Below are 57,671 nucleotides of genomic sequence, written 5' to 3'. Positions count from 1 at the left end.
CTTTAGTGATTGTCCCGAAGCGAGGCGCGCATTCTACAGACCCTGTTTTGAAGATCAAGCCAATATTTAAAATAATTTCAAAATTGCTTCCGTTTGATTATTTTTAAAACGAATTGCTGCTTATTTGACACAATCAGACTAAAAGTTATCTGAAATAAGGAGATTTAGAGAAAGTTAGTTAGAACAATTTACGCTTTTAAAATGCTAATATTAGAAATTCTTTAACAATAAATTCAAACAGGCAAATACCGAAATGAAAAAATCAGTTTCACCTTTTAAGGGAATACATCCCCAATTTGGAGAAAGTTGTTATGTTGATAGTTCAAGCATCTTGGTAGGCGATATCATTTGTGGAGATGATGTAAGTATATGGCCATTAGTTGCAGCTAGAGGAGATGTGAACAGTATTCGTATTGGCCATCGAACCAATATACAAGACGCAACGGTACTCCACGTAACACGCAGCAGCGTAAGCAATTCTGATGGCTACCCGTTAATTATTGGAGATGATGTCACTGTAGGCCATAAATGTATGCTTCATGGTTGTACTTTAGGCGATCGCATTCTAGTAGGTATGGGCGCAATTATAATGGACGGTGCAGTAGTAGAAGATGACGTCTTTGTCGGTGCTGGATGTTTGGTACCACCTAACAAAACCTTAAAAAGTGGTTATTTATATGTCGGCAGCCCAGCTAAGCAGGCGCGCAAGCTAACGGAAGATGAAATTTCATTCTTAAAGATTTCTGCGGAAAATTACTTAGTTACTAAGAATGAATATATAGCGGAAGGATTATAACTTGCGCAGTCTATACGATGATAGTTTTTAGAGTTAAAAGGTTAAATCAACTTTAGTTAAAACTATCTCGCCTCGTGCATTCCATTTTTCTTGGCTGATGAGTGAGGTTAATTGCTCTTCTATTTCAAACTGATGAAGCTGGTAGAATTCCGCTGCTTCATCTTGCAACACATCAATAATCCAACAATTTATCAATGCACCACTATTAATTGCAACAACCTTTAAAGCCTGATGTTGTGAGTCATAATCGAATCCATCTAATATTTGAATGGCTTGATTCACAACATACTTCTTATTTGTTGCATAACAGGCTCGATGTCTGGCATGTAACCTCGCCAAAAATTGAAACTATGTGCTGCCTGTCCAACTAACATCCCTAACCCATCACTTGTATTAACCACACCTAAACGTGAGGCGTGCTCTAAAAAAGCCGTTGGAGCTGATAAGTACACCATGTCATAAACCATACTTGCTTTTGATAAAACGTCATCAGATAAATCTGGTAACTGCCCGCTTAAACTCGCAGACGTGCAATTGACAATTAAATCATAAGGTTGTGACGACTCACTTGCCATTTGCAAAAAGTCCGTAGCAAGTACATTACTATTATCAAACCAATTGGCAAGGTCCTCCGCCTTGGCTTTCGTTCGATTAACAATTGTAATCTGCTTAGCACCTTGCTCAAGAAGAGGAAGAATTACTCCTCTTGCTGCGCCACCAGCACCGATTAAAAGAATACGAGAATTGGAAATACAGAAATCTTGATGTTTTAGATCAAGCACTAGTCCTGCACCATCTGTAGTTTCACCTCTGAAACGGTTTTCATCAAGGCGAATAATCGTATTAATTGCTCCAGCATCGACCGCAGCTGGAGATAATTCAGTTACCCACTGCAAAGCATCTTGCTTAAATGGGCTAGTAATATTGCAACCTTTAGCATTAGGATCGGCGAAAAAATCATCTAAACTGGCAGAAAAGTTTCCTTTTTGTCCTAAAATCTTTTGATAATCAATACGTTCATTACGTTGTTTAGCGAAAGTTTGGTGGATCAATGGAGAACGACTTTGCTCGATTGGATCGCCAAAAACTGCATATTTATCTATTTGCAAAATGAGTTACTTCCCTTTTTCCAATTCACCTAACCAATCTCTTGGTTTTAAAAACTCTTCAGTAAGTCTAGCCTCAGGTGTATTCGACTTAGCCTGGAAATTATATTCCCAACGAGCGAGCGGAGGCATCGACATCAAAATAGACTCTGTTCGTCCACCTGTTTGCAAACCAAATAAAGTGCCTCTGTCGTACACTAAATTAAACTCAACGTACCTACCTCGTCGATATAGTTGAAACTGTCTTTCACGTTCCGAAAAAGCTTGGTCTTTACGTCTTTCCACAATAGGTACATAGGCATCTAAATATCCGTTACCCACCGCTTGCATAAATTCAAATGATCGCTCAAATCCAAGCTCATTCAAATCATCAAAAAATAGACCGCCAACACCTCGAGTTTCATTTCTATGTTTCAAATAGAAATAATCGTCGCACCAAGTTTTATATTTTTCATATTTATCTTCGCCAAAAGGTAAACATGCTTGTTTTGCGACTGTGTGCCAATGCTGTACATCTTCCATAAACGGATAAAAAGGCGTTAAATCAAATCCACCTCCGAACCACCAGACCGGATCTTCGCCTTCCTTTTCAGCTAAAAAGAATCTCACATTTGCATGCGATGTAGGTACATAGGGATTTTTAGGATGGATAACTAGTGATACGCCCATCGCTTGAAAACTTCTGCCAATTAATTCTGGCCTAGCAGCGGTAGCAGAAGCCGGTAGTTGCGTTCCAAATACATGAGAAAAATTGACTCCACCCTGCTCAATAACATGACCATTAGTCAAAACTCTGGTGCGCCCGCCTCCGCCTTCTTCTCTTTGCCAGTTATCTTGCTTGAACTGCTTTTTACCATCCATTAGTTCCAATGTATGACAAATTTCATCTTGTAATTTCAGTAAAAAGTTTTTGACGGACTCGATATCAGGCCCATTATTTATGGTCATATTTAACTTGCTCTTACTGTTTCGCCGGTTAAGCCATTACGAATTTGACTGGGATTTTTCTGCGTACCAACCGAGCCATGTAAACACAATAAAGACTCTCCAAATTGTGAAAATACTTGTTGGCAATTTTTGGCAGGCTCTTCGCCGCTTTTATTTGCACTCGTCGAAATAACGGCACTATCTAATAGTCTGCATATGTCTACAACAAGTGGATGGCTGCTAACTCGCACAGCTATTAGCTCGGAGCCACCGGTTATAAAATCAGGAGTACCCTGCTTTTTAGGCAATAGCCAAGTATTAGGACCTGGCCATGAATCATCAACTTGTTTAAGTATTTCAGGCTCAACTCGCGAAAAGTCAACGAACTTAGTTAACTGTTTCTTACTATTCGCTATCACTATCAAACCTTTTTCAAGACTTCGATTTTTGAGCGCTAACAATTTCATCACAGCTGCCTCATTGGTTGGGTCGCATCCCAATCCATAAACTGCTTCGGTGGGATACGCAAAAACTTCCCCGTCTAAAAATTGTTGCTTAAAAAGTTGTGGATTTTGGCTAATGTCCATTCGACTAAACATACTAAAAATTTAAACGAGGAGTGTAATGCAAAAGCGATATTGTGAAAAGCGGCGTAATTGGTTTGGGTTTAATTTTCCTGAGCTGACACCTTTTCTCCACAGTTTTTTTGTGGACACTGGTAGTAACTTCCATGATCATTTTTCTTTTCAATTAAAACTGACCATTGACATTTGGGGCAGGTTTTTTCAACTGGTGGAGCATTTAACACATATTTACATTTTGGATAACCATCGCATGCGTAAAAGCTTTTACCGTATTTATTTGTTCGTTTAAGCAACTTTCCTGCGTGACAGGATGGACATGCAACATGGATATCCTTCTGTTGTTTAATCGCTTCAATATGATGACAATCAGGATATCCGGTACAGCCAATGAAGAGACCAAATCGGCCTTTTTTAATGGATAATGCCAATCCGCAATCTGGACATTGGGAGCCATCAATTTGTTTCAATTCAACGGTGGTATTGTCGTGAAGTGGTTTTGCGAATTCGCACTGTGGGTAACGGCTACAACCTAAGAACGCGCCATTTTTACTGCGCTTTATTAGGAGTTTAGCGCCACAATCTGGACATGCACCAAATTCCCCATCCAGTGCATGTTCATTTGCGTCAAAAAGAGAGTGATCGATTTTAGACATTGTCGATCATGCCTTTTGTGTAGTTTGGTAGTGGCCTATCGCCACTGTTTTAATTACCTGAAATTTAATGCAACGGGCCTTCGGGCTCGTCAAATAGTAAATCTTCCATTTGGGCGTAAGCGTTTTCTTTTCCGGGAACGTTAAAGAGAACCATGAGCACGACCCATTTTAGGTCTTCAAGACAGAACTCTTTAGAATCTATCTCCATCACTCTATCCACAACCATTTCTCTGGTTGCTGAATCCAGTACATTTATTTGCTCAAGAAACATCAAAAATCCACGACACTGCACATCCAAGCGCATTTCTTCTTCTTGAGTATAAATGCGGTTTACTAGAGCACCGCCAGATTTTACAAAATACGGATTAATATCCGTTTCTTGCAGAGCTGCCAACTTCTCTAACCACGATAACGCTTTATAGATTTCATCATGATGGAACCCCGCGCGCACGAGCTCATCTGTTAGCTCATCTTGATCAACGCGAATTTCAGTTTCACTATGAATGAAATTTTCAAACAGATACATGAGGATATCGAACATATTATTTGCCCCTCAATTTGATGTAACCCCCAGAAACTGGAGCTACTAAACCACGCAACTCATATTCTAATAATTGCGCCAACACGACTTCAATCGGCATTTTGCTACGTTGTATAACGACGTCTAACGCAGTAACGTCATGGTCTACACTATCTAACAATTTGTCGGTTGCCAAGCATTGAATGACACTTTTTTCGCACTTTTTAGAAGAATCCTTTAGAACACAAGAATTAACGTTCTGAAATTCTTCTAATATATCTTCTAAATTTGATACGAGTTTCGCTCCTTGTTTGATCAATAAATGAGCACCTTCATTGAGTGGGTTATTTATATTCCCGGGAATCGCAAATACTTCTCGATTTTGCTCTAGCGCATATTTAGCTGTAATGAGTGAACCACTGCGAATTGCAGCTTCAATGACTAGCACGCCGAGAGACAAGCCACTGACTATACGATTTCGACGTGGAAAATTATGCGCTAAAGGTTTTGTATGAGCTCTGAACTCAGACAAAATTAATCCTTGGTTTTGAATGATTTGGTGTGCCAATGGAATATTTCGTTTGGGATAAAGATTATTTAAGCCACTGCCCAACACAGCTATTGTCCTACCACCAGCACTCAAAGCGCCCTGATGCGCATTAGCATCAACTCCCATAGCTAATCCACTGGTAATACTAACCCCTTGTTGAGCCAGTTGTTGTGCTAGTTCAAACCCGCAATTTTTACCATATTGACTTGGATTGCGACTACCTACTACGGCAATCTGTGTAGATTTTAGTAAGTCTTTATTTCCCCAACCAAAAAGTAATAACGGAGGTCTTGCGATTTCGGACAACAATTCTGGAAAATCTGGATGACCCGGATAGACAGCAAAATGCTTTTGATCGGCATCAAGCCATGCAAACTCTTTTTCGATTTGTCGCATATCGGGTTTAACAATTGCGTTGACCTGAGCGGCATTAAAACCCAAATCTTTCAACTCTGATGAGTTACAGTTTAAAAGGTTGCTCGGAGAAATATTGAAGTGTGTTTGAAGCTTATTTAATCTGCCTATTCCGAAGTCTGGAATTTGATCTAGAATAAACCACTGCCGCAATTCGTCTTGGGAATGGCAGGCCGTATTGTCGATAGCGTCATTTTGTTCAGAGTTGCGCACATCCTGTGCCATAGTCTGTCCTTATTTTTGTACAATTTCATGTTATGGTTTAGCTACCAATGCTCCTTCACGAATCGTTTTAGTTGAGCGCGTAATCAAACCATAACTGGCTTTTTTGAATACCTTAAAAACAACTACTTCACCTACTTTAATAGCGGGCTGCCGAAGCTCATCGCTACCATCAAACAAGTTTTCGACAAAGTTATTCTCACCTGTATATTTAGGGTCAATACTGTCTTGGATATTTGGCCCTTGCACATAAATTCCTAATACCGTACCAGGCTTAACCTTTCGACTGCCCAAATCAAGAATTACCACATCATATTTTCCAAGCAACTGATGCTGTTCTAAACTGCTAATAATCTGACCTTTTTGGCGAGTAGCAGCTTTTAGCTTCATGCTGCCAGTTTGCCATTCTTCACTAGGCAATAACTTGTCGCCACGCCTTGCTTCAAAATTTGCATCTTCCACTTTAACTAGATGTTGGCCTTCCACGTCACTTTCTAATGGCGTGGCATCAGCAACATGACGAATCTGAAAACCCAGTAAATTATCGTATTGATCACGCAATTCGTTTTGCTTTCTCACTATATTGTAAAGTTCAGGGGTATCTTGGTCTGCTTTGCTTAGCACTAAATCTCCAGAAGCAAATGATGCGTTACCATCTTGGTTACCTAATAAGTATGGTAAGAGTTCATACTCCTCTTCATCCATTATCCTGCTGCTTTCAATATAGGGCTGAATAATAGTCCACGGCAAAGTATCAATTGGTTGTACTGTTTTAAGTTCTTTTCTACCTTGTGGAGAAAGTTTGATTTGCGGTTTTTGTGTGTCTCTCACAATATCTAAAACAGGTTCACCCTGTTCGTTATATCGCAAGCGTAATTCATCACCAGGATAAATTAGATGAGGATTATTAATATGCACATTGTTACGCCACAACTCAGGCCATAACCAGGGCTTGCTTAAGTACATGCTTGAAATGTCCCAAAGCGTATCGCCTTTTTTGACAACATAAACTTGCGGAGCTGTTTGTTTTATATTGATTACATCTGCAATAGTCGCTAATGGCAAAAACATTAGAATTACCAGAAGTTTACTCAATCGTTTGCCCATACCAACCTCATAACGCAGCATATTGTGTTTGTAGTATCGACCTAAACATATATTGCTTGATCGAACTTTAATTCTATTTAGGCTAGAATAGCGCCTTTAATGATTCAATAGCGTATTTTATTGAACCGTATAGTAATTAATACTGACCCTAGGTACAGTTTTTTATAAAATGTACTAAAAGTCACCAAAGTATAGTGTAGCTGAAGAACAAGATGGCCATTTTAAAAGTATTAAAATTCCCTGACGAACGATTGAGAACAGTAGCAAAGCCTGTAGACAATGTTGACGGTGAAATTAAAAAGTTAGTAGACGATATGTTCGATACTATGCGCGAAGAAAACGGTATCGGGCTTGCCGCGACCCAAGTAAATGTGCATAAGCGTGTTGTGGTGATGGATATTTCAGAAGATCAAAATACACCGAGAGTATTTATTAATCCTGAAATCATCGAAATGGATGGGCAAACCATCAGCGAAGAAGGTTGTCTGTCTGTCCCGAATAGTTACGCAAAAGTAGAGCGCGCTGAGCATATTATCGTTAAAGCTCTCGATGTTGAAGGCAATGAATACACACTTGAAGCAGACGGTTTGTTAGCCATATGCATTCAACATGAACTTGATCACCTTAAAGGCAAACTGTTTGTCGATTACCTTTCTCCCCTAAAAAGAAAACGGATTCGCAGTAAATTAGAAAAAGAAGCGCGATTAGCCGCTCGCGCCTCCTGATGACAGGAAAGTAGCATTGAGCAAAAATCTTAATATTGTGTTCGCCGGTACGCCCGATTTCGCAGCACAACACTTACAAGCCCTCATCGATTCTGATCATAATATCATTGCAGTCTATAGCCAGCCGGATCGGCCAGCTGGACGAGGAAAAAAGCTTCAAGCCAGTGCAGTAAAGCAATTGGCAATAGAGCATAATTTGCATGTTTTACAGCCCGAATCGTTAAAATCTCAAGAAGCACAACAAACTCTGGCGGATTTAAAGCCTGATATCATGATTGTAGTTGCATACGGCTTAATTTTACCGCAAGTTGTATTGGATACTCCCAGACTGGGCTGCTTAAATGTGCATGGTTCTTTGCTTCCTCGTTGGCGTGGAGCCGCCCCAATTCAACGCGCGATTTGGGCAGGAGATAGTCACACCGGCGTAACGATTATGCAGATGGACAAAGGCTTGGATACAGGAGCTATGTTGCACAAACAATTTATTCCTATCGAAGCAACAGATACTAGCGCCACCTTGTATGAAAAACTCGCAAAAATTGGCCCCACTGCATTGCTCGAATGTCTAGATAAAATAGAGCAAGTTGAACCAGAAGTTCAAAATAACGAACTGGCGAACTATGCACAAAAGCTGAGTAAACAAGAAGCCTGTATTGATTGGAATGTCTCTGCGCAGCAGCTAGAAAGAAATACCCGCGCTTTTAACCCGTGGCCAGTCACCTATTTTGAAATTACACCCGAAAGCTCAGAACAATCCATCGCGATAAAGCTTTGGGAAGCCAAAGTAGTTAAAGCAAATGAATCCAAAGCTCCAGGGACAATTGTCTCTGCCACCAAAAATGGCATCGAGATAACCACAAGCGAAGACAACCTGTTGCTCACCAAATTACAAATTCCAGGAAAAAAACCGATGACGGTAGCGGATATATTAAACGCTAGGCAAGAGTGGTTTGTTGTAGGTCAAAAATTATCGTGAATGATTCTTCGATTAGCACTTCTCCTCGGAAATCGAGTAAATTTCTCAGACCAGATGCGGCAAAGGTGCTATTTCAGATTTTAGAAAATGGCCAGTCAGCCCGTGAATGCCTCCCCAAAATACAAGAGAATTATTCTGATAAAGACAAAGCCTGGCTACAAGAAATGGTGTACGGGGTTTTACGTCACCTACCAGTATTGCAAAGTTGGCTGCGGATACTTTTAGATAAACCTCTGAAAAACAAATATAAAGTAGCTGAACACCTGATTATGCTCGGATTTTACCAGCTAGCTTTTACTCGCGTATCTACCCACGCCGCCGTGTCTGAAACGGTAGCAGCAACACGTCAACTTAAAGTTGAGCCCCTTAAGGGCCTGGTCAATGCGTTATTGCGCAACTTTATTCGCCAAGAACTGGATAAACAAGACATCAAAGAACCTCAGGTCCGGTCAGGATTACCTAAATGGTTATTTAAACGTCTCCAAGCGGCGTATCCTGATCAATTAGAAGCATTATGTGAAGAAATGCAACAGCGCCCACCAATATGGTTGCGGGTAAATCGTCAGGTGATAGATAAAGATAAGTACCTAGCGTTACTTGACGAGCAAGGAGTGGCTTGTGAACTAAGTAGCGAACACAGTGACGGTCTAATACTACAAAAAAGCCAAGACATCACCCAGTTACCGGGATACCAACAAGGCATGTTTGCCGTACAAGATGGTGCAGCGCAACTGGCAGCAGCCTATTTAAATGCACAAGAAGGAGATCTTGTTTTAGATTGTTGTGCAGCACCTGGCGGTAAAACCTGTCACATTTTGGAACGTCAACCTAATCTAAGTAAATGTATCGCATTAGATATTGACGATTCCCGCTTAGATAGAGTGCGCGAAAATCTAAGCCGTCTGAATTTAAAAGCGGACTTAGTAGCCGCCGATGCAACTCAAACCGAAAGCTGGTGGGATGGTGTTTTATTTGATCGTATTTTGCTAGATGCACCCTGCTCAGCTACCGGGGTGATTCGTCGTCATCCCGATATCAAATGGCTGCGTAAAAATGCGGATATTGATACGCTTGTGACATTGCAAAGACAAATTCTCGATACAATGTGGCGAATTTTAAAACCCGGTGGTACTTTGTTATATGCTACTTGTTCCATTTTACCTGAAGAAAACTATTTGCAAATAAACGCGTTTCTTCAGAATAATCCAGATGCTTCGTTAATTCCGGTATGCAATGAGACGGAAAATGCGAATCCCGGTAGACAAATACTACCCGGAGAAAAACAAATGGATGGTTTCTATTATGCGAGACTGCTAAAGTCTTAAAATACAAAGTAAATTGTTTCGAAATTAACTCAACATGAAAATAATTATATTAGGTGCAGGTCAGGTCGGTGGAACATTAGCCGAAAACTTGGTGGGTGAAAAAAATGAAATCACCGTGATCGACTCGGATCAAGAAACCCTGCGCTCTTTACAAGATCGACTCGATTTACAAGTAGTCCACGGGGTCGGCTCACATCCCGATGTATTGGCGAAGGCAGGCGCTGAAGACGCAGATATGTTAATTGCGGTCACGAATAGCGATGAAAGCAATATGATGGCTTGCCAGGTAGCCCATTCGTTATTTAATACGCCGACTAAAATAGCCCGCGTTCGTTCTGAACAATATATAATTCATCAAGATAAACTCTTTCATCATCAAGACATTCCGGTCGATCATCTAATTGCACCAGAGCAGCTAGTGACCAAAGCGATTAAACGCTTAATCGATTATCCAGGAGCATTGCAAGTAGTCGAATTCGCCGACGGTAAAGCCAGCTTAGTAGCTGTTAAAGCCTATTATGGCGGATTATTGGTAGGGCATGCGCTGTCCACGCTTCGCGAGCATATGCCTAACGTTGATACTCGAGTGGCTGCTATCTATCGCCGTGGTAGGCCAATAAGACCACTCGCCTCCACCGTGATTGAGGCTGATGATGAAGTGTTTTTTATTGCCGCGACAAAACACATTCGTGCAGTTATGAGCGAACTACAAAAACTCGAATCTAGTTACAAACGAATCATGATAGCCGGTGGTGGTTTAATAGGTGCTGGGTTAGCAAAACGTCTTGAACACAACCATAACGTGAAGTTAATTGAGTACTCCCAAGAGCGCGCAAAATATTTATCCGCACACTTAGATAAAACCATCGTATTTTGTGGTGACGCGTCTGACCATGAGCTGTTAACAGAAGAAAATGTGCAACAAGTCGATGCGTTTATTGCCGTAACCAATGATGATGAAGCGAATATTATGTCAGCCATGTTGGCCAAACGTCTTGGTGCACAAAAAGCAATGGTACTGATCCAACGCAGTGCTTACGTTGATTTAGTGCAAGGTGGCGAAATTGATATTGCTTTCTCCCCGCAACAAGCAACCATTTCAGCACTACTCACCCACATTCGACGCGGTGATATTGTCAACGTCTATTCGTTACGAAGAGGGGCTGCTGAAGCCATCGAAGCCATTGCCCATGGAGACGAAAACACTTCGAAAGTTATCGGTAAGAAGATCAGTGACATCAAACTGCCTCCAGGTACCACCATTGGAGCGGTTGTAAGAGCGGATGAAGTCATTATTGCCCACAGCACCACGCAAATAGAAGCTAATGATCACGTTATTTTATTTTTAGTGGATAAAAAATTCATTTCTGATGTCGAAAAGCTGTTCCAACCCAGTGCATTTTTCTTTGGGTAATTAAACAATAGTGGCATACCGCACATTATTGTTTTGTGTTAATTTGATTGATTAAATCTACTGAGAATTCTTTTCTCACCTTCCCTTACAGAGACTTTTAAATGAAAAACATTACTATCTTACTTACCGTTGCAACCCTAACGTTTTCAGCTCAATCTCACGCCGAGGGCTGGTTCGACTCTCTGAAAAGCATGCTTGGGTTCAGTCAGGAAGCTGAAGATGAGACCCCTAATACTGCAGATATGGTTGGCAGCATTATCGAGAACTTAAACGTTGACTCTTCACAAGCCGAAGGTGGATTAGGCTCACTATTCAACTATGTTAAAGGCAACTTAACAGCCGATAAATTTAATCAGCTATCTGAGGCGATGCCGGGTATTAATGAACTAATTAATGAAGCTCCAGATGTGAGTAATTTGAAAAGTACCGATGGATTGGGTTCATTGTTAGATAAAGCGGCTGAATATAGTGAATCAGTAAAAGCCATCAACGATGTCAAAAAGCAATTTGAAGCGTTAGGGCTAAAGCCTGAGATGATTATGGCGTATATAGAGCAAGCTAAGGCGTATTTAGATACCGAAGAAGGCAAACAAACCAAAGAATTGTTAACTCAAGGTCTACAAGATTTAATTAAATAACTTTTTTGATAATCAATTTTCAACTTATCTAACATGGCGTAGTTAATTTTTAATATTAACTGCGCCAGAAAGTGGGTGAAAACAATACAAGTAAAGAAAACACCTCAAGACGTCCAAACAACATAGCAATAATTAACAACCACTTTCCACCATCAGATACATCCGCAAAAGTGCCTGCTACCGTTCCCAATCCTGGACCCAGATTATTTAATGTGGCAGCCGTGGCTGAAAAGGCCGTAAGGTTGTCCATTCCTGTTGCTATCAAACCAATCATAATCACCACAAAAATCATCGCATAAGCAGAGAAGAACCCCCAAACAGCCTCAACCACGCGTTCAGGCATAAGTCGGTCACCTAATTTCACCGAATAGACGGCTTTAGGATGAATCAAACGTTCAACTTCTCGTTTACCCTGCAAGTAAAGGAGAAAGACACGGATGACCTTTAATCCTCCCCCGGTAGATCCCGCGCAACCACCAATGAAACTGGCAAAGATTAAAAGAATGGGTAGAAAGACCGGCCAATTTGCGAAATCTGTCGTCGCAAAGCCCGCAGTAGTACTAATAGATACAGCTTGGAATATTGCTTGATTAAAAGCCGTCTCAGCAGTACCAAATATTTGGTGATTAACTAAAACTAAAAAACAAACAATGATTAAAACGAATTGGATAAAGAAAAAAGCTCTAAATTCGGGGTCGTAAAAGTATCCTCTTAACGATCTTCCACTTGCTGCGGCATAATGGAGTGCAAAATTCAACGCCGCTATCCATAAAAAGACCACACAAATCAGATTGATAATGGGACTATCAAAATGACCAATACTCGCATCGTAAGTGGAAAAACCGCCAATCGCGATAGTTGAAAAGGCGTGACATATGGCATCGAACCAATCCATTCCCGCCACCCAGTATGCCAAGGTACATGCGATTGTTAACGACAAATATATATACCATAAGTGTTTAGCCGTATCGGCTATCCTTGGTGTCATTTTCGAATCTTTAACAGGGCCAGGCGTTTCAGCACGATAAAGCTGCATTCCCCCTACTCCCAATATTGGCAAAATGGCTACCGCAAGTACAATGATCCCCATACCTCCCAGCCACTGTAGTTGCTGGCGATAAAATTGGACCGATTTGGGTAAGTATTCAATGCCCTCTATAACTGTTGCACCGGTAGTAGTTAACCCTGAAAAGGATTCAAAGAATGCATCTGGAACGGACATTTGTGGCTGTTCAAGCAACAAAAACGGCAACGAACCAAAACTTGCCAAAACAGCCCAAAAAAGCACAACAATCAAAAAGCCTTCTTTTGCACGTAAGTCTTTTCGATGACGCCGATTGGGATACCAAATGGCTAGACCCGTAAATAAGATTAAGAAAAAGGCAAGAATGAAGGGGAGACCACTCCCGTCTTCATAAATTAATGAGACGCTGGCTGGAAACAACATGGTTGAACTAAACATAGCAACCAGTAAACCTAAAATACGAATGATAGTGCGGTATTGCATCATCGCAAAACTCTCCAATTAGAATTTCGCAGGTCGCACTGGCAAGTCAAGTTCATTATTATTTTATCTCTATCAAGATCAAGTCTTGGTTTTTTAGGTTTTTAAAGTACCAATTATTATCTGCATACACATAAATCTAAAGCACTTATTGTAATTAATATATTGTTTTTCCTGATTTTGTCACCCTTATGAAAAAAAGCAACGGCTTACAAAACAAAATGTAAGTCTAATTTAGGTTTGCATCGGATATGGGTTTATTCCATATCGTCGAAGTAACCCTGTATTAGTTCGTTTAAATTCAGTGTATAAAACAGCCATGCACCATTCATAAGTAAGCACTTACATACACGTTACTTTTTTTAATTATTTTTAAAAATAGTTTATATTTTGGATGGCGACAAACTAGCCTATAGCCCCCTAAACTAAAGACTTATGCAAAAGTACAATTCAACGAGAGAGTTTTGATACTAAAATAGTTTAAGCTGAGCACTTCACTAATTAGACGAATGTGGTACATTACCGCCCTGCTCGATTTTCAGCTGATAAAAATCAGCCGATTTGCCTAGTTAAATGGACCTAAAATGAGCAGTCTAGTGAATATTATCGTGTCTTTGTTTTTGCGATATGTAAGTAGCTAAAATCAAGTTGTACGCAAATAGAACAACGCACTAGAATAAAAGTTATCCACAAGATAATAAAAAAAATAAGTTAAAGGGTACTCTTTCTCCTTACTAACTAAAAAGTACAGCCTGTAAGGCTTTGAACACATTGAAAAGAAATTTTTTCGATGCGTTTATTCGTGCCTATTGGTTTTTGTCTACATAGTTATCCACAACTTTCATGGTAGATGAAGGCTTTGTTATGTGGCATTCTGACGCCTTTCCCAGTTAATTTTAAAATGGAAATCACATGGCTTCGGTTCCAAATAACCCTTTTATCCTAGTTGATGGCTCTTCTTACCTTTTTAGAGCGTTTCACGGCATGCCACCACTTACCAATTCAAAAGGTCAAGACACAGGTGCAATTTATGGCGTGGTCAACATGTTGCGAAGCCTTATGCAGCAATACTCTCCTACCCATATGGCGGTAATTTTTGATGCAAAAGGCAAAACCTTCCGGGACGATATTTATCCTGAGTACAAAGCTAATCGTCCTCCCATGCCAGATGAACTTCGCAGCCAAATTGCGCCTTTACATGCCATTATTAAAGCGATGGGTTTACCACTTATCGTAGAAGAAGGTGTAGAAGCTGATGATGTTATCGGCACGTTAGCACAACAAGCGACTGATCAAGGTATACCAACTCTCATTAGTACGGGCGATAAAGATATGGCTCAACTAGTGAACCAACACGTTACTTTGATCAACACCATGAATAACCACATCATGGATGAAGAAGGTGTAGTGGAAAAGTTCGGAATACCGGCTAACCTAATTATCGACTTTTTAGCGTTAAAAGGTGACAAAGTTGACAACATTCCTGGCGTACCTGGTGTGGGAGATAAAAGCGCGTTGGGATTACTTCAAGGCATTGGCAGCATTAATGATATATACAACAACTTAGATAAGATCGCTGCACTCGAATTTAGAGGCGCGAAAAAGATGGCTGACAAAATGCGTGAGTTTGAAACTCAAGCACGCTTGTCATATGAATTAGCCACCATAAAACTTGATGTTGAATTAGAGTTTGGACCAACTGAATTAACGCCCACAGAACCAAGCAATGACGAACTAATAGAACTTTTCCGTGAATATGAATTTAAACGTTGGTTAGCCGAAGCAAATGACGGCGGGAACATTCTCAGCGCACCGACTAAAACAGCAGTGAGCCAAGCCAAAGTAGATTCTAGCGATGTGAAAACGCCGCCAATGGTAAAGGATACTGCATATACTACTATTTTAAATGAAGAGGATTTGAATTCGTGGTTGAAAAAATTAGAAGAGGCTGAGCTTTTCGCTTTTGATACTGAAACGACCAGTTTAAATTATATGGAAGCCGAATTAGTGGGAATGTCGTTTTCAGTAGAAGCGGGCGAAGCGGCTTACCTTCCGCTAGCCCATGATTACCTTGATGCGCCTGAACAGTTGGATAGATCAACCGTTTTGAACAAATTCAAAACTCTCTTAGAAAGCGAGTCACACAAAAAAGTAGGCCAGCATCTTAAATACGATAAGAATGTGTTGGCTAATTACGGTATTACATTACGTGGAATCGCATTTGATACCATGCTCGAATCATACGTATTAAATAGCGTTGTGACTCGCCACGATATGGACAGCCTGTCCAAATATTATTTAGAACATAATACTATCAGCTTCGAAGAGATTGCCGGAAAAGGCGCTAAACAGCTTACGTTCAATCAAATTCCTCTTGAGAAAGCTTCGCCTTACGCTGCCGAAGATGCAGATATAACATTACGTTTGCATCAAAAACTTTGGCCACAATTATGTGAACATGAATCACTCAAGGATGTTTTACAAGAGATTGAAGTGCCATTGGCATCGGTATTGTCAAAAATGGAACAACGCGGTGTATTAATCGATAGTCAAACTCTTCTACAACAAAGCCAAGACTTAGCCTCTAGAATTATGCAATTGGAAAAAGAAGTACATGATTTAGCTGGTGAGGAGTTCAATCTGGGATCAACTAAGCAATTGCAAGAAATACTATTTAATAAGCTTGACCTTCCGGTATTGAAAAAAACCCCTAAAGGCGCTCCTTCAACTGCTGAAGAAGTGCTGCAGGAATTAGCATTGAATTATCCCTTGCCTAAACTGCTGATGGAATACAGAGGGTTAACCAAGTTAAAAAATACCTACACTGACAAGCTACCGAAAATGATAAATCCGCGTACAGGTAGAGTACATACAAGTTATCATCAAGCCATAGCAGCCACAGGTAGATTATCGTCAACGGATCCAAATTTACAAAACATTCCGATCAGAAATGAAGAAGGTCGCAAAGTTAGAAAAGCGTTTGTAGCTAGAAAGGGCTACAAGATTGTGGCGGCCGACTATTCACAAATTGAGTTACGAATAATGGCGCACCTATCCGAAGATAAGGGTCTACTTGACGCCTTCTCTTCCGGTAAAGATGTGCATAAAGCAACTGCAGCTGAAGTATTTGGCGTTGCCCTAGAGGATGTATCCGCTGAACAAAGAAGAAGTGCAAAAGCCATAAACTTTGGTTTGATTTATGGCATGTCTGCTTTTGGATTAGCTCGTCAGCTAAATATTCCGCGGCAAGATGCACAGAAGTATATGAATCTCTATTTTGAACGCTATCCGGGTGTATTGAAGTACATGGAACAAACGCGAGTCGCAGCGAAAGAAGATGGTTACGTTTCAACCGTATTTGGGCGTCGTTTATATCTGCCTGATATCAACGCTAGCAACGGTATGCGTCGTCAGGGGGCAGAAAGAGCGGCAATTAATGCTCCGATGCAAGGCACGGCCGCAGACATTATTAAAAAGGCAATGCTGAAAGTAGACGATTGGATTGAAAGCTTAGAAAACGACGATATTCAAATGATCATGCAAGTCCATGATGAATTAGTTTTTGAAATAAAAGAACAAAAACTGGAAGAACACAAGAAATCAATCATTTCATTAATGGAAGGGGCTTGTTCGCTCTCGGTCCCTTTAATCGTTGAGGCTGGTGAAGGTGACAACTGGGATGAAGCGCATTAATCGAAGTCAAAAAATCACTTAAACTAGATATTTTCTGTAATTATATTACGAAAATATTTGATTTTTTCATATCCATAGCTAGAATGGTCTCTGTAGGGTACAGAGGTTAACTTCTTTAGTTAGATATACCTTTGCTTTCGACCCCAGCAATTTGCTGGGGTTTTTTTATGCCTATTGTAAAACGACACCCCAGATTTCAAGCCAGCTTATATACAAAAAGGCCGGCTTTCTAATTAGCGATTTAATCGTCAGTATGAAGTTGAGTTGCGAAATTTAAATTTTTAACGGGTGATTGAGTTTGTTTTATTTAGGTGCGTGTTTAATGGTATATAAAAAAAATAATTATTTTTTTAGAATTGGATGAACTTTCTCAAAATTGGGCACTCTGAATATACGGTTTTTATGTGTTTTCTCTCTATCCTGTGCCCCTTCATGTGAAGGGGCTTTTTTTATCCATCAAGCTAAATAACAAGATTAAATTAAATCATTATCTTCCTGTGTATATCCCAGCCACTGATCCAATACTCGCTCAACGTTATCCAGCCCTAATCCATTTAATGATGAAAAGACATGTACGGTAACGTCGCCACAAAATGCCATAGCAGCTTCTCTAGCCATTAATAATTGGGCTTTTCGTTTACCTGACTTAAGCTTGTCAGCTTTAGTCAATAAGGCCAACACCGGCAAGTTGCGCTCAACCGCCCAATAAATGAGTTGTTGATCTAAATCTTTAAAAGGATGTCGTATATCCATCAATACGACTAACCCACCAAGACTTTTTCGTTCTTGAAGGTATTCGCCCAGTGCTTTTTGCCACTTTAATTTCATCTCCATTGGTACTTTGGCAAATCCATAGCCCGGCAAATCAATTAACCTACGCCCTTCTTCTATTTCAAAAACATTAATTAATTGGGTTCGACCTGGAGTTTTACTTGTTCTCGCTAAACTCTTTTGACGGGTTAGACGATTAAGCGCACTCGATTTACCAGCATTTGATCGACCTGCGAAAGCTACTTCGCAACCATCGTCTTGCTGAAGATGACGTATATCTGGGGCGCTAGTAATAAATTTAGCCTGGCTGTAATGACTCACTCGAACTCTCTTTAGAATATTGTGATTAGGAAGGTTTTTCGGGCACAGTATACCATTTAACTGAAATTATTAGCGTAAAACACTGAAATATCCCCACAATTATTCGGGAAATGATTTTATCGCGCCATTAAATGTGTAAAATACCGCTATTATATTAACCAATGCATAAGATGTTTGAGAGTCACTATGAAAAAATTGGGTTTATTGGTGTGTTTGACCGTAGGTTTTTCTGCTTCAGTTTTAGCACAAGGAAATGCCGAAACAGGTAAAGAGTTAATCACGAGCAAAGGTTGTATCGCTTGTCATGGAGCAGATGGAAATAGCGCTTTGGATATGTATCCGTCCTTAGCGGGCCAACATGCGCAATATACAGTCAAACAATTAAAAGAATTGAAGCTTGGCGGAGAAACCGCTGGTGCTGAAGGCCGCTATGATCCAGTCATGAGCTCACAGGCCGCATTGCTGAATGAACAAGAAATGCAAGACCTTGCAGCTTACCTAGCTAGCCAAGATGCTAAACCTGGAACAACCCCAGAAGACGTGGTTGAGAAAGGCGGTAATTTATATCGTGGTGGAGACCTAGATCGTGGTATTACAGCATGTATAGCGTGTCATGGTCCGCGAGGAAACGGCATGGGATTGGCTGGCTTCCCTGATATTAGTGCACAGAAAGCGGCCTATTTAAAATCGCAATTAGAAAAATTTAGATCAGGTACCCGCGCTAACGATTTGAATGGCATGATGAGAGATATAGCATCTAAATTGACTGATGACGATATTGAAACCCTCTCACAATACTTAGGTGGCCTTCACTAGGCATACAAAAAACAACCAAAACCGAACAAAAAATGAACACTTCTGACTAGAAGGTTCACTTTTTTGGGTTTTGAATGTAAATAAGTTGTAAAATATCATTTTTGGTGTATTCTTTGCGCAGATAAAAAAAGGAAGCGCAAATCTTCGGGTTTGTCAGGGAAGTTAGAACGGTTAACAATAATAATAAAAACTGTTCATTGAAATACCATCTTGGGATTAAATGGATTGACTATAAAGTGTCAGGAAGACCCAAAACAATATAAAAGCTTCGTTAATAAAAATAAAAAGTGAAGTGATAGCCAAGGATAGCACCATCGTTTTAGGATGAACGCATAACGGGAGAAGTGTCAAACGGCACTCTATATCTAAAAGGTAACAGGTTTCTGTTACCTTTTTTCTTATCCGCTCTAACAAAAATCAAAACGCTATATTTTCGCCTCCCTATACAAATCTATATCTCATTTAATAAGCAAAGTTAAACATCGTTGAATTGAGTATATGCAGCGTTGAAAATGCGCTAAAATAAGGAATCGTTTTTAAATGGCAAGCATTCATGGCTAGAGTTAAAAAATCGCGTAAAGTCGGACGCATAGGTGTACCCAAAGAAAGTTGGGCTCCGAGAAAACCGAAAGATCCAAATAATACTAAACCCAAAAAGCACAAAGGTAACCCATCAGGCAGCCGGCATAGTGCTGTGCAATTAAATGAAAAAAATCCCAATCAATCGAAACAGAACGATCCTCGTATAGGCAGTAAAAAGCCCATTCAATTGGTCGTCGAAACAAAAGACGTCAAGACAAAGGCAAAACCGAATAAACCAAAATATTTCTCACCTGCTCAAGAACTGGCAGAACTTGAAAACAATCATCGCTTAAACGAGCTGTTAGATATGCTCGATAATGACATAGTATTAACTAGCGATGACCAGCGATTTGTTGACTTAAAGTTAGCTAGGCATAAGGAATTATGTGAGCTTTTAGGTATCGGTAACGAAGAAGAAAACAAAGACCAAGCCAAAACTAATGAAGATGATCCTTTTGACGTTTTCGAGTCTATCAATATCGAAAAATTTAAATAGGAGACTATAAGGTTGTCGGTTTTAGCATTTTCATTGATAACAATTGCGGTGTTAATCATCGCTGCGCTGGCGTTTTATGCCGGAAAATTATTGTTTCAACTTCAAAAGCAGAAACGAGCACAACAAGATGCTAGACAAGCGCGCATTGTTAGAATTATGGAAAGTGTTCACACCATTGCAATGGCCGTTGAACAGCAACAATGCAATTTATCTGAAGGTGCGATTAGATTGGTCAATTTATTAGATAGCGTTCCAGTTGAATCGCCGCCTAATTGTAAACGCGACTATCCAAATTTGTATAACTTGTTTATAGCAGTTAGAGAGCTGCCCACTCATCAAGAAAGGAAAGATTTAGCACCCGATGTAAGAGCTAAGCAGGATCGCATCCGTGAAGAGAAAGAATCAATGTTAGAAAGTGCCATCTTAAAAGAGATGGCATTAATAAAAACACTTAACTTTAGTTAAGCTGATTCATTCGAATTTTTTCCCGAAGCTTCGTAGCAATGGCAGTCGGTTGTATGATCGTTTACCAAGCCAACAGCTTGCATAAAAGCATAACAAATCGTAGTTCCAACAAAACTAAAGCCCCTCTTTTTGAGGGCTTTTGCCATTGCATCAGATTCGTGTGTTGAAGTCGGTACCTGTGTCGTTGAAGTCCAATGATTGTTAATGATTTTATGGTCAACGAAACTCCAAATAAAATCATTAAACTGAATACCCTCTTGTTCCATCAGTAAATACGCTTTAGCATTTTTGATAATGGCTTGTATTTTTAGTCTGTTGCGTATTATACCTTTATCTTGCATCAACCGTTCTACATCGGATTCTGTAAACAACGCAATTTTTTGGGGATCAAATCCTTTAAATGCGGATTCGTAATTCTGTTGTTTTTTAAGGATCGTAATCCAACTCAGGCCAGCTTGTTGCCCGTCTAAACATAATTTAGCAAATAGCTCCTGAGAATCTTTTACCGGCTTACCCCAAACTTCATCATGATATTTTTGATATATAGGATCTTTTCCAACCCAAGCACATCGTTTTAATTCCACTATTTTCCCTTATTCAGCCAAAATCACAACAAATTGAGTAATAACCTGCAGGTTTCTTATAATATAAGCAGATTTAGCCTACATTCAATGTAAGACAAAAGGTATACTGGCGGGCATTTTTTAATAACCCAATTTGTGTAGTGATAGTACATGCAAAAGTTTGATATCAAGACGTTTCAAGGGCTCATCCTAGCTTTACAGGATTTTTGGGCCAGACAAGGCTGTGTAATAATTCAGCCACTAGACATGGAAGTGGGTGCAGGTACCTTTCATCCCATGACATTCTTGCGTTCTTTAGGTCCCGAGCCAATCAGTAGCGCATATGTACAACCATGTCGCCGCCCTACCGATGGTCGATATGGAGAAAACCCAAATCGACTACAGCATTATTATCAATTTCAAGTAATGCTAAAGCCATCACCGGATAATATTCAAGAGCTTTATTTAGAGTCACTTAAAGAGCTCGGCTTTGATCCTTTAGTGCATGATATCCGGTTTGTTGAAGACAACTGGGAGTCGCCAACCTTAGGTGCTTGGGGTCTTGGTTGGGAAATCTGGTTAAACGGAATGGAAGTTACACAGTTCACTTACTTCCAACAAGTTGGCGGTTTGGAATGTACACCCGTAACAGGTGAAATTACTTACGGTCTGGAACGTTTGGCTATGTATATTCAAGGCGTAGATAGTATCTACGATTTAACTTGGACCGATGGCCCAATGGGGAAAGTGACGTACGGCGATGTTTTCCACCAAAACGAAGTAGAACAATCAGCTTATAACTTCGAACATGCTGATGTTAAAGCGTTATTTGCTACATTTGATCAGTGTGAAAAAGATAGTGAGCGCATGATTGAAGCTGGCTTACCCCTACCTGCGTACGAACAGGTAATGAAGGCTTCTCACGCGTTTAACATGTTAGATGCTCGCCATGCAATTTCGGTAACAGAAAGACAACGCTATATTCTGCGTGTACGGACGTTAGCAAAAGCAGTAGCAGAAGCTTATTATCAAAGCCGCGAAAAACTTGGTTTTCCTATGTGTAAAGATGTCGCAGTAAAAGGAGGTAACTAAGATGCGCAAAGAAAATCTACTAATCGAACTTGGTACCGAAGAGTTACCACCTAAAGCGCTCAAAACCTTAGCTCAAGCATTTGCAGATAATATGCAAGCCGGTTTAGAGTCTGCTGATTTAGCCTTTGACAATATTCAATGGTACGCATCACCTCGACGCCTAGCGGTAAAGGTACAAGCTGTAGACGAAAAACAACTAGATAAAGAAGTAGAAAAGCGTGGACCTGCTGTGTCAGCCGCTTTTGATGCTGAAGGAAATCCCACAAAAGCAGCAGAAGGATGGGCACGTTCAAATGGTATTAGCGTAGACCAAGCTACACGTTTAGCTACCGACAAGGGTGAATGGTTGTTACACGTTGCCAGCGTTAGCGGCCAATCATTGGAAAGCTTACTGGAAGATATCGTTGAAACTGCATTAAAAAAACTACCTATTCCAAAAGCGATGCGTTGGGGTAACTCTAGAATTCAGTTTATACGCCCTGTGCACACTCTGTGCTTACTTTATGGCGACCAATTATTGCAAGGTTCAGTTTTAGGATTATCTTCTTCCAGAACGATTATGGGGCATAGATTTCACGGTCAAGCCAGTTTTGAATTGCAGCACGCTGACGATTATTTAGCACAATTGGAAAAACATTACGTCGTTGCCGATTACACTGCTCGACAAGAGATAATTAAACAACAACTCCAAGATGCTGCAAGTAAAGAAGATGGCGTTGTGGAATTAGAACAAGATTTGTTAGATGAAGTAACGGCATTGGTGGAATGGCCAGTAGTACTTGTTGCTAACTTTGAAGATGAATTTTTAGAAGTACCTAAAGAAGCCCTAATTTATACGATGAAGGGAGATCAGAAATACTTCCCTATGCTAGATAAAAACGGTGACCTTAAGTCACGTTTCTTGTTCGTATCAAATATAGAAAGTAAAGATCCTACACAGGTTATCCAAGGTAACGAGAAAGTGATTCGTCCTCGACTAGCCGATGCACGATTCTTCTTTGAAACCGATAAAAAGAGTTCATTAGAAAGCCGAATCAACAGTCTTGAAAGTGTACTTTTTCAAAAGCAACTAGGTACGCTAGCGGATAAATCTCGAAGAATATCTAAACTTGCCGAGAAAATAGCTGCACAGATTGGCACTAACGAAAAGCAAGCTGCCCGAGCTGGACTATTATCTAAAACTGACCTAATGACAGAAATGGTAATGGAATTCCCAGATGTTCAGGGTGTCATGGGTATGCACTACGCTAAAAATGATGGCGAAGATGACGTCGTTGCCAATGCACTAAACGAACAATATATGCCAAGGTTTGCAGGAGACCAATTGCCCGAGTCTTTGGTCAGTTGTGCTGTAGCATTAGCCGACAAGTTAGATACTTTAGTAGGTATTTTCGGTATTGGTCAATTGCCAAAAGGCGACAAAGATCCGTTTGCCCTTCGACGTGCTGCGATTGGTATATTACGAATTACAGTTGAGTTAAAACTTCCAGTTGATTTAGCAAAACTCGTTGGTGATACATTCACGTTACTAGAAGATAAAATTAGTAATTCAGACACACAAGAACAAGTCATCGATTTTATTTTAGGGCGTTTTAGAACCTGGTATCAGGAACAAGGCGTTGAAGTTGATGTCATACAAGCAGTATTGTCTCGTCGCCCTACTTCACCGGCGGATTTTGATGCTCGAATTAACGGTGTAAAACAGTTTAAGTTATTACCTTCTGCGCAAGCGTTAGCAGCCGCCAATAAGCGGGTTGCTAATATATTAGATAAGAATGGGGTATCTGAAGACTTTGAAATTAACACTAGTTTGTTAACGGAAGAGCCTGAGAAGCGCCTAGCCAGCGAAATACAGCGTATACAAGCGGAAGTGACACCTTTGCTTGAAAAAGCTGATTATGAGGCTGTATTGCTGTGCTTATCTCAATTTGCCGACAGTATCGATGCGTTTTTCGATAACGTTATGGTGATGGCTGAAGATGAAGCAGTTAAGAACAATCGACTCGCATTGTTGTTAAAGTTACGTCAGTTGTTTCTTAAAGTCGCTGACATTTCACTACTTAAATACGAATAACCGATTTTGAGGTTAAATATATTAATATGAAAAGCAGATTCACCTTCATTTTTTTAATCAGCATAGTTATGTCTGGTTGCTCGACCACATTTGTTGAGCAAATCATGGAAAAGGATTACCAGAGCTTTTATTTACGCGGAGTTTTTACTTGGTGGGAAGCTGACGAAAATTACCGCATTGAGAAAGTGAATGGGAAACTATACAAAGCCACGGTTAAGTTAATCGCTGATGGTCAACCCTACGATTTCAAATTTGCAGACCAAAGTTATGCGCCGGGATATGATTGTGGTAGCGCAACGGGAACCGCTGGGAAAGTGTTAACTGTGGGGAAAACCGCAAGATCGTCTTGTGAAAACCCTGGCGGTAATTTTCAGTTTACACCGCAAGAAACTGGAGCCTATGACTTCTTCATTGACTTCACTAATGAACAATTACCAGTCGTTTATATAGAAAAATCCAGTTAAATTCTAAATCACCCATCGGGAGCAATCGGCTACTGGTGGGTAATTTATCTAATTTCTTCCCTATCCCCTATCTTAGTTTTTCAGCCTTATTATTTTTTAACCGATGATCTAGCCTTTAGTTAGTTTATCTGAATTTTCTTCTTAATTCGTGCGAACTAGACTGAAGTCTATTTCCTTAAAAATTCAGTTTCAGTATGTGATAGGCAATAAAAAACCCCGCACGTTATTCAACGTTCGGGGTTTGTTTTGTCATTGAAAATACTGAGTGACTAAACGTCTAAGTTTGCAACTCGCAGTGCATTTTCTTCGATGAAGTTTCTTCTTGGCTCAACTTGGTCACCCATTAAGGTGGTAAACAATAAGTCTGCACCGATTGCATCTTCAATCGTAACTTGAAGCATACGACGATTAGCAGGGTCCATTGTAGTTTCCCATAGTTGACCAGGATTCATTTCGCCCAATCCTTTGTAACGTTGTATATATTGACCACGTTTAGATTCTGACATTAACCATTCTAGAGCACTCACGAAATCGTCAACAGGTTTCGTTTTTTCACCACGCTTAACATAAGCGCCTTCTTCCATGATGCCGTTAATAGCTTTATTAAGCTCTTTAATTTTCGCGTATTCAGTAGAATCAACAAAGTCATGGTCAAACTTGTATTCAGTATCAATACCGTGCTGACGCAGAATAATCGAAATATAGTGACTACTGCGTTCAACGTCGTCTTTAATACTAAATCTGTAAGTCGCACCATCAGATTCTACATCTGTCAGATACTCGACAAAAGTTTTACCAAAAGCTTCCAACTTATCTGTATTTGACATATCAGAAACTTCTAAAATATCGCTATAAATCAATTGGTTAATAAGAACCTTAGGATATAATCGGCTTATTCTGTTAATCATTTTAACCGCAACATGATATTGCTTAACTAAGTTTTCTAAAGCGACACCTGAAATACCAGGAGCTTCAGAATTAACATGAATAGAAGCATCATCTAATGCTATAGAGGTTAGATAATTTGTTAACGCATCATCGTCTTTTAAGTATTGCTCTTGTTTCCCCTTCTTCGCTTTATACAAAGGAGGTTGTGCAATATAGATGTAACCGCGTTCTAATATCTCTGGCATTTGACGATAAAAGAAAGTTAAAAGCAGCGTTCGGATATGGCTTCCATCCACATCAGCATCGGTCATGATTATAATTTTGTGATAACGAAGCTTTTCAGGATCATACTCATCACGACCGATACCGCAGCCTAGTGCAGTTATTAACGTTGCAACTTCTTGCGAAGATAGCATTTTGTCGAAACGTGCTTTTTCAACGTTTAATATTTTACCTTTTAAAGGCAGTATTGCTTGGTTCTTACGGTTACGACCTTGCTTAGCTGAACCACCTGCCGAATCACCCTCCACTATGTAGAGTTCAGAGTTAGCTGGATCTTTTTCCTGACAGTCTGCTAATTTACCTGGTAAGCCAGCTAAATCTAATGCCCCTTTTCGACGAGTCATTTCTCTCGCTTTACGCGCTGCTTCTCTAGCTCTAGCTGCATCGATAATTTTGCCAACGATAATTTTACTTTCCGTCGGATTTTCTAATAAGAAATCAGTAAGAGCTTCACCCATAGCCGTTTCAACCGCAGGCTTAACTTCCGAAGAAACGAGTTTGTCTTTAGTTTGAGAGGAGAATTTTGGATCAGGCACTTTTACAGAAATAACTGCAGTTAACCCTTCTCGAGCATCATCACCACTTGCGTTGGTCTTAGCCTTTTTGTTTAGACCTTCTTTTTCCATATAGTTATTTAGTGTACGAGTCAGCGCAGCACGAAAACCTGCTAGGTGGCTTCCGCCATCTCTTTGTGGAATATTGTTGGTAAAACAAAATACATTTTCGTTAAAACTGTCATTCCACTGCATTGCAACTTCAACGGAAATTCCGTCTTCGCGCTCAGTGGTGAAGTTGAATATTTTTGAATGAACTGCTGTTTTTGCACGGTTAAGATATTCTACGAAAGCTTGTATCCCACCGTCATATTTAAAGTGGTCTTTTTTAGCATCTCTGTCGTCGGTTAGGATGATTGATACACCAGAGTTAAGGAAGCTTAGTTCCCTTAATCTTTTCGCTAAAATATCATAGTGGTACTCGACATCAGTAAACGTTTCTTCACTAGGCCAGAATCGAATTGTGGTACCGTTAGTCTCGGATTCTCCCACTGCTTTTAGCGGTTCTTGTGGCACACCATGAACGTATTCTTGTTCATACACTTTGCCTTGACGACGTATTTTCAGTTGTAGCTTTTTAGATAAAGCGTTAACTACTGAAACACCTACTCCGTGCAATCCACCTGAAACTTTATAAGAGTTGTCATCAAACTTTCCTCCCGCATGAAGAACTGTCATGATAACTTCAGCTGCCGACACTCCCTCTTCTTCATGTATTTCTGTAGGAATACCACGACCATCATCTGATACAGAGACAGAACCATCAGTATGAATTTTTACGTTTATTTCTGAACAATGACCAGCTAAAGCTTCATCAATGGAATTATCAACCACCTCAAATACCATGTGATGAAGGCCGGTACCGTCATCCGTATCACCGATATACATACCGGGTCTTTTTCTTACTGCGTCCAATCCTTTAAGTACTTTAATACTCGACGAATCGTAGTTATTCTCTCCTGCCATTTGATTAGTTCTCCTCTCTCATATGGCCATGTTCCACGTGAAACATTTTCTTGTTTTTGTATTTCTCTATAAACAACAATTGAGACTTTTCAATTGCGGATATAAAAAGTTGTGTTTCGTTTTCTAACAATCTATCAATAAAAGATTCTCGTTTTGTTTCATCTAATTCGGCACCCACATCATCTAACAAGAACACACAAGACTTTTGCGTTTTACCTGATAGATGTTGTATCTGGGCAAGTTGAAGTGCTGCGACTAACATTCTTAATTGTCCACGTGATAAGGTTTCAGAAACATCAACTCCCTTACACTTTAATTTTAAATCCGCTTTATGTGGCCCAACACTCAAGTAACCGTTTCGACAATCTCTTTCGTATTTTTTTAACATTGACTCTTCTAGACTAGAGTCTTTTTCCCAACCCCTATGATACGAGATTTCTACCAAAAACTCAGGTAGAAATTGCATTAAATTGCTATTTATATGCTCCAAAATGCTATCTAGATAGCCTTTTCTCAAATTCGTAAGGTGGTTTCCTGTCTTTACTATTTGTTTGTCCCAGAATTGCATCTGAGTGTTATATTCAACGTTAGTTCCCTGCTGATATTTTCTAAGCAAAGCATTCTTCTGTTTCACTAATTTTTGGAATTCTTGGGATGTTTGAATGAATGAAGGTTCCACGTGAAACAATCCCCAATCTAAAAACCTTCGCCTTAAAGACGGACTGCCTAAAATTAAATCTGAACTCTGAGGGGTAAATATCTGAATAGGTACATGACTTACCAATTCAGACATCTTATTTGATTTGTTACCATTTACGCTAACTAACAAAGAATCATCAGTCTTTCTAGCCATGCCTAACTTAAGAGATTTTTGATTATCTGACGCGACACAAAAAATACTAAAGCCATCTTTCTCGTACTGGATAACATTTTTATGTTTTAGTGTTCTAAACGAACGGCCAAAACCTAGGTAATGGAGAGCTTCTAAAAACGAAGACTTCCCACTACCATTTTGACCGAAAATAAAATTCAAACTAGAGGAAGGTGAAATATCAACATTTTGCAAATTTCGAAAATGTTGAATCTGGACTTTGTCCAGCTTCATAAACTGAGGATTCCTTTAATACGTTCTAAAGTCTCATCGGCATAATTACATACAATGCAGAATCATCTGCAGCGTCTTCAATCAACGCACTACTGTTAGAATCAGCTAGAGAAATTTTAACGTTTTCAGAACCCAATGCATTAAACACGTCAATAAGATACGCGACGTTAAAACCAATCTCTAATTCCCCTTCTCCCTCATATGACACATCAACAATCTCTTCTGCTTCTTCTTGCTCAGGATTATTCGCTGTGATTTTTAGTTCATTTTGAGAAAGATTTAAACGTACGCCTCGGAACTTTTCATTTGATAAAATAGACGCACGAGAAAACGCATGTTTTAAAAGATCTTTACTAGCTTCAATTACCTTATCGCCATCTTTAGGTAACACACGACGATAATCAGGAAAACGTCCATCCACTAACTTACTCGTAAAAATAAAGTCAGTTGAAAAAATTCTAATATGGTTTGAACCTAGTTGGATTTTTACTAGGTTGTCATTTGCTTCAATCAAGCGACTGATTTCGAGTACACCTTTACGAGGAATTATTACCTGTCGACTAGGAAGAGCTGAGGCCGTATATTTGAGTCTACACAAAGCGAGTCTATGACCATCTGTCGCTACTGTACGAATGATATTTTCTTCCGTTTCTAAACTCATCCCGTTTAAATAATAACGGACATCTTGTTGTGCCATGGAAAACTGAGTACTTTCGATTAAGTGTTTTAAATCCGCTTGAGAAATTTCGAACTCAGTTTCCCCTTCCCAATCTTCTAAATTCGGATAGTCACTGGCTGAAAGTGTAGATAAAGAATAGCGACTGCGTCCTGAACGTATAAGCGCTTTATTGCCATCTACTTCGAATTTAATTTCACTTTCATCACCGAGTCCGCGACAAATATCAAAAAGTTTTTTGGCTGGAACGGTAATCTCACCTTCTTCGAATTCACCCGTTAATGTGACATTAGAAATAAGTTCGACTTCAAGATCCGTACCCGTCAGCCAGAGTGAACTCTCACTAACTTTGATCAAGACATTGGATAAAATAGGTAAAGTATGTCGTCTCTCAACAGCACCAGAGACTAATTGAAGAGGTTGAAGAAAATTTTCCCGGCTGATGGTGAATTTCATTTATAAACTCTTTTTTTATTTTAAGAAGAAAGTGTGCGAATCAGGTTTTGATAGTCTTCTTTTATATCATGACTTTCGTCTCTTAGCTGTACTATTTTTCTGCATGCATGCAAAACAGTTGTATGATCTCTTCCACCAAAAGCGTCACCAATTTCTGGCAAACTATGATTGGTTAATTCTTTAGCCAAAGCCATAGCCACTTGGCGAGGTCTGGCAACACTTCTACTCCGCCTTTTCGACAAAATATCAGCAATCTTAATTTTATAATATTCAGCGACAGTCTTTTGAATATTATCAATCGTAACTAACTTTTCCTGTAAAGCTAACAAATCGCGCAAAGCTTCACGGACAAAATCAATGGTAATGGCGCGACCGGTAAAATTGGCATTCGCAATGACTCTGTTCAACGCACCTTCAAGCTCACGCACATTAGAACGTAATCGTTTTGCGATAAAAAATGCTACCTCGTCAGGTAAATTAATTTTGTTCTCTAATGCTTTACGATTCAGAATCGCCACTCTCGTTTCCAACTCTGGCGGTTCTATTGCAATCGTTAATCCCCAACCAAAACGCGACTTTAACCTATCTTCTACTCCATCAATCTCTTTAGGGTAGCGGTCTGATGTTAAGATGATTTGTTGATTACCTTCTAACAGTGCATTAAAGGTATGAAAAAACTCTTCCTGAGAACGCTCTTTATTAGCAAAAAATTGGATATCATCAATTAGCAATGCATCAACAGAACGGTAGTAACGTTTAAATGCTTCAATCGCATTATTCTGTAGTGCTTTTACCATATCTTGCACAAAACGCTCAGAATGCATATAAACCACCGTGGCATTTTTCTTCTTTTCAATAATGCCATTTCCTACAGCGTGTAATAAATGGGTCTTACCCAACCCTGTACCACCGTAGATAAAAAGTGGGTTATAAGCCCCACCTGGGTTATTCGCCACTTGTGTAGCTGCAGCTCGAGCTAATTGGTTAGATTTACCTTCTACAAAATTATCGAATTTGTAAGTGACATTAATATTACTTTTATGCGATTGAATGGAATTGTTGGCACTATTCGATTTTTGCTCAGAAGAGAAGTGAGATGCGGGTCGAATACTTATGTTATCAGTATTGGCATCTTTTAATTCTGAACTACTTGCTTTTGCTTCATGGTTATTGGTAACAGGATTTCCAACAGCACCATTTACGTTTGCGCTATTACCTGAAAACGCACTCGTTTGTCTAGCAGTCACCTCTAATAACAAATTAGGTGCATCAGAACCGCAGAACTCTTCTAATAATTGCGTAATACGGCTGTGGTATTTATCGCGGACCCAATCAAGTACAAATCTATTTGGTGCTGACAACGTGACATAAAGATTATCTTCCGCAACTTTAAGCGGTCTTATCCACATACTAAACTCTTGTGTAGAAAGATCGTGCTGAAGTCGATCTAGGCATCTATTCCATAAAGACATTAAAAGAAGTCCGTCACGAGGCCGTTTACAGCCCGCTAAAAGTTAAAATCATTTGATAATTGAAAGCACACGCCGAAAGGGTATTGTCCAATTATTGCTCTTATTCCAGCCCCTTTCTGTTGGGGGTTGTGAATTATCTCGCAAACCTACTACCAAGTGCAATACTGATTTTAATATAAATTCCAAAGACTCTAACAAAACAAGGTTAACTAATTGTTTTATAGTGTTATTTTATTATATTATGAAAAACAAACTGCATATAACCTTACTTTTGTAATAATATTGAGTGGATAAAAATTGCCTATTAAATGCGCACTTTACAGCAAATTAACAACACTATTGTGGATAACATTGTCAACTATTATTAACTTATCAACAGCTAACCATTTGATCATTTATTTATAAGCAATTATTTTCATGATCTGGGCGATCATAGATTGACAAGCGCTATAATGATCTCTAGAATTCAGCGTCCTTTTTGAGCGCAATGGTTTAACGTCTATTGATGTTCATTTTGTTTTAACCTTTATGTATCGGGACTAGGTCATGAAAAGAACATTTCAACCAAGTAACTTAAAGCGTAAGCGTTCACACGGTTTTCGTGCCCGTATGGCGACAAAGAATGGACGTAAAGTCCTTGCTAATCGTCGTGCTAAAGGCCGTGCTCGTTTATCAGCCTAATTTCTCAAAGTGAGTGAAAATTCGTTTTCTCGGGAGCTAAGACTTTTAACTCCCACTCACTTTGAAAAAGTATTTCAAAAAGCAATTCCCTCTGTTTCACCTCAACTTACTGTATTAGGTCGTTTTAATCAGCTAGAACATCCACGTCTAGGGATAACTATATCCAAAAAACGGGTTAAAAAAGCCCACGATAGAAATCGCATTAAACGTCTTATCAGAGAAAGTTTTCGTCTGCATCAACAACAGTTACCAAACACTGATATAGTGGTTGTTGGTAAAAGTGGTTTAGACACAATGACGAATCAACAAATAACCTTGTTGTTAGGAAAATTATGGAAAAAGCTCGCAAACCGCTGCGCGCAATCCCAGTCTGGCTGATAAAACAATATCAACGTTGGATTTCTCCCATGCTGGGACAGAATTGTCGCTTTCATCCATCTTGTTCTCAGTATGGAGTAGAAGCAATTACAAAACGCGGATTTTGGGTCGGAAGTTGGCTAACAATTAAGAGAATAAGCAAATGTCATCCACTTCATCCAGGTGGTATTGACCATGTGCCAGAAAATAAGGCAAAAAAACACGAATGAACTTATCATTTGCTCCATTTGCCTATACTATTTCGCCCTGAAAAAAAATTAGATGTAATAAATACGTTCACAAGCAGACTAGTTTGTTTGTGGAAAGCTAAAAGCGGTGTTAATCCTCCGCAAAATTGAACATGTAGTTAAAGAGTATCATATGGAATCCCAACGCAGTTTTTTGATAATTGGCCTAGCATTGGTCAGTTTTCTATTATGGCAAGAATGGCAAAAAGACTATGGCCCACAGCCAGTTAAACCTGCCCAAATTGTTGACCCCGCTCCTTTATCCACTCCCAGCGCTGATTTGCCTCCTTCAATAAGAGCTCAGGATAGTGGCGACGTACCAGAATCATCAATTGTTGAAGAAGTTAATCCTGTAAACAAACAGGCTAACACTGTTATTCATGTTGTATCAGATACACTAGACGTATTGATTGATACTCGTGGCGGTGACGTTGTTTCAGCGAATTTGCGCAAGTTCCCAGTTACACAAGGTTCAGATGACTCTTATAGCCTGTTACGTCCAGACGCTAACACACTTTACATTGCACAAAGTGGCTTAGTTGGTAGAGACGCAATAGACACTCGTAAAGGTCGTCCAGCATATGTTGTCGAACAACAAGAATACGAAATGCAAAACCAAGAGTTGGTCGTTCCTCTTAAATGGACGTCAGCTGATGGTGTAGCAATTACCAAACGTTTCGTTTTTACACCTGGACAGCATAATGTAAAAGTAGAATACGAAATTGCCAATGGCAGTTCACAGCCGAAACAATACCAACAATATGGTCAATTAAAACAAGCCATTGAAGGCGAAGAAAGCAGCATGTTTATGCCTACCTATCGCGGTGGCGCATTTTCAACCGAAGAAGACCGTTATTCAAAATTCTCATTTGATGATATGGAAGATGAGAAACTAAACAAAACCACTGTCGGTGGCTGGGCTGGCATGCTTGAGCACTACTTCGTATCGGCTTGGGTTCCACCGCAAGAAGACACTAACCAGCTATACACCTCTGTAGTTCAATCACGCTATGCCGCTATCGGCTTTAAAGGTGCACCTGTAGATGTTGCCCCGGGTGAAACTGCAACCATTACCAGCAACCTATACATGGGCCCTAAAGATCAAGATTCATTGGCAAAATTAGCCAGAGGACTAGATCTAACCGTTGATTACGGTGTTCTGTGGTGGATATCTCAACCTTTGTTTGCATTACTTCAATTTATTCAAAGTATCGTAATCAACTGGGGATTAGCCATTGTAGTAATTACCATTATTGTTAAAGGCGCAATGTATCCATTGACCAAGAAACAATATGAATCCATGGCCAAAATGCGTAATTTGGCTCCAAAAATGGCGCAACTAAAAGAGCGTCATGGTGATGACAGACAAAAAATGTCACAAGCCATGATGGAGATGTACAAAAAAGAAAAAGTAAACCCAATGGGTGGCTGTTTCCCTCTTTTACTGCAAATGCCCATTTTCCTAGCGCTTTATTGGGTACTATTAGAAAGTGTCGAATTAAGACACGCTGATTTTATCTTCTGGATCACGGATTTATCGGTGAAAGACCCTTACTTTGTACTGCCTGTATTAACTGGGTTAAGTATGTATCTGTTACAGAAACTACAACCCATGACCATTCAAGATCCTATGCAACAAAAAATTATGCAATGGATGCCTGTGGCAATGAGTTTATTCTTCTTCATCTTCCCAGCTGGATTGGTTTTATACTGGTTAATCAGTAACGTCATTACGCTAATACAAGCTAAGATAATTTATGCGTCTATGGAAAAACGTGGACTAAAAGCAAAATAATTCTTAGTTGGCACTAAGTTTAATTGGAAAGCCCGCCTCTGCGGGCTTTTTTGTCTAAGTTTACGGGTTTACAATATAGCCATATTACACATATAGGAGTAACAAATGCCTTCTTTTGACATTGTTTCAGAAATTGAAATGAACGAAGTACGCAATGCAGTAGATAACGCTAATCGGGAACTCAGCACACGCTTTGATTTTCGTGGTGTTGAAGCTTCCATAGAATTTAAAGATGAATCTGTAGTTTTGACGGCCGAAGGTGAATTTCAATTACAGCAGTTAACCGATATGCTGCGTAATGCCTGCTCCAAACGCAATTTGGATACCAATGCGATGGATCCACAAGATACTGTGAGAAGTGGCAAAACCCATCGTCGAAGCATTAAATTTAAACAAGGTATTGAACAACCTATTGCAAAGAAAATTGTTAAGTTAATCAAAGATAACAAAATGAAAGTTCAAGCCAGCATTCAAGGTGATCAGTTGCGTGTTAACGGTAAAAAGCGTGACGATTTACAAGCGGTGATGGCATTGCTAAAAGCCGAAGATATGGGTCAACCCTTACAATTTAATAACTTCCGCGATTAATTAAGGTCGGTAATTCTTTTGCAAGCACAGCATGACACTATTGTTGCTCAAGCTACCGCGCCAGGTCGAGGTGGTGTTGGCATCGTTCGCGTTTCAGGACCACTAGCGAAAACCGTCGCAACAGAAGTTCTGGGGAGAACCTTAACGCCCAGAAAAGCAGAATATATGCCTTTTATGGACGAACATCAGCAGATACTAGATCAGGGTATAGCGCTGTTTTTTCAGAATCCTCATTCTTTTACAGGCGAAGATGTATTAGAACTACAGGGGCATGGCGGCCAAATCATTTTAGATCTATTGATTAAACGCATATTGTTGATTCCAAAGATACGCATGGCAAGACCAGGCGAATTCAGCGAACGTGCATTCTTGAATGATAAGCTCGACCTAGCGCAAGCTGAAGCCATAGCAGATCTAATTGATGCAAGTTCTATCCAGGCTGCCAAAAGCGCTATGCGTTCGTTACAGGGCGAATTTTCAACACTGATCAACCAACTAGTTGAAAGGGTTATTCATCTTAGAATGTACGTAGAAGCGGCTATCGATTTTCCTGATGAAGAGATTGATTTTCTAACCGATGGAAAAGTAGCTAAAGACCTAACTGAGATAATAGAACAAATTCAAAAGGTCAGACAACAGGCTAAACAAGGCAGTTTATTAAGAGAAGGCATGCAGGTTGTAATCGCCGGTAAACCCAATGCGGGTAAATCAAGTTTACTCAATGCGCTCGCTGGTCGTGACGCAGCCATTGTAACCGAAATAGCGGGCACAACGCGTGACGTCCTCAAAGAACACATCCACTTAGATGGTATGCCACTGCATATCATTGACACAGCTGGTTTACGCGAGAGTTCCGATAGAGTTGAAAAAATAGGCATTGAGCGCGCTTGGCAGGAAATACAAAAAGCCGATAGAGTATTATTCATGCTCGATAGTTGTGACAGCACAGAAAACGATCCCTACAAAATTTGGCCTGAGTTTATGCAAAAATTGCCAAAAAACATGGGGCTGACTCTAGTTCGTAACAAAGTCGATTTATCCGGCGAAAGCATCGGTTTCGAACAGCATGGAACCACTCCCGTGTTTCGTCTTTCGGCTAGTTTGAATAAAGGTGTAGACGCATTGGCCGAGCACCTAAAAGAATGTATGGGCTTTGAACAAAACGCTGAAGGTCAATTTATCGCTAGACGTCGACATATTGATGCCATTGAGCGTGCTTCAGAGCATTTAGAGATCGGGCATCAACAATTACATGAAAACATGGCAGGGGAAATTTTAGCCGAAGAATTGCGTCTCACTCAACAAGCATTGAATGAAGTTACCGGTGAATTTAGTTCCGATGATTTACTCGGGCGAATTTTTTCTTCATTTTGTATTGGCAAATAAGGGGCTAAGTTATGGCAAATTATGAAATCATTGTTGGCACAGTGTTAGGCGCAAGTGAATATGTCGCCGATGCCTTAAAAGAGACGTTGGAAGCCAATGGCGATAGCGCAAGCATTCACTTAGAACCCGAATTTACAGCCCTATCATTACAAAATACGTGGTTAATTTGTACCAGTACCCATGGAGCAGGAGATCTTCCCGATAATATCCTACCTTTTGCAAAACAGCTTAAGTCGCAACAACTTAATGATGTCGAGTTTCTAGTCGTTGGATTAGGCGATAGTAGTTATGACACCTATTGTTATGGGGCTGAAAAAATGCAGCAATTATTGCAAAAGTGCGGAGCAAAACAACTTCACCAACCTTTACACATAGACGTGCTACACCATCCAATTCCTGAAGACCCTGCAGTAGAATGGCTGAATGCATTTTTGCAATCACGTTAATTAAAAATCATGAATTCATCCGAACAAGCAGCGCTTACTCAAGAACTCAGCAATGAAGCTAGAGTGCTTTATTTGCTGGGCTTGCGTCCTATAGCAGATGAACAAACAGGGCTTACTGCCCCGCTCAATTACAAACAATTGATAGCGCTTTTAAATAGTAAGACCAAAGAATTTACCTTAGGTAGGCAAATTAACGCGTTAATAAAAGAACTGGTTAAGCTACAGCTGATTGAGATAGAGCCAGACGCTTCTTTGGACAAAAGCTTTAATCAACAACGCGTACGTTTACCATTAATTAATATTAAACAAGACGACTACCCTAGCCTTCATTTACAATGGAGTGGAATGACGGCAACATGGAAGCCACACAAAACCGTTTTTGAAGACTTGGCTTCATTAATCGGGATAATCGATAAAGATTACAGTCATAATGAACTTGGCGAATTCATTGCCTATTGGATGGGTCGCCCGGAGCTACAATTTAGTCAATACCAGTGGACACAAAAGTTTGTATTTCAAATTAAACAAAAACGAGTAGCCAGTGGCGTTAAAAATGTACAGAAAGTCGGAAATCAGTGGGTGACGCCCAAGGCGGGTGTCGAAGCTGACGACAATGCTAAACAACTTGTGGCTAAGTATAGTAAAAAATAGCACAGTAAAAAAACAATCATAGTAGAGCAAAAAACGTGGACAGTATTAAGCAAAAAATAGATCAACTCGCGAAAGCATTGGGCAAATCTAATGTGCCTGACACCTATACTGACTACAAAGAAACACGAGCACAATACGAGCGCTTAGCCAACGAAGACGTTAAGAAGTTACAACAAGAATCGAAACTAAGGCGTATTCAGGAAATTCACGGGCGTTCTGACTTAAATCCAAAATGGACCTTTCAAACCCTTGTTGAAGATAGCGATGATGTTATTGAAGCGGTAAGTATCGCGCAGTCTTTTATTGCTGCCCATGACGATCCTAGTTGGCGTTCAAGCGGTTCACATATGATGATTTTTTACGGTGACTATGGTCGTGGAAAGTCCCATATTGCTGGTGCGATTGCCCATCAATTAATTGACCAATATGAAATTTCTGTTTTATATCGTCAATTATCTAGTTTATTAGAAATGCGCTTCTTTTCTTATGACTACAATGCTACCGATAATGTTGCTGAACAGTTTAGAGAAATTCAAAAAGAGTTATTAGATGTTGATCTTTTAATTCTTGATGAAGTGTGTGTGAATGAAAGTATGCTCAAAAAGAACACCCAGAGTTGGTTAGGGAATTTACTGCGCCAGCGTTTGGTTAATAACAAAAACTGCATCATGATCACGAATCATAACTTAGCTGAGCTAGAAAATGCGTTAGGTAAATATTGTTTCGAATCAATTAAAGAATACGATACTTACAAAGTTAAATTTTCAGGCCCTAGCCGACGCAAAGAGATAGTTCCTCAGGCACCCGAGGCTATGAATGTAAGTAGCGGTTATCAGCCTAATCAGGTGAAATAAACAGTTATCAATCTAAACTGAGTAATTTCTCTGCTGTGAATTCATTGGTAATTAGGCCATTAATCATCTTTGACCTAAGCGCACCTAGTATCGCATCAACCTTATCTTGACCTGCGGCAATGGCGATAACTGGTTTGTCAGAATCTACTGCTAATGGTGTACTCGCGACTCTGTCGTTTACAGCACAGTCTAATAACTTACCGTTGCGGTCAAATACCCAACTGATAATTTCGCCAACTGCACCTTTTTGTTGTAGCTCTTCAGATTCTTCTTTTGTGATAAAACCATCTAACAATAGAGGTGAATTAACCCCTAGGTTACCCACGCCAACGAAGGTCACATCGGCATTAGCAGCTAAGTTTAAATTACAGGCAATATTGTATTGGGATTGCAGCTGTTCTTTTTCCTCTTTACTACGCGGTAAAACGGGTAACGGCATTGGATAGTGTTTGGCTTTAATATGCTCCGCCATTCTCACGACTACATCGTAAGCAGATGCTGAGCCATCGAGTGCCATATTGCCCAGTAAGGCAACAATTTTGTGTTGCTCACAATCCATTGATGATAACTCGTCTACACAAGCGCGCAGAACGCGTCCAGTGCCAATGGCTAACACTTTAGGTTCACTGTATTTAAGATGCCGTTCTATTTCATTTGCACCGGCTTGTGCTAGTCCTAAGGTGGATTCAGCTTTATCACTTGGTACAACTTCACAAGAATGTAGTCCAAATCGATCTTTGAGTTTAACGCTAAGATCCATACATTTCGCAATTGGATGGTCTAATCTAACTTTAATCAGTCCTTTACTAACCGACAATGCCACCATACGCTGAGCAGATTGTCTTGATACATTCAGCTTTTTAGCGATTTCATCCTGCGTATTCCCGGCAACATAATATAACCATCCAGCTCTGGCAGCCTCATCCAATTTTCGCATTTCAGCATTTGTTAATTTAACCATTGTTACCTCGTGACCTGTTCAGCTGAATTTAAAGAAGGAACCAGTTCGAATAACTGCTGCCAATCGAAAATGGTTTTTATATTATTCGCAACATCCAATTGCGATATGCCTTTGTCCTTTAAATGACTTGCACCTGCGTATTTGATGACTTGCATCTTGGCTGCTAACCCACCCTGAATACCAGCCTGAGAATCTTCAATAACTAAGCAGTTTTGAGGCTTAACATTGAATTTCGCTGCGGCATGCAAGAACAAATCAGGAGCTGGTTTGCCATTTTTTACTTCCGTTGAAGTGAAAACGCGATCACCAAAATAATCTGTTAATCCTATGGTTTGCAATGCAAACTTAACCCTTTGTGGACTACTACTAGTAGCTACACAACAAGGCGTTTGCAGTTGAGCTAACATCTTCTTTAAATCTGTTGTAGTAGTTAATTCTTTTGCAAATACCTGTAAAAGTGCGTCTAAATAATCTTGTCGAAACTGATCAGATAAAGCCACTGAATAATCTGCGAAAACCTTGGCTTTAACAGATTTATAATTTTGCCCTAGAAAGTAATTATCAAAGTATTCATCCGTGATATTTACTCCCAAATCCTCGAGCATGGACAACAACACCCGCTTACTCAATACTTCACTATCTATCAACACTCCATCGCAATCAAAAATCACTAAATCTATTGAATTTTGAGAGAGTAAAGAATCCAGTAACGCCATGCTATTGCCATCCATTGAATAATTAATACAAATACTGTTTTAGAGTGCTAGAAGTACCTTCGTCCCAAAGCATTTTCAACCAATTTAAAAAATGTTGAACAAACACTTCTTTGTCACCAAGTGTCCCAAATATATCATTCATTTGCAAAAATGCAGATGGCTGATCTTCTATCACAATACCACTATTGGGATCGCCACCAGCGGCACAAAGACGACACCATAGTGCAATGACTAATGCGAGCCCCTTACAATCATTTCCTTGCTGAAGATTGGCTTGAATTATCGGCAAGATAAATTTTGGTAAACGATTAGACGCGTCCTGTCTTAATCTTGATACTGTATCTCGTACTTCTGGATTAGCAAAACGCGATTCTATCAAATCAAAATATTGATTGAAGTCAACGCCAGGCACCGTGTCTAAGGTCGGAATAATTTCTTCTTGAACTAACTTTTTAAGGTATTCGCTAATTAAAGAATTTGCCATAACCTCATGTACATAATGAATTCCGAGTAATGCTGCAGGGTATGCAATAGATGCATGACCACCATTAATAGATCCATCAGCCTGCGCTAAGGCTTATTTTAGCGATTACAGAGCTAGCGACTAAACCTAATTATGTCCTTATTAATTAAAAAATAACTAACTGGTTTACTTGTTTTTAGTAGCGAGATAAAGATTGGATGGGATATTTGAACAAATAGGTAGAATTTTGAAAAAAAACCGGGGTTTAAGCCCCGGAATTGTATTTTTTAGAAGGAATTTATAATTTTTTAATAGAAACGCTGCCACCACTAGTATGTAATTCTAGTCTTGGTCCACCGCCGTTAATTTGCCCACGAATAGACTGTTTTTTGATTTTTCCATCTACGTCAAATTCGCTGCGTACTCTGCCACCGCTTGTTGAGGCATCAATATCAATCTCAATATCATCGAGAAGATAGGCAGTTATTGAACCGCCTGAAGTAGATAGTTCTGCATCTTTGCTCGGTTGTTTGGTCATAGTTACGCGGATACTGCCACCTGAGGTATGCGCATCGAGTTCACCATGAATTTCTTTAGTTTCAATCGATCCGCCTGACGTTTTTAGTTCAACGTCACCGGTAATATTACCGACATCAATATGACCGCCCGATGTATGCGCATCAACATTACCTTTCAAATCTTCAATTTCGATAGACCCACCTGAGGTGTGTAATTCCAAATTAAACTCTTCCGGAACCGTTAATCTAAACTCTGCTTTGATATCCCTATTCCAGCCCCATCTTTTATTGCTTTCCATTTTCCCTAAGATAGTTACTTTATTGCCGCTTGTGTCTTGAGTTACTTCAAATTTATCTGCGTCATCACCTTTGATTTCTACTTCAAGAATAACCTGATCACGACTATGAGTATCAATTATCAAGCGCCCTACATCAGTGCGAAGATATAAGTCTCCACCGCTTGTAACATCTATAGTTTGGTTAATGTTTTTAGCAGATATATTAAAACTGGCTAATAAGGCGATAGCGGATAGCAACGTTAGTATTTTGGAACGATTAATTTTTAGCATAGGATTCTCGTGTTTGATTGTGCTTGGTAATTGAGTCGCAACAAGCAAACAAAAGGTTTAAAAGACTTAAAAATTTATTTTGGGAAATACACAAAAACTGTAGTCGGGGCTTTAGCCCCGAGCGGATGGTTGAACATCTCCATGGAATAAATTCCATGCTACATGTAGTTGGGGCTTTAGTCCCGAGAAGATTGTTTAAACACGCCCATGGGATGAAAACCATGCAATGTAGTTAAATTCGATTACCTAAAATACTATGGTCGATTACGTCCGTATTGATCGTGACTAGACACCCACTCATCAGCCACAACTGCTGCACCAAGCGATAATTCCCCACACAATACTGTTGCCGCAACAATTTCTGCGAATTTATTCACTCCCCCTTTACCATAACAACCTAATGTTTCTAAACATTCTCTTTGCGTTGCTAAACCTGTGCCACCACCGTAGGTTGCTACAACTAATGACGGAATTGTCACTGAAAAATAATAATCGCCATCGGCAGTTATTTCACTAAATGAATAGCCGGCTGATGATTCAGCGACATTAGCGACATCCTGGCCACAGGCAATAAATACTGCAGTTATGCCATTGGCAAAATGTGCTCCATTACTAACACTTCCAGCCATGAATGCACCCATATTCGAAAACTGTCGCTGCTTATATAACTCTTCTGGAGTACAGTGCATAATTGACTTCATAAGAGCTGCTGGGATAACCACCTCTGCAACAACGCGTTTTCCTCTGGTGTGCAATGAATTAACAAACGAATGTTTTTTATCAGTATCTAAATTTGCAGATAATGCGAAATGGTCAAGACCTTCAATTTTCTGATCCAATATCCACTGGCAGGCATGACGAGTCGCTTTACTTACCATATTCTGACCAGCAGCATCACCACAGGTATAGTTAAAACGTAACCAACGTATTTTAGATACGGCATACTGTTCAATATCTCGCAACTTACCTACTGAAGTGGTCTCTTCTGCTTTTGCTTTTATCTGTTCGAAATTATCAGTGACCCATTGACCAAATGCTAACGCAGCCCGAGCATCACAAAAAGAAAATAGTGGAGCACGTTGCATCGCATCATCAATCACAGTGGTTTTAATACCACCAGCTTCATTGGTCAGTCGCATACCTCGATTATAACTGGCAACTAACGTACCTTCGGTTGTTGCCATTGGAACATAAAATTCACCATTTGCTTCTAATCCGTCAATCAACATGGGACCAGCTAAACCAATTGGTACTTGTGCTACACCAATAAAATTTTCAATATTTCCAGGCAAGGATTCCGGTTGCAGAGAAAAATGACCAACCTGTTGTAAAGATTGACCGGTTTTTTGAGTCAAAAACGCTCGTCGGGTTTTGGCCATTTCAAGGCTGTAATCATTTGATTTGTCGCGTGGTATTTTTGGCATATTTAGAATTCACAGAGCTAAACAATACAGATTAGTATCTGTGACAATTGTTTATGAATTCAAATTTTCACTATGTATAAACATTAATCATTTATTCGTATAGTCGTACCACTTAGCAATTTTTTATTTTCCATTGGATATATCCCTTGCTGCATAGTTGCATTGTAGTGGGGACTTTTGTCTCGAGAAGGTAATTGAACACATCCATGGGATAAATCCCATGCTACACCGTCGCATCGTAGTGGGGGCTTTAGCCCCGAGAGGATAATTGAACACATCCATGGGATAAATCCCATGCTACACCGTTGCATTGTAGTGGGGACTTTTGTCTCGAGAAGGTAATTGAACACATCCATGGGATAAATCCCATGATACACCGTTGCATTGTAGTGGGGACTTTAGTCCCGAGAGGGTAATTGAACACATCCATGGGATAAATCCCATGCTACATCGTTGCATTGTAGTGGGGACTTTAGTCCCGAGAGGATAATTGAACATACCCATGGGATAAATCCCATGCTACATCGTTGCATTGTATTGGGGACTTTAGCCCCGAGAAAGTGCTTAAACACGTCGATAAGATCAGTTCCATAATACAAATTTTGCTTGTGTATAACTTTATGTATAACTGCTGTATATCCTGAGGTTATCAACTGGACAGAATATTAGAAGATCTCGCCTGTGGATAAGATCGCTATTTATCCACATCTTATACGCATTTGATCAACTCTTGATCACATCTTTTGATCGTCTGTAACAAATTGATTTATATAAATAAAAATGGCTTATATACAGATCTTTTCTTGCTTAATAATAATAAAAATAAACTAACAAGTTAAATAGATCATAAAGATTAACGATCCAAAGATCGGCATAGATCCAATATTAAAATAAATACACAAACCTTAATTTTTCTACCTTTGAACGAATTATAAGCATTTCCATTTTGATCAAATAAGTATAAAATACGCGCCCATTTTCAAACGGCGATCAATTTACTGATCTATGCTGTAATTTGAAATATACGCAAACTTCGAGGCACTTATGTTTTACCAACAAGATTTTGATGTGATTGTGGTCGGTGGAGGCCATGCAGGCACTGAAGCTGCTCTTGCTGCTGCGCGTATGGGTGTAAAAACTCTTTTGCTCACCCACAATATTGAAACATTAGGTCAAATGTCATGTAATCCTGCGATTGGTGGGATTGGTAAAGGTCACTTAGTTAAAGAAATCGATGCGCTAGGTGGAGCTATGGCATTGGCTACCGATAAAGCCGGTATTCAATTTCGTACTTTAAATTCCAGTAAAGGACCTGCAGTTAGAGCCACTCGCGCTCAAGCAGATCGTTCGTTATATCGTTTAGCTATTCGCTCTATTTTGGAACACCAAGAAAACCTTACAATCTTCCAACAATCTTGTGATGATTTAATTGTTGAAAACGACCGAGTCACTGGTGTGGTTACCCAAATGGGACTTAAATTTAAAGCCAAAACAGTTGTTCTCACTGTAGGTACATTTTTGGGTGGCACCATTCATATTGGATTACAAAATTACAAAGGCGGTAGAGCTGGCGATCCACCTTCGATCGCCTTAGCAGAACGTCTACGTGCACTGCCATTTAGAGTTGATCGCTTAAAAACAGGCACACCTGCACGACTAGATTCGCGCACATTGAACTATGATGCGATGCAGGAACAGCCAGGTGATACACCATTGCCGGTCGTTTCGTTTATGGGCAAAGTGGAAGATCATCCACGTCAAATCTCGTGTTATATCACTCATACCAATGAAAAAACCCATGATATCATCCGATCAGGTTTAGATCGTTCCCCCATGTATACCGGGGTCATTGAGGGAATAGGACCAAGATATTGTCCTTCCATTGAAGACAAAATTAATCGTTTTGCGGATAAAAACTCCCATCAAATCTTCGTTGAACCGGAAGGCTTAAATAGTATTGAGATTTATCCAAATGGGATCTCAACTAGCTTACCGTTTGATGTGCAGTTTGATCTGGTTCGATCAATTAAGGGATTTGAAAACGCACATATTATTCGTCCAGGCTATGCCATTGAGTACGATTTCTTTGATCCCAGAGATTTGAAACAATCATTGGAAACCAAATTTATACAGGGTCTGTTTTTTGCCGGTCAAATTAACGGTACAACAGGCTATGAAGAAGCTGGTGCACAAGGACTTCTTGCAGGAGCCAACGCGGCGCTGCAGGTTCAAGAAAAAGATTCATTAATTTTACGTCGTGATGAAGCTTATGCTGGCGTATTAATTGATGATTTAGCCACTATGGGAACGAAAGAACCTTACCGAATGTTTACCAGCCGTGCTGAATACAGATTGCTATTGCGTGAAGACAATGCAGATGTTCGATTAACTGCAAAAGGCCGTGAAATTGGCTTGGTAGACGATGATCGCTGGGCTGCTTTTAATCAAAAAATGGAAGCGATCGAGCAAGAAAAACAACGTCTTAAAAGCACTTGGATCCACCCAAATCATCCGGCAGTGGAGACGCTAAATCCGCTGCTTAAAAATCCGGTAAGCCGCGAACATTCGTTGGAAGACCTTATTCGTCGTCCTGAAATGACATATCAGAAACTTATGAAAATTGAAGGTCTTGGCCCTGCACTTGTCAATCCACAAGCAGCGGAACAAGTAGAAATTCAAATCAAGTATGCTGGGTATATTGAACGTCAAAAAGATGAAATCGCAAAAAGTTTACGGCATGAAAATACCCTTCTGCCCATGGATTTCGATTACAGCACCATTTCTGGTTTATCAAATGAAGTGGTTGCGAAATTAACCGAAACCCGTCCTGAAACGATAGGAAAAGCCACGCGAATTTCAGGTATTACGCCTGCTGCTATTTCGTTGTTGTTAGTGCATTTGAAAAAACAGGGACTGTTACGTAAAGATCATAGTAACAATCTGCAAAGCGCCTGATGGATGATCTAAAAAACGACTTATTGTCGGCATTTGATAAAGCTGTATCGTCTTTAACGTTAGAAATTAATGAACAGCAAAGACAAAGTTTGATTGATTTCGTGCTGATGATCCACAAATGGAATAAGGCATACAATCTAACGTCTGTCCGTGATCCTCAACAAATGCTAATTAAACACATTGTCGATTCAATTGTGGTTGCACCCTATCTAGATCGCGCTCACTACATTGATGTAGGGACGGGTCCTGGATTACCTGGAATACCACTTTCAATTATGCATCCTGATAAACATTTTGTGTTGTTAGATAGTTTAGGTAAGCGTGTTCGCTTTATGAAACAAGCGTCATTCGAATTAGGCTTAAAAAATATTGAACCGGTTCAATCCCGTGTAGAGCAGTATTCTAGCGATATCCAACTTGATGGGGTATTGAGTCGAGCGTTTGCGTCGATAAAAGATATGTTGCACTGGTGCCAACATCTGGTAGATTCACAAGGTGAATTTCTTGCGTTAAAAGGTCAATTTCCAGAACAGGAAATAGCACTTCTACCTGATGGATTTGAAGTGATAGAATCTATTAAACTAGATATACCGGTACTTGAAGGCGAACGTCATTTGATTAAAATCAAAAAAGTTAGTTAGTGCCTACTACTCAATTCAATACCTGAAATTAAAGATAAACGGACGGATAAGTTGGCGAAAGTCATAGCAATAGCTAACCAAAAAGGTGGTGTTGGAAAAACGACTACAGCAGTTAATGTTGCAGCGTCGATGGCGGCTACGAAACGAAAAGTACTGCTAATAGACTTAGATCCTCAAGGTAACGCAACGATGGGAAGCGGTATTGACAAATACGAGGTCGATTCCACCTGTTATGAACTGCTAATTGAAGATAAGCCTGTCCAAGACGTGGTGATCACAGAAACGTCTGGTAAATACGATCTCATTGCCGGTAATAGTGACGTGACAGCTGCTGAAATTAAATTAATGGAAGTGTTTGCCCGCGAACTTCGACTGCGTAGAGCGTTGGAACCCGTGCGAGACTACTACGATTATATTTTTATAGATTGTCCGCCGTCCTTAAGTCAATTAACGGTAAATGCGATGGCAGCAGCTGATTCAGTGCTAGTTCCAATGCAATGTGAATATTATGCGCTAGAAGGCCTTACGGCGTTGATGGACACAATTAAAAAGTTAGCTTCTGTGGTCAATCCAGATCTTAAAATCGAAGGGGTTCTACGAACTATGTATGACCCTCGAAATAGACTAGCAAACGATGTATCTGAACAATTAAAAAGACATTTTGGTGAACAGGTTTATCGCACAGTTATTCCCCGCAATGTGAGACTGGCAGAAGCGCCGAGTTTTGGTGCGCCAGCAATGTATTACGATAAATCTTCTACGGGTGCGAAGGCATATTTAGCACTGGCAGGTGAGATACTGCGTCGTCGTAATAAAACCCTTAAAGAAGCGAGTTAAGAAAAAGGTTAATGGTAGACATGTCGTCGAAAAAAAGAGGCTTAGGCAGAGGATTGGATGCATTACTAGCCACTAGTAGTGCAAAACAAGAGTCGGATATTTCAGAACGTAGCAGTGAATTGCAAAAACTGCCTATAGAGTTTTTGCAAGCTGGCAAATATCAACCTCGTAAAGATATGTCACCTGAAGCATTAGATGATCTAGCTTCCTCAATTCGTTCACAAGGCGTCATTCAGCCTATCGTGGTACGTAAAGTGAGTGAGGATAAGTTCGAAATTATAGCGGGTGAACGCCGTTGGCGAGCATCACAGTTAGCCAAGCTTGATGTAGTGCCCTGCATAATCAAGAACGTGCCTGACGAAGCCGCTGTTGCAATTGCTTTGATTGAGAATATTCAGCGTGAAGATCTCAATGCAATGGAAGAAGCACAAGCTCTAGATAGATTAATGACCGAATTTGAACTTACTCATCAAGAAGTCGCTGAAGCGGTCGGAAAATCCAGAACAACCGTTACCAATCTTCTGCGTCTGAATAATCTTAACGATGACGTAAAATTATTATTAGAGCATGGCGACATTGAAATGGGTCATGCTCGTGCATTACTTGCTTTGCAAGGTGATGTGCAAACCGATGCAGCACAAACCGTGTCGGGCAAAGGACTAACCGTTCGCGATACAGAAAATCTTGTACGCAAATTACTTGAGCCTCCAAAACCAAAAGCTGAACCTAAAGTTGATCCAGACGTGCAACGTTTAGAAAGTCAGTTATCGGATAATTTAGGCGCGCCTGTTAGTATTGCTCACAATGCAAAGGGTAAAGGAAAGTTGACAATTAATTTTTCGAGCTTGGATGAATTGGATGGGATCTTAAGTCATATCAAATAATCCACAAATAGAATTAAATTGTAGTGGGGGCTCTAGCCCCGAGAAGTTGTTTGAACATATCCATGGGATAAATCCCATGCTACATGTTTTATTGTAGTGGGGGCTTTAGCCCCGAGAAGTTGTTTGAGCATATCTATGGGATAAATCCCATGCTACATAGTTTTGGGGATTTAACCCCATAATGGTGGTTAAATAGCTGCTGAAATGAAGACAATTAAATGGCTACATTGTAGTTAACTATGTATTAATACAAATTACACAACAAAACACGCTTAATGGTTGAATATTTGCGATAAAACAGTATACTTTTGGCGCTTTTTGTTTAGGTATAAACGCACTGAGGGATAATTTGGCAACTAGCTTGACCAGCGAAGGTCGACAGTTGGCTCGGAAAGTACTGTTTTTTCAAAGTATTGTTGCCATTGTCTGCTCTATATTATTTGCGATTCTTAAGGGTCAAAATAGCGGTATTTCTGCTTTTTATGGTGGTATTACCTGTCTACTTCCGGCTTTGGTGTTCGCTCACTACGCGTTTAGATACGCCGGTGCCAGGCAAAATAAACTGGTAGTACGGAGTTTTAACAGAGGCAGCAAAATAAAATTCTTTTTGACCATTATTTTATTTTCTTTAGCGTTTAAATGGTCTGAAATTGAATTTTTAGCGTTATTAGTCACTTATCTGATAACCACGATGGCACAATGGCCGATAATTAGTTTTTTACATCGCGTTAAACCAGTAAACGATGTTTGACGAGATGTTTACCCAGAATTTTTAACTTTATACAATTTGGATGGAAAAATGGCAGGATCGGGTGGCGAACAAACCATTAGCGGTTATATTCAGCACCACTTGACCAATGCATCTGTCGGAGAAGGGTTTATGACTCTTCATGTCGACACGCTGGCATGGTCTGTGGTTCTTGGATTGGTGTTTATTTTAAGTTTTCGTGCAGCAGCGAAAAAAGCAACTGTTGGTGTCCCTGGAAAGTGGCAGGCTTTAGTTGAAATTATTGTCGAATTCGTTGCTGATACAGTCAAAAGTACCTATCACGGTAAAAGTCCTCTTATTGCGCCATTAGCGCTCACTATTTTCGTGTGGGTATTGCTAATGAACTTGATGGATCTTATCCCAGTTGATTTCTTACCTACATTGGCCTCTTTAATTGCTGGCGAATCATGGGAAACGATCGCCTCAGGACAATCACACACATATATGAAAGTGGTACCTACCACAGACGTAAACATGACCTTTGCATTATCCATTGGCGTGTTTGTTTTGATGATTTTTTATTCCATCAAAATCAAAGGATTCGGCGGCTTTATGAAGGAGCTGTATGCTCATCCGTTTAACACGCCGTGGTTGTACTGGTTCAACTTCATACTTGAACTAGTCTCGTTATTAGCCAAACCCTTGTCTTTATCATTGCGTTTGTTTGGTAACCTCTACGCAGGTGAGCTGATATTTATTCTGATTGCAGGAACTATGGGGCTATGGCAATTGCCGTTGCATTTCATATGGGCTGCATTCCACTTGTTGGTCATTCCGTTGCAAGCGTTCATATTCATGATGTTAACCATCGTGTATTTGAGTCTGGCAAGTGAAGAACACTAATTTCTAACTACTAATTTTTTTTAAACTTTAACTTAAAACACAAAGGTGAAAATCTATGGAAATCTTGGGTAATCTATATATCGCTGTTGGTATTTTGATTGGTCTATGTGCACTAGGGCCAGCTATTGGCTTTGGTATCTTGGGTGGTAAATTTCTAGAGTCAGCTGCTCGTCAACCAGAACTAGCGCCTACTCTACAAGTAAAAATGTTCATCGTAGCGGGTCTTATCGATGCTATCGCGATGATTGGTGTGGCTATCGCACTATTCTTGTTGTTTGTTGAAAGCGCGAAGTTTGCTGTTTAAGCACAACAATTGTAATCAACGAACTTAGGAGGAGCGGACTTGAATATCAATTTCACTCTAATTGGCGAATTAATAGCATTTATATTCTTCGTGTGGTTCTGCATGAAGTATGTATGGCCCCCTATTATGGGCGCTATAGAAGATCGCCAACAAAAAATTGCTGACGGCTTAGCGGCTTCAGAACGAGGTGAAAAAGACCTTGAGCTGGCGCAACAAAAAGCAACTGAGCAATTGAAAGAAGCGAAAACTCAAGCAGCTGAAATTATCGAACAAGCTAAAAAGCGTGCTAATCAAATTATTGATGAAGAAACGCAACGTGGCCATGTTGAGCGTGAAAAAATTATCGCGCAAGGACAAACCGAAATTGAAGCAGAGCGCAACCGTGTGAAAGAAGATCTTCGTAAGCAAGTCGCAGTGTTAGCTGTTGCTGGTGCTGAAAAAATCTTGGCGAGAGAAATCGACGCCGCTGCACAAAGTGACATAGTTGAAAAACTTGTCGCAGAGCTATAAGGGGCACATGAGCTATGTCTGAATCGACAACTGTTGCTCGCCCTTATGCTAAAGCAGCTTTCGACTATGCGGTTGAGAAGCAAGCTGTCACACACTGGCAAGAAATGCTGATGTTTGCAGGTGAAGTAGCGGATAACGAACAGATGGATGACATCTTATCGAGCGCTATGGCTGCTGAAAAACTAGCTGAATTGTTCAACAGCGTGTGCGGTGAACAACTCGACGAAGCGGGTCAGAACCTTATTGGTGTTTTGGCTGAGAATGGACGCTTAAAAGCGCTACCTGATATTGCATTGTTGTTTACTCAATATAAAGCGGAATTTGACAAAGAAATAGATGTAGAGGTTACCTCTGCTGTTGAATTAAGCGAAAAACAACTATCTGAAATCAGCGCGTCTCTTGAGACACGTCTTGCACGAAAAGTTAAGCTGAATTGTAACGTCGATGCTGACATTGTGGCCGGAGTCATTATTAAAGCCGGTGACACAGTAATTGATGGTTCGGTTAGATCAAAACTACACCGTCTATCAGACGTTTTACAATCATAGCGGGGAAATAGAGCATGCAACTGAATTCCACTGAAATTGCAGAACTGATCAAAAAACGAATTGAACAGTTTGATGTAAAAAGTGAAGCTCGCAACGAAGGTACAATAGTTGGTGTTACCGACGGTATCATTCGTGTCCATGGCCTTGCCGATGTTATGCAAGGTGAAATGATTGAGCTTCCTGGTAATCGTTATGCTATCGCGTTAAACCTAGAACGAGATTCTGTAGGTGCGGTAGTAATGGGTCCTTATGCGGACCTACGTGAAGGTATGAAAGTCCAATCTACAGGTCGTATTTTGGAAGTGCCTGTTGGCCGTGCCCTTTTAGGTCGCGTAGTTAACACTTTGGGCGAGCCTATTGATGGTAAAGGCGCAATTGATGCAGAAGGTTTTGAACCAGTTGAGAAAATTGCACCAGGCGTTATCGAACGTCAATCAGTAGACCAGCCAATCCAAACTGGTTATAAATCGGTTGATGCCATGATCCCAGTTGGTCGTGGACAACGTGAATTGGTTATCGGTGACCGTCAAACAGGTAAAACTGCTTTGGCAATCGATGCCATCATCAATCAAAAAGGTACTGGCGTAAGCTGTGTATACGTAGCGGTAGGCCAAAAGGCATCTACTATTGCTAACGTAGTACGTAAGTTAGAAGAGCACGGTGCAATGGATCACACCATTGTTGTTGCCGCTTCTGCGTCTGAATCTGCAGCATTACAATACTTAGCACCATATTCTGGTTGTACAATGGGTGAGTTTTTCCGTGACCGCGGTGAAGACGCACTTATCGTATACGATGATTTGTCTAAGCAAGCTGTAGCGTATCGTCAAATTTCATTGCTACTTCGTCGTCCGCCAGGTCGTGAAGCTTATCCTGGTGATGTTTTCTATCTACACTCTCGTCTTCTTGAGCGTGCTGCTCGTGTAAACGAAGTTTATGTAGAGAAATTCACAGATGGTAAAGTTAAAGGCCAAACAGGTTCATTGACTGCATTGCCTATCATTGAAACGCAAGCCGGTGACGTATCAGCATTCGTACCTACCAACGTAATATCAATTACCGACGGTCAGATCTTCTTAGAATCTGATTTGTTTAACGCGGGTATTCGCCCAGCGGTAAACGCCGGTATTTCGGTATCTCGTGTTGGTGGTGCTGCGCAAACTAAAATCATCAAGAAACTCGGTGGCGGTATTCGTCTAGCCTTGGCTCAGTATCGTGAATTGGCGGCGTTCTCGCAGTTCGCATCTGACCTTGATGAAGCGACTCGTGAGCAACTAGAACATGGTGAGCGCGTAACAGAATTAATGAAGCAGAACCAATATGCACCACTTTCAGTGGGCGATATGGGTGTGTCTTTGTTTGCTGTTGAAAAAGGCTATCTGAAAGGCATTGAATTGAATAAAGTACTAGATTTTGAATCTTCACTTCATTCTTTTATGAATGCTGAATATGCTGAGCTTATGAAAACACTTAACGACACTGGTAACTACAACGGTGAGATTGAAGCCCAGTTGAGTGAAGCTTTGGATAAATTCAAAGCGACACAAACTTGGTAATCAATTGGGTAGCATCACTGCTACCCTAACGTTGAGAAATCGGAGATAAGTCATGGCCAGCGGTAAAGAGATAAAAGGTAAGATCGGGAGTATTAAGAATACTCAGAAGATCACCAGTGCTATGGAAATGGTTGCCGCGTCTAAAATGAAAAAGGCGCAAGACCGTATGGAATCCAGCCGTCCATATGCCGAAAGCATGCGTAATGTGATTGGTCACGTGGCCCACGGTAACCTTGAATATCGCCATCCATATTTGGAAGAGCGTGAGGTTAAACGTGTTGGTTATATCGTGATTTCAACCGACCGTGGCCTTTGTGGTGGTTTGAACTCAAATGAGTTCAAGAAAGTGAGCATTGACGTCAAAAAGTGGCAACAACAAGACGTTGAAGTGAGCTTCGCTGCATTGGGTGCAAAAGCATGTGCATTTTTCGGCCGATTCGGGGGCAAAGTACTTGCTGCTGAATCTGGCATAGGTGATTCGCCAAGTGTTCAAGATGTGATTGGTTTGGTACGTGTAATGTTAAATGCGTACAACGAAGGAGAAATTGACCGTTTATTTTTGGTCTACAACGACTTCGTAAATACCATGACACAAGAGCCCAGAATCGATCAATTGTTACCTTTGCCTAAGTCTGATGAAAAAGAATTAAAGCATCGTTGGGATTACATTTACGAACCAGATCCAAAACCAATTTTGGAAAAATTAATGGTTCGTTATATCGAATCTCAGGTGTACCAAGGCGTAGTAGAAAACTCTGCGTCAGAGCAAGCCGCGCGAATGGTAGCGATGAAAGCCGCTACCGATAACGCAGGCGATCTAATCGATGATTTGCAATTGGTATACAACAAAGCTCGTCAAGCAGCTATTACACAAGAAATTAGTGAAATAGTTAGCGGCGCGGCAGCGGTGTAGGCAAAGGTTTAAAAATTAATGAGGACTAAACATGAGTCAAGGTAAGGTCGTCCAAATCATTGGCGCGGTTGTGGATATTGAATTTCCACAAGATGCCGTTCCAACTATCTATGACGCACTGAAAATTACCGAAGGTAATTTGCAGGGATTAACCTTAGAAGTGCAACAGCAACTTGGTGGCGGTGTGGTACGTAGTATCGCATTGGGAACCACAGACGGTCTAAGCCGTGGACTTGCTGTAGAAAACACAGGTGAACCTATTAACGTTCCAGTTGGTACCAAAACATTGGGCCGTATTATGGACGTTTTAGGTAATCCAATCGACGAAGCAGGCCCTATTGGTGAAGAAGAGCGTATGTCTATTCACCGTGCAGCGCCTAGCTACGAAGAACAATCTAGTTCTGTTGAACTACTAGAAACTGGTATCAAAGTAATCGACTTGGTTTGCCCATTTGCAAAAGGTGGTAAAGTTGGTTTGTTTGGTGGTGCTGGTGTAGGTAAAACAGTAAACATGATGGAATTGATTCGTAACATCGCAATCGAGCACAGTGGATACTCAGTATTCGCAGGTGTTGGTGAGCGTACTCGTGAAGGTAACGATTTCTATCACGAAATGAACGAATCTAACGTACTAGACAAAGTATCACTAGTTTACGGACAAATGAATGAGCCACCTGGAAACCGTTTGCGTGTAGCATTGACCGGTTTGACTATGGCTGAAAAATTCCGTGACGAAGGTCGTGACGTACTTTTCTTCGTAGATAACATCTATCGTTATACCCTAGCTGGTACAGAAGTATCTGCACTACTAGGTCGTATGCCATCAGCAGTAGGTTATCAGCCTACATTGGCTGAAGAAATGGGTGTACTACAAGAGCGTATCGCCTCAACTAAGACTGGTTCAATTACATCAATCCAAGCGGTATACGTACCTGCGGATGATTTGACTGACCCAAGTCCAGCAACAACCTTTGCTCACTTAGATGCAACAGTTGTATTGTCTCGTGATATCGCTTCTTTGGGTATTTACCCTGCGGTAGATCCACTAGATTCAACGTCTCGTCAGCTTGATCCACAGGTTATTGGTCAAGAGCACTATGACACAGCACGTGGAGTTCAGTCGGTTCTTCAGCGTTATAAAGAATTGAAAGATATCATTGCGATTCTAGGTATGGACGAATTGTCAGAAGAAGACAAACTTTCAGTATCTCGTGCTCGTAAGATCCAACGTTTCTTGTCACAGCCATTCTTCGTTGCTGAAGTATTTACCGGTTCTCCAGGTAAATATGTATCTTTGAAAGATACTATCAGTGGCTTTAAAGGGATCCTTGCAGGTGAGTATGATCACTTACCAGAGCAAGCTTTCTACATGGTTGGCTCAATTGACGAAGCCGCTGAAAAAGCGAAAGGTAAATAAGACGCAGTAACTTGTGTCTTTCCCTTTGTTTTTTCATAAACCTATTTAGGAGGTCCCATGGCAATGACAGTACATCTGGATGTGGTAAGCGCCGAAGACAAGATATTTTCTGGTCTGGTAGAAACTATTCAGATTACCGGTAGTGAAGGTGAGCTAGGTATTCATCCTGGACATGCACCTTTAATTACTGCGTTAAATCCTGGCATGGTTCGTTTGGTTAAACAGCACGGTGAAGAGGAAATTATCTACATAGCCGGTGGCATGTTAGAAGTTCAACCTAACACAGTGACTGTTTTGGCAGATACTGCTGTTCGTGCAGAAGATTTAGATGAACAATCTGCGTTAGAAGCAAAACGTTCAGCTGAAGAGCATATTGCAAACGGCGGTGCCGATTTCGATTATGCGGAAGCCGCTGCGCAACTTGCAGAAGCTCTTGCACAGATACGCTTAATTCAAAAAATGCGTAAATAACCAGAGATTAGTTATCTTTTCAAAACCCAGCCAAGCGCTGGGTTTTTTATTTTCTAACAAACTCATATCCCTCCTATTCTGAAATTAGAAAAGCTATACCTAGCAAACTAAACAACCTGTCGTTTATAGTTTATGCTGATACTGGTGTTTACAGGGATTCTTCCGGCCTAATGAAAATAGAAAAAATAATGACAAAGGAAATAGTGAGCGTGCAAATGGACAATACATTGGCACATGTTAAACAACTATTTGAAAATCATAAATTTCATCATTTATTGGTAATTGAAAACAAAAAACTGGTGGGAATTTTATCTGATAGAGACTTTCTCAAAGCAATTAGCCCAAATATAGATACAGCAATGGAATCGATAAAAGATGTGGCAAGTTTAAACAAACGAGTGCATCAAATTATGAGTAGAAAGTTAGTTACTTTACATCCCAATAACGGACTTTTCAGCGCAATACAAACGTTTAATAAACACCGTGTATCATGCATTCCCGTAGTCACCTCAGATAATCAAGCAGTTGGTATTTTGAGTTGGCGTGACGTTTTCACTTACATTGAAACCAAGCAGTTAGAGAAATTGCTAGCACAGTAAAATTCTACCAAAATAAAGTTAAAACAAGTTTGAAAGCGGACTGATAACTGAGTTCCCTCCCCTTTGAAGTATATGCGTATAAATTTGCGTAGTACGTAAATCAGCATGACCTAGTTGATCTTGTACTGTTCTAATGTCTGCTCCTGACTGCAATAAATGCGTTGCAAACGTATGACGAAGCGTGTGAGGCGTCACTTTTTTTGGGATAGAAGCCTTTTTACTGGCGATTCTAATTGCTTTTTGCAGACCTGTTTCATCAATATGGTGACGACGCATCTTTTTTGTTTCTGGATCAATTGACAATCGGCTAGATGGAAAAAGATATTGCCACCCCAAATCTCTACTTGCCGATTTGTATTTAACCCTCAGCCTGTTAGGCATCCATACACCTGAAAAATCAGGGTTAACAATATCTGCGGCCAGATAATGCTCAGCCATTATTATCTGCTTATGTAAATCAGAAATTAGACTATCAGCCAATGTAACAATACGATGTTTACCACCCTTGCTGTTCCAAATACGAATAGACTTATAATCAAAATCGATATCCTGCACCCTTAATCGTATACATTCCATTAATCGCAAGCCGCTTCCATATAGAAGTGAAGCAGGTAATTTATAATTAGCATTAATACAATTAAGTAAACTACGTATTTCCGGTTGTGTTAACACCACCGGTAACTTTTGTTGTCGTGTACTTCGTACATATTTGAGTTTTAGTGATAAAGGATTATCTAATATTTCGGCATACAAAAATGTTAGCGCATTCAACGCAATTTTTTGAGTAGAGACTGCTACATCTAATTCCAAAACCAAATGAGATAAGAACAGCTCAACTTCCATATTATGTAACTGTGCCGGGTGACGCTTTTTATGGAAAATAATAAAACTACTGATCCAAGTTAAGTAAGTTTCAATCGTTCGTTTCGCATAATGACGTTTATACATTTCATCCTTAAGCATTACTAAAAAAGGTGACTTCATTGGTTTTACGTTCCTTGTAAAAGCACTGTATAAACCAACAGAATAGTCCCCTACTCCGTCTAACCGCAAGTTATTAGAAATAAACTGTACTTTTACAATGGTACGAAAAAAATATGCCAATATTTTTAACCTGTACAGACAGTTATCCAGTGTGGTAAAAATGAACTACGTTAAATTAAGGAATTTTTCCTTGTTGGTTTTAAGGAAATTTCTTACCTAATAATATTGTTATAGCGCTTTGTCTTTTTCTACTTCAAATTAAGCAAGGTAGCGTTTCAATTACCTTCTTCGATTTAGCAAATTCCTTTTTTAATAATCGTCCTAGGTCGTTGACCACTTGTTGCTCTTCTCACCGGTCACGCCACTTTTCTCAGCAACAGTTCAATGTAACAGTCAAAAAGCAGTTGTTGTTTTGTTCTAGGTTGGTTTAGTCTACGAGTAATATTTTTAATCATGTTGTTGTGCAAACAGGTGGTGGCGGCAAAGCCGCGCTAGTCCAAAGGGTTGCGCAATAACAAGCAAAGGCATCGGAAAATACTCGCTGGCTGCGCCAAAAGCGCTCGCATTTCCGTTGCTTTGGACGTTA

The 57,671-nt window shown here is 40.1% G+C and carries 57 protein-coding genes; 36 read left to right on the top strand and 21 right to left on the bottom strand.

What is annotated here, in order from left to right; all coding sequences use genetic code 11:
• The first annotated feature begins 253 nt into the window (after positions 1 to 253).
• Complete coding sequence (locus GLIP_RS00280; protein ID WP_008842533.1) at positions 254 to 796, top strand: gamma carbonic anhydrase family protein; 543 nt, start codon at positions 254 to 256, stop codon at positions 794 to 796.
• 33 nt (positions 797 to 829) lie between these two features.
• Here the strand turns inward: GLIP_RS00280 and GLIP_RS00275 are convergent, their stop codons facing one another.
• The 8 genes from GLIP_RS00275 to GLIP_RS00240 all read right to left on the bottom strand — a co-directional run bounded on the left by GLIP_RS00275 (position 830) and on the right by GLIP_RS00240 (position 6,843).
• A complete protein-coding gene (locus GLIP_RS00275; RefSeq protein ID WP_008842532.1) occupies positions 830 to 1,078 on the bottom strand; it encodes a DUF1488 family protein in 249 nt (82 codons plus the stop codon).
• Complete coding sequence (gene aroE / locus GLIP_RS00270; protein ID WP_008842531.1) at positions 1,075 to 1,905, bottom strand: shikimate dehydrogenase; 831 nt, start codon at positions 1,903 to 1,905, stop codon at positions 1,075 to 1,077. Before aroE ends, GLIP_RS00275 begins: the two co-directional genes overlap by 4 nt.
• 6 nt (positions 1,906 to 1,911) lie before the next feature.
• On the bottom strand, positions 1,912 to 2,850 hold the full coding sequence (gene hemF, locus GLIP_RS00265; protein WP_008842530.1) for an oxygen-dependent coproporphyrinogen oxidase: 939 nt from the start codon (positions 2,848 to 2,850) through the stop codon (positions 1,912 to 1,914).
• A 2-nt stretch (positions 2,851 to 2,852) separates the two neighbouring features.
• Entirely contained in the window at positions 2,853 to 3,416 is a 564-nt protein-coding gene (locus GLIP_RS00260; RefSeq protein ID WP_040521477.1) for a Sua5/YciO/YrdC/YwlC family protein, read from the bottom strand.
• Between the two features lie 80 nt (positions 3,417 to 3,496).
• Complete coding sequence (locus GLIP_RS00255) at positions 3,497 to 4,066, bottom strand: DNA topoisomerase family protein (RefSeq protein WP_008842528.1); 570 nt, start codon at positions 4,064 to 4,066, stop codon at positions 3,497 to 3,499.
• 64 nt (positions 4,067 to 4,130) lie between these two features.
• Positions 4,131 to 4,607, bottom strand: coding sequence for a DUF494 family protein (locus tag GLIP_RS00250; RefSeq protein WP_008842527.1), 477 nt, complete (start codon positions 4,605 to 4,607; stop codon positions 4,131 to 4,133).
• Position 4,608: 1 nt separating this feature from the next.
• Positions 4,609 to 5,775 carry a DNA-processing protein DprA gene (gene dprA, locus GLIP_RS00245; RefSeq protein WP_008842526.1) on the bottom strand — a complete coding sequence of 389 codons (1,167 nt, stop codon included), beginning with the start codon at positions 5,773 to 5,775 and terminating at the stop codon, positions 4,609 to 4,611.
• A gap of 30 nt (positions 5,776 to 5,805) precedes the next feature.
• Positions 5,806 to 6,843: a LysM peptidoglycan-binding domain-containing protein gene (locus GLIP_RS00240; protein WP_226992154.1), complete on the bottom strand. Its 1,038-nt coding sequence runs from the start codon at positions 6,841 to 6,843 to the stop codon at positions 5,806 to 5,808.
• A gap of 248 nt (positions 6,844 to 7,091) precedes the next feature.
• Here GLIP_RS00240 and def point away from each other — a divergent pair, with 248 nt between their 5' ends.
• The 5 genes from def (at position 7,092) to GLIP_RS00215 (ending at position 11,957) form a co-directional block, all read left to right on the top strand.
• Positions 7,092 to 7,604 carry a peptide deformylase gene (def, locus tag GLIP_RS00235; protein WP_008842524.1) on the top strand — a complete coding sequence of 171 codons (513 nt, stop codon included), beginning with the start codon at positions 7,092 to 7,094 and terminating at the stop codon, positions 7,602 to 7,604.
• A gap of 16 nt (positions 7,605 to 7,620) precedes the next feature.
• Positions 7,621 to 8,580, top strand: coding sequence for a methionyl-tRNA formyltransferase (gene fmt / locus GLIP_RS00230; protein ID WP_008842523.1), 960 nt, complete (start codon positions 7,621 to 7,623; stop codon positions 8,578 to 8,580).
• 11 nt (positions 8,581 to 8,591) lie between these two features.
• Positions 8,592 to 9,905 (top strand): 16S rRNA (cytosine(967)-C(5))-methyltransferase RsmB, encoded by a 1,314-nt coding sequence (rsmB, locus tag GLIP_RS00225; protein ID WP_040521484.1) that lies wholly within the window; start codon positions 8,592 to 8,594, stop codon positions 9,903 to 9,905.
• 34 nt (positions 9,906 to 9,939) lie between these two features.
• Positions 9,940 to 11,319 carry a Trk system potassium transporter TrkA gene (gene trkA, locus GLIP_RS00220; protein ID WP_008842521.1) on the top strand — a complete coding sequence of 460 codons (1,380 nt, stop codon included), beginning with the start codon at positions 9,940 to 9,942 and terminating at the stop codon, positions 11,317 to 11,319.
• A gap of 101 nt (positions 11,320 to 11,420) precedes the next feature.
• Complete coding sequence (locus GLIP_RS00215) at positions 11,421 to 11,957, top strand: DUF2780 domain-containing protein (protein WP_008842520.1); 537 nt, start codon at positions 11,421 to 11,423, stop codon at positions 11,955 to 11,957.
• A gap of 55 nt (positions 11,958 to 12,012) precedes the next feature.
• Here GLIP_RS00215 and GLIP_RS00210 read toward each other — a convergent pair whose 3' ends face one another.
• The gene (locus GLIP_RS00210) at positions 12,013 to 13,464 is read right to left on the bottom strand and encodes a TrkH family potassium uptake protein (RefSeq protein WP_040521482.1); all 1,452 of its coding nucleotides are present in this window, start codon (positions 13,462 to 13,464) and stop codon (positions 12,013 to 12,015) included.
• Positions 13,465 to 14,373: 909 nt separating this feature from the next.
• On the opposite strand from GLIP_RS00210, the gene polA reads away from it, so the two are divergent.
• On the top strand, positions 14,374 to 17,154 hold the full coding sequence (polA, locus tag GLIP_RS00205) for a DNA polymerase I (protein WP_008842518.1): 2,781 nt from the start codon (positions 14,374 to 14,376) through the stop codon (positions 17,152 to 17,154).
• Positions 17,155 to 17,628: 474 nt separating this feature from the next.
• Here polA and yihA read toward each other — a convergent pair whose 3' ends face one another.
• Positions 17,629 to 18,246 (bottom strand): ribosome biogenesis GTP-binding protein YihA/YsxC, encoded by a 618-nt coding sequence (yihA, locus tag GLIP_RS00200; protein ID WP_008842517.1) that lies wholly within the window; start codon positions 18,244 to 18,246, stop codon positions 17,629 to 17,631.
• A 186-nt stretch (positions 18,247 to 18,432) separates the two neighbouring features.
• Between yihA and GLIP_RS00195 the strand changes: the two genes are divergently transcribed.
• From GLIP_RS00195 to GLIP_RS00185, 3 genes are all read left to right on the top strand, one after another.
• A complete protein-coding gene (locus GLIP_RS00195) occupies positions 18,433 to 19,062 on the top strand; it encodes a c-type cytochrome (RefSeq protein WP_008842516.1) in 630 nt (209 codons plus the stop codon).
• 553 nt (positions 19,063 to 19,615) lie between these two features.
• Complete coding sequence (gene yihI, locus GLIP_RS00190; protein ID WP_008842514.1) at positions 19,616 to 20,140, top strand: Der GTPase-activating protein YihI; 525 nt, start codon at positions 19,616 to 19,618, stop codon at positions 20,138 to 20,140.
• Between the two features lie 12 nt (positions 20,141 to 20,152).
• Positions 20,153 to 20,605, top strand: coding sequence for a DUF2489 domain-containing protein (locus GLIP_RS00185; protein WP_008842513.1), 453 nt, complete (start codon positions 20,153 to 20,155; stop codon positions 20,603 to 20,605).
• On the opposite strand, the gene GLIP_RS00180 is transcribed toward GLIP_RS00185, so the two are convergent.
• Positions 20,602 to 21,189, bottom strand: coding sequence for a DNA-3-methyladenine glycosylase I (locus tag GLIP_RS00180; RefSeq protein WP_008842512.1), 588 nt, complete (start codon positions 21,187 to 21,189; stop codon positions 20,602 to 20,604). The genes GLIP_RS00185 and GLIP_RS00180 overlap by 4 nt on opposite strands.
• A 150-nt stretch (positions 21,190 to 21,339) precedes the next feature.
• On the opposite strand from GLIP_RS00180, the gene glyQ reads away from it, so the two are divergent.
• Genes glyQ through GLIP_RS00165 form a run of 3 tightly spaced genes read left to right on the top strand, consistent with a single transcriptional unit; the run spans position 21,340 to position 24,798 of the window.
• Positions 21,340 to 22,260, top strand: a complete 921-nt coding sequence (gene glyQ, locus GLIP_RS00175) for a glycine--tRNA ligase subunit alpha (RefSeq protein ID WP_008842511.1) — start codon at positions 21,340 to 21,342, stop codon at positions 22,258 to 22,260.
• A gap of 1 nt (position 22,261) precedes the next feature.
• Complete coding sequence (glyS, locus tag GLIP_RS00170) at positions 22,262 to 24,334, top strand: glycine--tRNA ligase subunit beta (RefSeq protein ID WP_008842510.1); 2,073 nt, start codon at positions 22,262 to 22,264, stop codon at positions 24,332 to 24,334.
• Between the two features lie 26 nt (positions 24,335 to 24,360).
• Positions 24,361 to 24,798 carry a hypothetical protein gene (locus tag GLIP_RS00165; RefSeq protein ID WP_040521471.1) on the top strand — a complete coding sequence of 146 codons (438 nt, stop codon included), beginning with the start codon at positions 24,361 to 24,363 and terminating at the stop codon, positions 24,796 to 24,798.
• Between the two features lie 269 nt (positions 24,799 to 25,067).
• On the opposite strand, the gene gyrB is transcribed toward GLIP_RS00165, so the two are convergent.
• Genes gyrB through dnaA form a run of 4 tightly spaced genes read right to left on the bottom strand, consistent with a single transcriptional unit; the run spans position 25,068 to position 31,197 of the window.
• Positions 25,068 to 27,488 (bottom strand): DNA topoisomerase (ATP-hydrolyzing) subunit B, encoded by a 2,421-nt coding sequence (gene gyrB / locus GLIP_RS00160; RefSeq protein WP_008842508.1) that lies wholly within the window; start codon positions 27,486 to 27,488, stop codon positions 25,068 to 25,070.
• 4 nt (positions 27,489 to 27,492) lie between these two features.
• Complete coding sequence (gene recF, locus GLIP_RS00155) at positions 27,493 to 28,593, bottom strand: DNA replication/repair protein RecF (RefSeq protein ID WP_008842507.1); 1,101 nt, start codon at positions 28,591 to 28,593, stop codon at positions 27,493 to 27,495.
• Positions 28,594 to 28,618: 25 nt separating this feature from the next.
• Positions 28,619 to 29,725: a DNA polymerase III subunit beta gene (dnaN, locus tag GLIP_RS00150; protein WP_008842506.1), complete on the bottom strand. Its 1,107-nt coding sequence runs from the start codon at positions 29,723 to 29,725 to the stop codon at positions 28,619 to 28,621.
• A gap of 20 nt (positions 29,726 to 29,745) precedes the next feature.
• Entirely contained in the window at positions 29,746 to 31,197 is a 1,452-nt protein-coding gene (dnaA, locus tag GLIP_RS00145; RefSeq protein ID WP_040521468.1) for a chromosomal replication initiator protein DnaA, read from the bottom strand.
• A 546-nt stretch (positions 31,198 to 31,743) separates the two neighbouring features.
• On the opposite strand from dnaA, the gene rpmH reads away from it, so the two are divergent.
• The 9 genes from rpmH (at position 31,744) to GLIP_RS00110 (ending at position 38,203) form a co-directional block, all read left to right on the top strand.
• On the top strand, positions 31,744 to 31,878 hold the full coding sequence (gene rpmH, locus GLIP_RS21595) for a 50S ribosomal protein L34 (protein WP_008842504.1): 135 nt from the start codon (positions 31,744 to 31,746) through the stop codon (positions 31,876 to 31,878).
• Between the two features lie 9 nt (positions 31,879 to 31,887).
• The gene (gene rnpA, locus GLIP_RS00140; RefSeq protein ID WP_008842503.1) at positions 31,888 to 32,256 is read left to right on the top strand and encodes a ribonuclease P protein component; all 369 of its coding nucleotides are present in this window, start codon (positions 31,888 to 31,890) and stop codon (positions 32,254 to 32,256) included.
• Complete coding sequence (gene yidD, locus GLIP_RS21590) at positions 32,211 to 32,465, top strand: membrane protein insertion efficiency factor YidD (RefSeq protein WP_008842502.1); 255 nt, start codon at positions 32,211 to 32,213, stop codon at positions 32,463 to 32,465. The genes rnpA and yidD overlap by 46 nt, the downstream gene beginning before the upstream one ends.
• A gap of 151 nt (positions 32,466 to 32,616) precedes the next feature.
• A complete protein-coding gene (gene yidC, locus GLIP_RS00135; protein WP_008842501.1) occupies positions 32,617 to 34,278 on the top strand; it encodes a membrane protein insertase YidC in 1,662 nt (553 codons plus the stop codon).
• A gap of 105 nt (positions 34,279 to 34,383) precedes the next feature.
• Complete coding sequence (locus GLIP_RS00130; protein WP_008842500.1) at positions 34,384 to 34,866, top strand: YajQ family cyclic di-GMP-binding protein; 483 nt, start codon at positions 34,384 to 34,386, stop codon at positions 34,864 to 34,866.
• Positions 34,867 to 34,884: 18 nt separating this feature from the next.
• A complete protein-coding gene (mnmE, locus tag GLIP_RS00125; protein ID WP_008842499.1) occupies positions 34,885 to 36,252 on the top strand; it encodes a tRNA uridine-5-carboxymethylaminomethyl(34) synthesis GTPase MnmE in 1,368 nt (455 codons plus the stop codon).
• Between the two features lie 11 nt (positions 36,253 to 36,263).
• Positions 36,264 to 36,698: an FMN-binding protein MioC gene (gene mioC / locus GLIP_RS00120; RefSeq protein WP_008842498.1), complete on the top strand. Its 435-nt coding sequence runs from the start codon at positions 36,264 to 36,266 to the stop codon at positions 36,696 to 36,698.
• Between the two features lie 9 nt (positions 36,699 to 36,707).
• Positions 36,708 to 37,349 (top strand): DnaT-like ssDNA-binding domain-containing protein, encoded by a 642-nt coding sequence (locus GLIP_RS00115; RefSeq protein WP_008842497.1) that lies wholly within the window; start codon positions 36,708 to 36,710, stop codon positions 37,347 to 37,349.
• Positions 37,350 to 37,384: 35 nt separating this feature from the next.
• The gene (locus GLIP_RS00110) at positions 37,385 to 38,203 is read left to right on the top strand and encodes a DnaA ATPase domain-containing protein (RefSeq protein WP_008842496.1); all 819 of its coding nucleotides are present in this window, start codon (positions 37,385 to 37,387) and stop codon (positions 38,201 to 38,203) included.
• A gap of 7 nt (positions 38,204 to 38,210) precedes the next feature.
• Here the strand turns inward: GLIP_RS00110 and GLIP_RS00105 are convergent, their stop codons facing one another.
• The 5 genes from GLIP_RS00105 to GLIP_RS00085 all read right to left on the bottom strand — a co-directional run bounded on the left by GLIP_RS00105 (position 38,211) and on the right by GLIP_RS00085 (position 42,854).
• The gene (locus tag GLIP_RS00105; RefSeq protein WP_008842495.1) at positions 38,211 to 39,164 is read right to left on the bottom strand and encodes a sugar-binding transcriptional regulator; all 954 of its coding nucleotides are present in this window, start codon (positions 39,162 to 39,164) and stop codon (positions 38,211 to 38,213) included.
• A gap of 2 nt (positions 39,165 to 39,166) precedes the next feature.
• A complete protein-coding gene (locus GLIP_RS00100; RefSeq protein WP_008842494.1) occupies positions 39,167 to 39,880 on the bottom strand; it encodes an HAD family hydrolase in 714 nt (237 codons plus the stop codon).
• A 22-nt stretch (positions 39,881 to 39,902) separates the two neighbouring features.
• A complete protein-coding gene (locus GLIP_RS00095) occupies positions 39,903 to 40,433 on the bottom strand; it encodes a mannitol dehydrogenase family protein (RefSeq protein ID WP_083880036.1) in 531 nt (176 codons plus the stop codon).
• Between the two features lie 208 nt (positions 40,434 to 40,641).
• Positions 40,642 to 41,430 (bottom strand): DUF4097 family beta strand repeat-containing protein, encoded by a 789-nt coding sequence (locus GLIP_RS00090; RefSeq protein ID WP_008842492.1) that lies wholly within the window; start codon positions 41,428 to 41,430, stop codon positions 40,642 to 40,644.
• A 254-nt stretch (positions 41,431 to 41,684) separates the two neighbouring features.
• The gene (locus GLIP_RS00085; RefSeq protein ID WP_008842491.1) at positions 41,685 to 42,854 is read right to left on the bottom strand and encodes a hydroxymethylglutaryl-CoA reductase; all 1,170 of its coding nucleotides are present in this window, start codon (positions 42,852 to 42,854) and stop codon (positions 41,685 to 41,687) included.
• Between the two features lie 1,044 nt (positions 42,855 to 43,898).
• Between GLIP_RS00085 and mnmG the strand changes: the two genes are divergently transcribed.
• From mnmG to GLIP_RS00015, 14 genes are all read left to right on the top strand, one after another.
• Positions 43,899 to 45,809, top strand: coding sequence for a tRNA uridine-5-carboxymethylaminomethyl(34) synthesis enzyme MnmG (gene mnmG, locus GLIP_RS00080; RefSeq protein WP_008842490.1), 1,911 nt, complete (start codon positions 43,899 to 43,901; stop codon positions 45,807 to 45,809).
• Positions 45,809 to 46,450, top strand: a complete 642-nt coding sequence (rsmG, locus tag GLIP_RS00075) for a 16S rRNA (guanine(527)-N(7))-methyltransferase RsmG (protein ID WP_008842489.1) — start codon at positions 45,809 to 45,811, stop codon at positions 46,448 to 46,450. Before mnmG ends, rsmG begins: the two co-directional genes overlap by 1 nt.
• 51 nt (positions 46,451 to 46,501) lie before the next feature.
• Complete coding sequence (locus tag GLIP_RS00070) at positions 46,502 to 47,287, top strand: ParA family protein (RefSeq protein WP_008842488.1); 786 nt, start codon at positions 46,502 to 46,504, stop codon at positions 47,285 to 47,287.
• Positions 47,288 to 47,307: 20 nt separating this feature from the next.
• Positions 47,308 to 48,171: a ParB/RepB/Spo0J family partition protein gene (locus GLIP_RS00065; RefSeq protein ID WP_008842487.1), complete on the top strand. Its 864-nt coding sequence runs from the start codon at positions 47,308 to 47,310 to the stop codon at positions 48,169 to 48,171.
• A gap of 349 nt (positions 48,172 to 48,520) precedes the next feature.
• On the top strand, positions 48,521 to 48,922 hold the full coding sequence (locus GLIP_RS00060) for an ATP synthase subunit I (protein WP_008842486.1): 402 nt from the start codon (positions 48,521 to 48,523) through the stop codon (positions 48,920 to 48,922).
• Positions 48,923 to 48,970: 48 nt separating this feature from the next.
• A complete protein-coding gene (gene atpB / locus GLIP_RS00055; RefSeq protein ID WP_008842485.1) occupies positions 48,971 to 49,783 on the top strand; it encodes a F0F1 ATP synthase subunit A in 813 nt (270 codons plus the stop codon).
• A gap of 55 nt (positions 49,784 to 49,838) precedes the next feature.
• Positions 49,839 to 50,087 carry a F0F1 ATP synthase subunit C gene (gene atpE / locus GLIP_RS00050; RefSeq protein ID WP_008842484.1) on the top strand — a complete coding sequence of 83 codons (249 nt, stop codon included), beginning with the start codon at positions 49,839 to 49,841 and terminating at the stop codon, positions 50,085 to 50,087.
• Between the two features lie 39 nt (positions 50,088 to 50,126).
• Positions 50,127 to 50,597, top strand: coding sequence for a F0F1 ATP synthase subunit B (gene atpF / locus GLIP_RS00045; RefSeq protein WP_040521461.1), 471 nt, complete (start codon positions 50,127 to 50,129; stop codon positions 50,595 to 50,597).
• Between the two features lie 14 nt (positions 50,598 to 50,611).
• The gene (gene atpH, locus GLIP_RS00040) at positions 50,612 to 51,145 is read left to right on the top strand and encodes a F0F1 ATP synthase subunit delta (protein WP_008842482.1); all 534 of its coding nucleotides are present in this window, start codon (positions 50,612 to 50,614) and stop codon (positions 51,143 to 51,145) included.
• 14 nt (positions 51,146 to 51,159) lie between these two features.
• A complete protein-coding gene (gene atpA / locus GLIP_RS00035) occupies positions 51,160 to 52,701 on the top strand; it encodes a F0F1 ATP synthase subunit alpha (protein WP_008842481.1) in 1,542 nt (513 codons plus the stop codon).
• A 52-nt stretch (positions 52,702 to 52,753) separates the two neighbouring features.
• Positions 52,754 to 53,614 carry a F0F1 ATP synthase subunit gamma gene (atpG, locus tag GLIP_RS00030; protein WP_008842480.1) on the top strand — a complete coding sequence of 287 codons (861 nt, stop codon included), beginning with the start codon at positions 52,754 to 52,756 and terminating at the stop codon, positions 53,612 to 53,614.
• Positions 53,615 to 53,645: 31 nt separating this feature from the next.
• Positions 53,646 to 55,031 (top strand): F0F1 ATP synthase subunit beta, encoded by a 1,386-nt coding sequence (gene atpD / locus GLIP_RS00025; protein WP_008842479.1) that lies wholly within the window; start codon positions 53,646 to 53,648, stop codon positions 55,029 to 55,031.
• 57 nt (positions 55,032 to 55,088) lie between these two features.
• Complete coding sequence (locus GLIP_RS00020) at positions 55,089 to 55,502, top strand: F0F1 ATP synthase subunit epsilon (RefSeq protein WP_008842478.1); 414 nt, start codon at positions 55,089 to 55,091, stop codon at positions 55,500 to 55,502.
• Between the two features lie 188 nt (positions 55,503 to 55,690).
• Positions 55,691 to 56,101 (top strand): CBS domain-containing protein, encoded by a 411-nt coding sequence (locus GLIP_RS00015; RefSeq protein ID WP_264363514.1) that lies wholly within the window; start codon positions 55,691 to 55,693, stop codon positions 56,099 to 56,101.
• A gap of 18 nt (positions 56,102 to 56,119) precedes the next feature.
• Here GLIP_RS00015 and GLIP_RS00010 read toward each other — a convergent pair whose 3' ends face one another.
• Complete coding sequence (locus GLIP_RS00010) at positions 56,120 to 57,085, bottom strand: integron integrase (RefSeq protein ID WP_008842476.1); 966 nt, start codon at positions 57,083 to 57,085, stop codon at positions 56,120 to 56,122.
• Between the last annotated feature and the right edge of the window lie 586 nt (positions 57,086 to 57,671).

It is taken from the genome of Aliiglaciecola lipolytica E3 (assembly GCF_000314975.1).
GTDB lineage: Bacteria > Pseudomonadota > Gammaproteobacteria > Enterobacterales > Alteromonadaceae > Aliiglaciecola > Aliiglaciecola lipolytica.
This window is presented reverse-complemented; position numbering and strand designations above follow the sequence as displayed.

Bases quoted from the DNA above. Each gene is read 5' to 3' on its own strand.
- GLIP_RS00280 (WP_008842533.1), top strand. From the start codon at position 254: ATGAAAAAATCAGTTTCACCTTTTAAGGGAATACATCCCCAATTTGGA.
- hemF (WP_008842530.1), bottom strand. From the start codon at position 2,850: ATGACCATAAATAATGGGCCTGATATCGAGTCCGTCAAAAACTTTTTA.
- GLIP_RS00260 (WP_040521477.1), bottom strand. From the start codon at position 3,416: ATGGACATTAGCCAAAATCCACAACTTTTTAAGCAACAATTTTTAGAC.
- GLIP_RS00255 (WP_008842528.1), bottom strand. From the start codon at position 4,066: ATGTCTAAAATCGATCACTCTCTTTTTGACGCAAATGAACATGCACTG.
- GLIP_RS00250 (WP_008842527.1), bottom strand. From the start codon at position 4,607: ATGTTCGATATCCTCATGTATCTGTTTGAAAATTTCATTCATAGTGAA.
- dprA (WP_008842526.1), bottom strand. From the start codon at position 5,775: ATGGCACAGGATGTGCGCAACTCTGAACAAAATGACGCTATCGACAAT.
- GLIP_RS00240 (WP_226992154.1), bottom strand. From the start codon at position 6,843: ATGTTTTTGCCATTAGCGACTATTGCAGATGTAATCAATATAAAACAA.
- def (WP_008842524.1), top strand. From the start codon at position 7,092: ATGGCCATTTTAAAAGTATTAAAATTCCCTGACGAACGATTGAGAACA.
- trkA (WP_008842521.1), top strand. From the start codon at position 9,940: ATGAAAATAATTATATTAGGTGCAGGTCAGGTCGGTGGAACATTAGCC.
- GLIP_RS00215 (WP_008842520.1), top strand. From the start codon at position 11,421: ATGAAAAACATTACTATCTTACTTACCGTTGCAACCCTAACGTTTTCA.
- GLIP_RS00210 (WP_040521482.1), bottom strand. From the start codon at position 13,464: ATGCAATACCGCACTATCATTCGTATTTTAGGTTTACTGGTTGCTATG.
- polA (WP_008842518.1), top strand. From the start codon at position 14,374: ATGGCTTCGGTTCCAAATAACCCTTTTATCCTAGTTGATGGCTCTTCT.
- GLIP_RS00195 (WP_008842516.1), top strand. From the start codon at position 18,433: ATGAAAAAATTGGGTTTATTGGTGTGTTTGACCGTAGGTTTTTCTGCT.
- yihI (WP_008842514.1), top strand. From the start codon at position 19,616: ATGGCTAGAGTTAAAAAATCGCGTAAAGTCGGACGCATAGGTGTACCC.
- glyQ (WP_008842511.1), top strand. From the start codon at position 21,340: ATGCAAAAGTTTGATATCAAGACGTTTCAAGGGCTCATCCTAGCTTTA.
- glyS (WP_008842510.1), top strand. From the start codon at position 22,262: ATGCGCAAAGAAAATCTACTAATCGAACTTGGTACCGAAGAGTTACCA.
- GLIP_RS00165 (WP_040521471.1), top strand. From the start codon at position 24,361: ATGAAAAGCAGATTCACCTTCATTTTTTTAATCAGCATAGTTATGTCT.
- gyrB (WP_008842508.1), bottom strand. From the start codon at position 27,488: ATGGCAGGAGAGAATAACTACGATTCGTCGAGTATTAAAGTACTTAAA.
- recF (WP_008842507.1), bottom strand. From the start codon at position 28,593: ATGAAGCTGGACAAAGTCCAGATTCAACATTTTCGAAATTTGCAAAAT.
- dnaN (WP_008842506.1), bottom strand. From the start codon at position 29,725: ATGAAATTCACCATCAGCCGGGAAAATTTTCTTCAACCTCTTCAATTA.
- dnaA (WP_040521468.1), bottom strand. From the start codon at position 31,197: ATGTCTTTATGGAATAGATGCCTAGATCGACTTCAGCACGATCTTTCT.
- rpmH (WP_008842504.1), top strand. From the start codon at position 31,744: ATGAAAAGAACATTTCAACCAAGTAACTTAAAGCGTAAGCGTTCACAC.
- yidD (WP_008842502.1), top strand. From the start codon at position 32,211: ATGGAAAAAGCTCGCAAACCGCTGCGCGCAATCCCAGTCTGGCTGATA.
- yidC (WP_008842501.1), top strand. From the start codon at position 32,617: ATGGAATCCCAACGCAGTTTTTTGATAATTGGCCTAGCATTGGTCAGT.
- GLIP_RS00130 (WP_008842500.1), top strand. From the start codon at position 34,384: ATGCCTTCTTTTGACATTGTTTCAGAAATTGAAATGAACGAAGTACGC.
- mioC (WP_008842498.1), top strand. From the start codon at position 36,264: ATGGCAAATTATGAAATCATTGTTGGCACAGTGTTAGGCGCAAGTGAA.
- GLIP_RS00115 (WP_008842497.1), top strand. From the start codon at position 36,708: ATGAATTCATCCGAACAAGCAGCGCTTACTCAAGAACTCAGCAATGAA.
- GLIP_RS00105 (WP_008842495.1), bottom strand. From the start codon at position 39,164: ATGGTTAAATTAACAAATGCTGAAATGCGAAAATTGGATGAGGCTGCC.
- GLIP_RS00100 (WP_008842494.1), bottom strand. From the start codon at position 39,880: ATGGCGTTACTGGATTCTTTACTCTCTCAAAATTCAATAGATTTAGTG.
- GLIP_RS00090 (WP_008842492.1), bottom strand. From the start codon at position 41,430: ATGCTAAAAATTAATCGTTCCAAAATACTAACGTTGCTATCCGCTATC.
- GLIP_RS00085 (WP_008842491.1), bottom strand. From the start codon at position 42,854: ATGCCAAAAATACCACGCGACAAATCAAATGATTACAGCCTTGAAATG.
- mnmG (WP_008842490.1), top strand. From the start codon at position 43,899: ATGTTTTACCAACAAGATTTTGATGTGATTGTGGTCGGTGGAGGCCAT.
- rsmG (WP_008842489.1), top strand. From the start codon at position 45,809: ATGGATGATCTAAAAAACGACTTATTGTCGGCATTTGATAAAGCTGTA.
- GLIP_RS00065 (WP_008842487.1), top strand. From the start codon at position 47,308: ATGTCGTCGAAAAAAAGAGGCTTAGGCAGAGGATTGGATGCATTACTA.
- atpB (WP_008842485.1), top strand. From the start codon at position 48,971: ATGGCAGGATCGGGTGGCGAACAAACCATTAGCGGTTATATTCAGCAC.
- atpE (WP_008842484.1), top strand. From the start codon at position 49,839: ATGGAAATCTTGGGTAATCTATATATCGCTGTTGGTATTTTGATTGGT.
- atpH (WP_008842482.1), top strand. From the start codon at position 50,612: ATGTCTGAATCGACAACTGTTGCTCGCCCTTATGCTAAAGCAGCTTTC.
- atpA (WP_008842481.1), top strand. From the start codon at position 51,160: ATGCAACTGAATTCCACTGAAATTGCAGAACTGATCAAAAAACGAATT.
- atpG (WP_008842480.1), top strand. From the start codon at position 52,754: ATGGCCAGCGGTAAAGAGATAAAAGGTAAGATCGGGAGTATTAAGAAT.
- atpD (WP_008842479.1), top strand. From the start codon at position 53,646: ATGAGTCAAGGTAAGGTCGTCCAAATCATTGGCGCGGTTGTGGATATT.
- GLIP_RS00020 (WP_008842478.1), top strand. From the start codon at position 55,089: ATGGCAATGACAGTACATCTGGATGTGGTAAGCGCCGAAGACAAGATA.
- GLIP_RS00015 (WP_264363514.1), top strand. From the start codon at position 55,691: ATGACAAAGGAAATAGTGAGCGTGCAAATGGACAATACATTGGCACAT.
- GLIP_RS00010 (WP_008842476.1), bottom strand. From the start codon at position 57,085: ATGAAGTCACCTTTTTTAGTAATGCTTAAGGATGAAATGTATAAACGT.